This window comes from Chelativorans salis (genome assembly GCF_025336525.1).
Taxonomy (GTDB): domain Bacteria; phylum Pseudomonadota; class Alphaproteobacteria; order Rhizobiales; family Rhizobiaceae; genus Chelativorans; species Chelativorans salis.
Genome location: NZ_JAOCZP010000009.1, coordinates 1 through 56,805 on the forward strand (window position 1 = coordinate 1; position 56,805 = coordinate 56,805).

Annotated in this window: 51 protein-coding genes and 1 pseudogene; 23 read left to right on the forward strand and 29 right to left on the reverse strand. The window is 64.2% G+C overall.

Features of this window, described 5'->3' with window-relative positions; all coding sequences use genetic code 11:
* Positions 1-364 (forward strand): SDR family NAD(P)-dependent oxidoreductase (locus N5A92_RS22025; RefSeq protein ID WP_260906346.1); only part of this gene is annotated, 364 nt, incomplete at its 5' end.
* A gap of 9 nt (positions 365-373) precedes the next feature.
* Positions 374-561: pseudogene (locus tag N5A92_RS22030) on the forward strand (VOC family protein); the annotation flags it as partial.
* Between the two features lie 40 nt (positions 562-601).
* Here the strand turns inward: N5A92_RS22030 and N5A92_RS22035 are convergent.
* On the reverse strand, positions 602-1,630 hold the full coding sequence (locus tag N5A92_RS22035) for a DUF2156 domain-containing protein (RefSeq protein ID WP_260906348.1): 1,029 nt from the start codon (positions 1,628-1,630) through the stop codon (positions 602-604).
* Between the two features lie 144 nt (positions 1,631-1,774).
* Here N5A92_RS22035 and N5A92_RS22040 point away from each other — a divergent pair, with 144 nt between their 5' ends.
* Both N5A92_RS22040 and N5A92_RS22045 read left to right on the forward strand, forming a co-directional pair.
* Positions 1,775-2,425, forward strand: a complete 651-nt coding sequence (locus tag N5A92_RS22040) for a helix-turn-helix transcriptional regulator (protein WP_260906350.1) — start codon at positions 1,775-1,777, stop codon at positions 2,423-2,425.
* Positions 2,422-4,038: an MFS transporter gene (locus N5A92_RS22045; RefSeq protein ID WP_260906351.1), complete on the forward strand. Its 1,617-nt coding sequence runs from the start codon at positions 2,422-2,424 to the stop codon at positions 4,036-4,038. Before N5A92_RS22040 ends, N5A92_RS22045 begins: the two co-directional genes overlap by 4 nt.
* Before the next feature lie 207 nt (positions 4,039-4,245).
* Here the strand turns inward: N5A92_RS22045 and N5A92_RS22050 are convergent, their stop codons facing one another.
* From N5A92_RS22050 to N5A92_RS22065, 4 genes are read right to left on the reverse strand one after another with little or no spacing between them, the layout of a single operon-like run.
* On the reverse strand, positions 4,246-4,788 hold the full coding sequence (locus tag N5A92_RS22050; RefSeq protein WP_260906352.1) for a sarcosine oxidase subunit gamma: 543 nt from the start codon (positions 4,786-4,788) through the stop codon (positions 4,246-4,248).
* Positions 4,781-7,777: a sarcosine oxidase subunit alpha gene (locus N5A92_RS22055; protein WP_260906353.1), complete on the reverse strand. Its 2,997-nt coding sequence runs from the start codon at positions 7,775-7,777 to the stop codon at positions 4,781-4,783. Before N5A92_RS22055 ends, N5A92_RS22050 begins: the two co-directional genes overlap by 8 nt.
* A complete protein-coding gene (locus N5A92_RS22060) occupies positions 7,774-8,106 on the reverse strand; it encodes a sarcosine oxidase subunit delta (protein ID WP_260906354.1) in 333 nt (110 codons plus the stop codon). The genes N5A92_RS22055 and N5A92_RS22060 overlap by 4 nt, the downstream gene beginning before the upstream one ends.
* Positions 8,107-8,115: 9 nt before the next feature.
* Entirely contained in the window at positions 8,116-9,369 is a 1,254-nt protein-coding gene (locus N5A92_RS22065) for a sarcosine oxidase subunit beta (protein ID WP_260906355.1), read from the reverse strand.
* Between the two features lie 207 nt (positions 9,370-9,576).
* Between N5A92_RS22065 and N5A92_RS22070 the strand changes: the two genes are divergently transcribed.
* The 4 genes from N5A92_RS22070 (at position 9,577) to N5A92_RS22085 (ending at position 12,306) form a co-directional block, all read left to right on the forward strand.
* Positions 9,577-10,335 carry an SDR family oxidoreductase gene (locus tag N5A92_RS22070; protein WP_260906356.1) on the forward strand — a complete coding sequence of 253 codons (759 nt, stop codon included), beginning with the start codon at positions 9,577-9,579 and terminating at the stop codon, positions 10,333-10,335.
* A 205-nt stretch (positions 10,336-10,540) separates the two neighbouring features.
* On the forward strand, positions 10,541-10,771 hold the full coding sequence (rpsU, locus tag N5A92_RS22075; RefSeq protein WP_159588479.1) for a 30S ribosomal protein S21: 231 nt from the start codon (positions 10,541-10,543) through the stop codon (positions 10,769-10,771).
* A 121-nt stretch (positions 10,772-10,892) separates the two neighbouring features.
* Complete coding sequence (locus N5A92_RS22080) at positions 10,893-11,747, forward strand: tetratricopeptide repeat protein (protein WP_425248627.1); 855 nt, start codon at positions 10,893-10,895, stop codon at positions 11,745-11,747.
* A gap of 67 nt (positions 11,748-11,814) precedes the next feature.
* Complete coding sequence (locus N5A92_RS22085; protein WP_260906357.1) at positions 11,815-12,306, forward strand: DUF992 domain-containing protein; 492 nt, start codon at positions 11,815-11,817, stop codon at positions 12,304-12,306.
* Between the two features lie 89 nt (positions 12,307-12,395).
* Here the strand turns inward: N5A92_RS22085 and N5A92_RS22090 are convergent, their stop codons facing one another.
* Genes N5A92_RS22090 through N5A92_RS22105 form a run of 4 tightly spaced genes read right to left on the reverse strand, consistent with a single transcriptional unit; the run spans position 12,396 to position 15,787 of the window.
* Positions 12,396-13,793 carry an NAD(P)(+) transhydrogenase (Re/Si-specific) subunit beta gene (locus N5A92_RS22090; protein WP_260906359.1) on the reverse strand — a complete coding sequence of 466 codons (1,398 nt, stop codon included), beginning with the start codon at positions 13,791-13,793 and terminating at the stop codon, positions 12,396-12,398.
* A 1-nt stretch (position 13,794) separates the two neighbouring features.
* Positions 13,795-14,208, reverse strand: a complete 414-nt coding sequence (locus N5A92_RS22095) for a proton-translocating transhydrogenase family protein (RefSeq protein ID WP_260906361.1) — start codon at positions 14,206-14,208, stop codon at positions 13,795-13,797.
* Complete coding sequence (locus tag N5A92_RS22100) at positions 14,208-15,503, reverse strand: Re/Si-specific NAD(P)(+) transhydrogenase subunit alpha (RefSeq protein ID WP_260906362.1); 1,296 nt, start codon at positions 15,501-15,503, stop codon at positions 14,208-14,210. The genes N5A92_RS22095 and N5A92_RS22100 overlap by 1 nt, the downstream gene beginning before the upstream one ends.
* A gap of 56 nt (positions 15,504-15,559) precedes the next feature.
* On the reverse strand, positions 15,560-15,787 hold the full coding sequence (locus tag N5A92_RS22105) for an aa3-type cytochrome c oxidase subunit IV (protein ID WP_260906363.1): 228 nt from the start codon (positions 15,785-15,787) through the stop codon (positions 15,560-15,562).
* Between the two features lie 281 nt (positions 15,788-16,068).
* Here N5A92_RS22105 and N5A92_RS22110 point away from each other — a divergent pair, with 281 nt between their 5' ends.
* Positions 16,069-17,151: a transporter substrate-binding domain-containing protein gene (locus N5A92_RS22110; RefSeq protein WP_260906365.1), complete on the forward strand. Its 1,083-nt coding sequence runs from the start codon at positions 16,069-16,071 to the stop codon at positions 17,149-17,151.
* 1 nt (position 17,152) lies between these two features.
* On the opposite strand, the gene N5A92_RS22115 is transcribed toward N5A92_RS22110, so the two are convergent.
* The 11 genes from N5A92_RS22115 to N5A92_RS22165 form a co-directional block, all read right to left on the reverse strand.
* Positions 17,153-17,992 (reverse strand): ABC transporter ATP-binding protein, encoded by an 840-nt coding sequence (locus tag N5A92_RS22115; protein ID WP_260906366.1) that lies wholly within the window; start codon positions 17,990-17,992, stop codon positions 17,153-17,155.
* An 84-nt stretch (positions 17,993-18,076) separates the two neighbouring features.
* Positions 18,077-19,393, reverse strand: a complete 1,317-nt coding sequence (locus tag N5A92_RS22120) for an ABC transporter substrate-binding protein (RefSeq protein WP_260906367.1) — start codon at positions 19,391-19,393, stop codon at positions 18,077-18,079.
* A 73-nt stretch (positions 19,394-19,466) separates the two neighbouring features.
* Positions 19,467-20,543, reverse strand: coding sequence for a branched-chain amino acid ABC transporter permease (locus N5A92_RS22125; protein WP_260906368.1), 1,077 nt, complete (start codon positions 20,541-20,543; stop codon positions 19,467-19,469).
* 3 nt (positions 20,544-20,546) lie between these two features.
* Positions 20,547-21,506, reverse strand: coding sequence for a branched-chain amino acid ABC transporter permease (locus tag N5A92_RS22130; protein WP_260906369.1), 960 nt, complete (start codon positions 21,504-21,506; stop codon positions 20,547-20,549).
* A 31-nt stretch (positions 21,507-21,537) separates the two neighbouring features.
* Positions 21,538-21,681, reverse strand: a complete 144-nt coding sequence (locus N5A92_RS22135; RefSeq protein ID WP_260906371.1) for a DUF3096 domain-containing protein — start codon at positions 21,679-21,681, stop codon at positions 21,538-21,540.
* A gap of 28 nt (positions 21,682-21,709) precedes the next feature.
* Entirely contained in the window at positions 21,710-22,534 is an 825-nt protein-coding gene (locus tag N5A92_RS22140) for an ABC transporter ATP-binding protein (RefSeq protein ID WP_260906373.1), read from the reverse strand.
* Positions 22,531-24,507, reverse strand: a complete 1,977-nt coding sequence (locus N5A92_RS22145) for an AMP-dependent synthetase/ligase (protein ID WP_260906375.1) — start codon at positions 24,505-24,507, stop codon at positions 22,531-22,533. Before N5A92_RS22145 ends, N5A92_RS22140 begins: the two co-directional genes overlap by 4 nt.
* Before the next feature lie 193 nt (positions 24,508-24,700).
* Positions 24,701-25,375: a Crp/Fnr family transcriptional regulator gene (locus N5A92_RS22150; RefSeq protein WP_260906377.1), complete on the reverse strand. Its 675-nt coding sequence runs from the start codon at positions 25,373-25,375 to the stop codon at positions 24,701-24,703.
* 95 nt (positions 25,376-25,470) lie between these two features.
* The gene (locus tag N5A92_RS22155) at positions 25,471-26,241 is read right to left on the reverse strand and encodes an N-acyl amino acid synthase FeeM domain-containing protein (RefSeq protein ID WP_260906379.1); all 771 of its coding nucleotides are present in this window, start codon (positions 26,239-26,241) and stop codon (positions 25,471-25,473) included.
* A gap of 136 nt (positions 26,242-26,377) precedes the next feature.
* Positions 26,378-28,519, reverse strand: coding sequence for a putative bifunctional diguanylate cyclase/phosphodiesterase (locus tag N5A92_RS22160; RefSeq protein WP_260906381.1), 2,142 nt, complete (start codon positions 28,517-28,519; stop codon positions 26,378-26,380).
* A gap of 260 nt (positions 28,520-28,779) precedes the next feature.
* Positions 28,780-32,253 (reverse strand): indolepyruvate ferredoxin oxidoreductase family protein, encoded by a 3,474-nt coding sequence (locus tag N5A92_RS22165; RefSeq protein ID WP_260906384.1) that lies wholly within the window; start codon positions 32,251-32,253, stop codon positions 28,780-28,782.
* Between the two features lie 492 nt (positions 32,254-32,745).
* Here N5A92_RS22165 and N5A92_RS22170 point away from each other — a divergent pair, with 492 nt between their 5' ends.
* Together N5A92_RS22170 and N5A92_RS22175 are read left to right on the forward strand one after the other, a co-directional pair.
* Positions 32,746-33,357: a TRAP transporter small permease subunit gene (locus N5A92_RS22170; protein WP_260906386.1), complete on the forward strand. Its 612-nt coding sequence runs from the start codon at positions 32,746-32,748 to the stop codon at positions 33,355-33,357.
* Positions 33,350-35,158 (forward strand): TRAP transporter large permease, encoded by a 1,809-nt coding sequence (locus tag N5A92_RS22175; RefSeq protein WP_260906388.1) that lies wholly within the window; start codon positions 33,350-33,352, stop codon positions 35,156-35,158. The genes N5A92_RS22170 and N5A92_RS22175 overlap by 8 nt, the downstream gene beginning before the upstream one ends.
* Before the next feature lie 78 nt (positions 35,159-35,236).
* Here N5A92_RS22175 and N5A92_RS22180 read toward each other — a convergent pair whose 3' ends face one another.
* A complete protein-coding gene (locus N5A92_RS22180; RefSeq protein ID WP_260906390.1) occupies positions 35,237-36,343 on the reverse strand; it encodes a TRAP transporter substrate-binding protein in 1,107 nt (368 codons plus the stop codon).
* A gap of 287 nt (positions 36,344-36,630) precedes the next feature.
* Between N5A92_RS22180 and N5A92_RS22185 the strand changes: the two genes are divergently transcribed.
* Positions 36,631-37,401 carry a gamma-glutamyl-gamma-aminobutyrate hydrolase family protein gene (locus tag N5A92_RS22185; RefSeq protein ID WP_260906392.1) on the forward strand — a complete coding sequence of 257 codons (771 nt, stop codon included), beginning with the start codon at positions 36,631-36,633 and terminating at the stop codon, positions 37,399-37,401.
* Between the two features lie 5 nt (positions 37,402-37,406).
* Here N5A92_RS22185 and N5A92_RS22190 read toward each other — a convergent pair whose 3' ends face one another.
* Positions 37,407-37,805, reverse strand: a complete 399-nt coding sequence (locus tag N5A92_RS22190; RefSeq protein ID WP_260906394.1) for a hypothetical protein — start codon at positions 37,803-37,805, stop codon at positions 37,407-37,409.
* Positions 37,806-37,883: 78 nt separating this feature from the next.
* Positions 37,884-38,867: a 2-hydroxyacid dehydrogenase gene (locus tag N5A92_RS22195; protein ID WP_425248628.1), complete on the reverse strand. Its 984-nt coding sequence runs from the start codon at positions 38,865-38,867 to the stop codon at positions 37,884-37,886.
* A 1,005-nt stretch (positions 38,868-39,872) separates the two neighbouring features.
* On the opposite strand from N5A92_RS22195, the gene xylB reads away from it, so the two are divergent.
* The 3 genes from xylB (at position 39,873) to N5A92_RS22210 (ending at position 43,269) form a co-directional block, all read left to right on the forward strand.
* Complete coding sequence (gene xylB / locus N5A92_RS22200) at positions 39,873-41,327, forward strand: xylulokinase (protein WP_260906398.1); 1,455 nt, start codon at positions 39,873-39,875, stop codon at positions 41,325-41,327.
* Entirely contained in the window at positions 41,324-42,634 is a 1,311-nt protein-coding gene (gene xylA / locus N5A92_RS22205; protein ID WP_260906400.1) for a xylose isomerase, read from the forward strand. Before xylB ends, xylA begins: the two co-directional genes overlap by 4 nt.
* Before the next feature lie 404 nt (positions 42,635-43,038).
* Positions 43,039-43,269, forward strand: a complete 231-nt coding sequence (locus N5A92_RS22210) for a hypothetical protein (RefSeq protein ID WP_260906403.1) — start codon at positions 43,039-43,041, stop codon at positions 43,267-43,269.
* A 14-nt stretch (positions 43,270-43,283) separates the two neighbouring features.
* Here N5A92_RS22210 and N5A92_RS22215 read toward each other — a convergent pair whose 3' ends face one another.
* A complete protein-coding gene (locus N5A92_RS22215; RefSeq protein WP_260906405.1) occupies positions 43,284-44,081 on the reverse strand; it encodes an IclR family transcriptional regulator domain-containing protein in 798 nt (265 codons plus the stop codon).
* Positions 44,082-44,139: 58 nt separating this feature from the next.
* Here N5A92_RS22215 and N5A92_RS22220 point away from each other — a divergent pair, with 58 nt between their 5' ends.
* From N5A92_RS22220 to pcaF, 3 genes are read left to right on the forward strand one after another with little or no spacing between them, the layout of a single operon-like run.
* Positions 44,140-44,994, forward strand: a complete 855-nt coding sequence (locus N5A92_RS22220) for a CoA transferase subunit A (RefSeq protein ID WP_260906407.1) — start codon at positions 44,140-44,142, stop codon at positions 44,992-44,994.
* Complete coding sequence (locus tag N5A92_RS22225) at positions 44,994-45,797, forward strand: CoA-transferase subunit beta (protein WP_260906409.1); 804 nt, start codon at positions 44,994-44,996, stop codon at positions 45,795-45,797. Before N5A92_RS22220 ends, N5A92_RS22225 begins: the two co-directional genes overlap by 1 nt.
* The gene (gene pcaF, locus N5A92_RS22230) at positions 45,790-46,995 is read left to right on the forward strand and encodes a 3-oxoadipyl-CoA thiolase (protein ID WP_260906411.1); all 1,206 of its coding nucleotides are present in this window, start codon (positions 45,790-45,792) and stop codon (positions 46,993-46,995) included. The genes N5A92_RS22225 and pcaF overlap by 8 nt, the downstream gene beginning before the upstream one ends.
* Before the next feature lie 249 nt (positions 46,996-47,244).
* Here pcaF and N5A92_RS22235 read toward each other — a convergent pair whose 3' ends face one another.
* Positions 47,245-47,769, reverse strand: coding sequence for a P-loop nucleotide/nucleoside kinase family protein (locus N5A92_RS22235; protein WP_260906413.1), 525 nt, complete (start codon positions 47,767-47,769; stop codon positions 47,245-47,247).
* A gap of 337 nt (positions 47,770-48,106) precedes the next feature.
* Here N5A92_RS22235 and N5A92_RS22240 point away from each other — a divergent pair, with 337 nt between their 5' ends.
* Together N5A92_RS22240 and N5A92_RS22245 are read left to right on the forward strand one after the other, a co-directional pair.
* Positions 48,107-48,334 (forward strand): type II toxin-antitoxin system RelB/DinJ family antitoxin, encoded by a 228-nt coding sequence (locus N5A92_RS22240; RefSeq protein ID WP_313958445.1) that lies wholly within the window; start codon positions 48,107-48,109, stop codon positions 48,332-48,334.
* A gap of 77 nt (positions 48,335-48,411) precedes the next feature.
* Entirely contained in the window at positions 48,412-48,894 is a 483-nt protein-coding gene (locus N5A92_RS22245) for a DUF2867 domain-containing protein (protein WP_260906415.1), read from the forward strand.
* On the opposite strand, the gene N5A92_RS22250 is transcribed toward N5A92_RS22245, so the two are convergent.
* The 4 genes from N5A92_RS22250 to puuE are packed head-to-tail and all read right to left on the reverse strand — an operon-like array spanning position 48,891 to position 52,296.
* Positions 48,891-49,487, reverse strand: coding sequence for a nucleoside deaminase (locus N5A92_RS22250; RefSeq protein WP_260906417.1), 597 nt, complete (start codon positions 49,485-49,487; stop codon positions 48,891-48,893). The two genes, N5A92_RS22245 and N5A92_RS22250, sit on opposite strands and share 4 nt — an antisense overlap.
* Positions 49,484-49,984: an ureidoglycolate lyase gene (locus N5A92_RS22255; protein WP_260906419.1), complete on the reverse strand. Its 501-nt coding sequence runs from the start codon at positions 49,982-49,984 to the stop codon at positions 49,484-49,486. Before N5A92_RS22255 ends, N5A92_RS22250 begins: the two co-directional genes overlap by 4 nt.
* A gap of 42 nt (positions 49,985-50,026) precedes the next feature.
* Positions 50,027-50,878, reverse strand: coding sequence for a bifunctional allantoicase/(S)-ureidoglycine aminohydrolase (locus tag N5A92_RS22260; protein ID WP_260906609.1), 852 nt, complete (start codon positions 50,876-50,878; stop codon positions 50,027-50,029).
* 2 nt (positions 50,879-50,880) lie between these two features.
* A complete protein-coding gene (gene puuE, locus N5A92_RS22265; RefSeq protein ID WP_425248629.1) occupies positions 50,881-52,296 on the reverse strand; it encodes an allantoinase PuuE in 1,416 nt (471 codons plus the stop codon).
* A gap of 193 nt (positions 52,297-52,489) precedes the next feature.
* On the opposite strand from puuE, the gene uraH reads away from it, so the two are divergent.
* Genes uraH through xdhB form a run of 3 tightly spaced genes read left to right on the forward strand, consistent with a single transcriptional unit; the run spans position 52,490 to position 56,677 of the window.
* Positions 52,490-52,855: a hydroxyisourate hydrolase gene (gene uraH, locus N5A92_RS22270; protein ID WP_260906423.1), complete on the forward strand. Its 366-nt coding sequence runs from the start codon at positions 52,490-52,492 to the stop codon at positions 52,853-52,855.
* The gene (xdhA, locus tag N5A92_RS22275) at positions 52,855-54,330 is read left to right on the forward strand and encodes a xanthine dehydrogenase small subunit (protein ID WP_260906425.1); all 1,476 of its coding nucleotides are present in this window, start codon (positions 52,855-52,857) and stop codon (positions 54,328-54,330) included. The genes uraH and xdhA overlap by 1 nt, the downstream gene beginning before the upstream one ends.
* Before the next feature lies 1 nt (position 54,331).
* Positions 54,332-56,677 carry a xanthine dehydrogenase molybdopterin binding subunit gene (xdhB, locus tag N5A92_RS22280; RefSeq protein ID WP_260906427.1) on the forward strand — a complete coding sequence of 782 codons (2,346 nt, stop codon included), beginning with the start codon at positions 54,332-54,334 and terminating at the stop codon, positions 56,675-56,677.
* The last annotated feature ends 128 nt before the right edge of the window (positions 56,678-56,805 follow it).

Genomic DNA, 56,805 nt, shown 5'->3' on the forward strand with positions numbered 1-56,805 from the left:
CGCCATCGTCAACGTCGCCTCGGTCGCCGGCCTTGCGGGCGCCTCGCGCCTTGCCGCCTATACCGCCGCCAAGCATGGCGTCATCGGCCTGACCCGCGCCGCCGCTGCCGAATACGCCACCAAAGGCATCCGCGTGAACGCCGTCTGCCCCTCCTTCTCGCGCACGGACATGGTAACGGAAGTGCTGAAGATGACGCCCGCCAGGACCGAAAGGGCCGAGGCGGGCCTGACACGCGGCGTGCCGATGCGGCGGCTGGCGGAGGTGGACGAGGTGGTGAAGGTCATCCTTTTCGCCGCCGATCCGGGCAACAGCTTCATGACCGGACAGGCGCTTGCCGTAGATGGGGGAATAACGGCGACCTGACTGGAGGCACTGCGGGAGGGTGGCTCGGTCGAGCAATGTGGCTGGTTTCGGGGCCGCTGGAGCCTGAGATGGCAGATCGTTCCCAAGCGGCTCGGCGAGCTGATGGCGATCCGGACCGGGAGAAGGCGAAGCGGGTCTCGGAGGCCATGCTCAAGATGGTGAAGATCGATACTGCCGGACGTGGAGGCCGCCTATAAAGGCGGGTCAGATTCCGCAGCGTCGGCACCGTGCCCTTTCTCAAACGACGCCGCAGGCGCGCACGAGCTTCAAAAGGCGTGGCAGGGAGGGCGGGGTGTTCATGGCGCAATAGGTCTGCCGGCTTTTCCCGCCATAGCTTTCCTTGTGCTTGGCCAGCGTCTGCGTCGGGTAGACGAGGCGCTGGGCAATGCCATTGGTATAGATGAAGCGGAAGGCGCGACGGGTCAGCCAGTCCTTGGTGAACTCCTTGTCCTCGATCCGGTGGAAGGGCATGATGCCCAAATAAAGGCGTGGCACGCCTTCTCGCTGGAACGCCTCGATGGCGCGGCGCACCAGGAAATGAGCTGAAAGTGGATCGGCCTCCGGCAGCCAGCGGCGCGTCGCCGAAAGGTAGCCGACGATGCGGCCGTCCTCGTAGAGGGGGTCGAAAAAGGCGAACGCCACCGGCCTGTCTTCAGCGTCGAGGAGGAAGAACTTGCGCACACCCGGCTCGTCGCCGAGCACGACGGGGCGCACGAGGAAGGAAAGTTCGCGCCTCTTCGTCGTGCGCGTGCGGCGCCAGCCGCGCGAGATGGCGTCGATCCGTGCCGGATCGAGCGTGGAAATTGGGATCTCCTCCACGCGATGGCCGGTACGCGAGAAGCGGTTTTCCGCCGTGCGGAAGCTGCGCCTCTTAGGGCCGGCGAAATCGTAGCCGTCAAGCTCGATCCAGCTTTCCAGCCCCAGTTCGTTTACCGTGAACCCGCGTGGCGAAAGCAGCTCCGCCATTGCGTGGGAGATCTGCCAGAAGGTGACGTCCCGTTTTTCTGCGACGAAGGCGTTGACCAGCGCCTCCCAGCGGTCGCGCGGGGCCAGCGGATCGGCCAGCACGAAGGCGGTGCGGCCGACCATATGGTAGGACAGAAAGCCGTCACCGTCGCCAAAGCGCAGCAATCCCGGCTGAAACGCCACCGAATAAGCAAGGGCGAAGTCGCCGTGGCGTTCCAGCGCAGCCCGGCGGGCAGGCTCGAATATGTAGCCTTCGCTCGCGAAGTCTCGGGTGGCGACCGCTTTGGAAAAATAATTCACGAACCGTAAGTCCGATGGCAGCGCCCCCGCGCGAAATACGTGCATGTGAAAAGCCGATTTGGCAAGAGGCATCTGTGAAGGTGGGTGTCGGAGTGGATTGACATTAAAGAAACTCAGTGGTTTCTTTAATAGCAGGAGGCCGCCATGACGATCCATCCCGCGACAAAAGCTGACGAGCGCGCTCTTTTCGTCCTCAAAACCAAGGGCGCTATGACGGCACTGCATCTCGCCGAAAAGCTTGGCGTATCGGTGGTCGCTACGCGCAAGCAGCTTGGCCGGTTGGAGGAGGCAGGGCTTGTCTCTTACCGTGAGATGACCGAGGGGCGTGGCCGGCCCGAGCGCCTGTGGCGGCTGACCGCGGAGGGCCACGACCGCTTTCCCGACAGCCATTCCGACCTGACGCTGGAGTTGATCGCCTCGATCCGCCGTGTCTTCGGCGAAGAAGGGCTCGACCGGCTGATTACCGAACGCGAGGAGACTGCCCGTACCACCTATGGCGCAATGGTCGAAGACCGTAACGGGCTGGAGGACCGCGTGGCCGCGCTTGCCCGACAGCGCCAGCGTGAGGGCTATATGGCCGAGGTGGAGAAGCTTGACGACGGAGCACTGCTCCTGATTGAGAACCATTGCCCGATCTGCGCGGCGGCCACCGCCTGCCAGGGCTTCTGCCGCTCCGAGCTTGCCGTCTTCCGCGCCGTGCTTGGCCGGAATGTGCGGGTCTCGCGCACCGATCATATCCTGGCCGGCGCGCGGCGTTGCGCCTATCGCATCGAGCCCGGCGGGAGGGACGCATGAGCGCCGAGCCCAGCGCCACGCCGGGAAACGCCGGGTGGGCGGAGATCGTCCGCACCGGGCATCTGCCGCAATTCACGCTTCTATGCCTCGGCATCTGGCTGCACGCGGCCGATTCTCTGCTGGTGGCCACCGCCATGCCGGCAGCCGTGGCCGAGATCGGCGGCGACCGGCTGGTAAGCTGGACGCTGTCGCTCTACCTGCTGGGCTCCATCCTTTCCGGTGCCGCAGCCGCACTGGCGGCGAGCGCCGTCGGGCTCAGGCGCGCCTTTATCATCGCCGCCCTCGTCTATGCCGCCGGCTGCGCAACGAGCGCCATGGCGCCGGATATGATCGTCATGCTGGCCGGCCGCCTGGCGCAGGGGCTGGGCGGCGGGCTCCTGGTGGCGCTGACATACGTGGCGATCCAGCGGGTTTTTCCGCGCGAGATGTGGCCGCGGCTGATTGCGCTGATGTCCGCGGTGTGGGGCGTGTCTGCCTTCTGCGGGCCGTTGATCGGCGGCTTCTTCGCCGACCTCGGGCTGTGGCGCTGGGGCTTCTGGAGCTTTGCCATTCAGGCCGTGCTCCTTGCGGTGCTGGTGCCGGCGTTCATGCGGCCGGGCGGGGCGATCACGCCGCAGCGCTTTCCATTGAAGCGGCTGGCGCTGCTTTCGATCGCCGTGCTTCTGGTGGCGGGAGCCGGCGTCGATGGTAAGGCACTGACGGCGCTGCCGATGATGGCGGCAGGCGCCATCTTCTTCGCGCTGTTCCTGGCGAGTGACGCGCGGCGGACAGCGGACAGAATGTTCCCCGCCCGCGCCTTCGACATGCGCAGCCGGCTCGGCGCCGGCTTCGTCGCCAATCTGGCGCTTGGCGTTGGAGGCATATCCTTCACCGTCTACGGCCCCTTCCTGCTGAACCGCCTCCATGGCGTCTCCGCCCTTGGTGCTGGCTATATCATCGCCGCCGAATCGGTCGCATGGAGCGTCGCGGCAGTGATGTTCGCCGGCGTCGGCGAGGCGGCGGAGCGGCTCGTCATGCGCACCGGTGCCATTATGGTGATGCTGGCGATCGCCGCTCTGGGGCCGCTAATGGCGGAAGGGCCTCTGTGGGCGATCGTGGTGATGGCCGTCGCGCAGGGGGCTGGCTTCGGCATGCTGTGGGGCTTCCTCATCCGCCGCGTGGTGGCGGCCGCGGGCGACGCCGAGCGCGACCAGGCCTCTGCGGCCATGCCGACCACCCAGCAGATGGCCTTCGCGCTGGGTGGTCGGCTCTTTCCGGCATCGTCGCCAACATTGCGGGCTTCGCCCAAGGTGGCGGCGAGGCGATGGAGGACGTCGCGGTATGGGTGTTCGCCGCCTTCGTGCCGATCGCCGCGCTGGGGGCTGCCGCAGTGTGGAGGGTGGCGCGGGGATAGGGCGTCCAGTTATTGCTTTGCGGCTCGCCGCGTCCGGCTGCCAAGCGGAGATGTCGGCAGCTCTACTTCTTCTTGCCCGGCTTCTTTTTGCCGGGCCCGCCGGCATGGGTGCTCGAGGTCACCGACACCGGATCGCTGGCCGGGAATGTATCCTCCAGTCCTTCGTCCAGCTCCTCGTCATGGGCGTGGGCGGCGTCTTCCTTGCGCTTCGCATTGGTAGCCGCAAGCTCACCGGGGGCGCCCGAGCGCGTGGCGCGCGTAATGGAGACGGGGTCGCTGGCGGGAAACGTTTCCTCCAGCCCCTCCTCCAACTCGTCTTCCACGTCGGCGGGCGAGAGGCCCTTCTTCTTTGATTCGGGCAGCATGGGCTCAGATCCTTTTTATCGGAGAAACGCCGCAGGGCTGTCCCGGTTCCCCTGCAAACCTGTCAGACTTCCCGCGCCGCCTTCTCCAGCAGTGAGAAGACGTAGTAGGAGAAGGAGCGCCAGCACTCGATCCTAAACGCGTCCTCGGCTATGCGCCACAAGACGACCTCGGCCTTGCCGAAAACGGTGCGCGAGGCTGCCCCAATCGGAAAGCGCGCGAGTGAGAGAGCCTGTGGGCAACCGGCGCCAAGCACATCCTCGGTGTGCTCTCCGGCGACAAGGATGGCAGTGTTGCGGTGAGAGATGTCGACGGCGGAATGAAGGGCGGAGGCCTTGGCACAGAGCACGGTGAGATCCGCACCCCCTTCGTCGATGAGGAGCCACTCGTCGGGGCCTAACCAGAGAGCGGCACGCTTGCCGCTCTCAGCCGTCGTCTTCGGCTTGCGCGGCAGGATCAGACCCAGCGCCTTTGAAAGTGCTGCAAGCGAGGCTTCCGGGGCGCGCAGCGACAGGCGGCTGGCCGGGGCGGCGGGGTTGAGCGCGATGCCGGGGCCCTGATAGGCGCGGCCCTCGAGAGCCGAGATGCGGCGGGCGGTCTCAGCCATTTGTGCGTTCCCCCTTTTCGTCGAAGAAGACCATCGGCACGACCTCGACCTCGATGGCGTCTTCCGGCATGGGCACGTAAAGCCGTTCGCCCATGCGTTCGCGCCCACCTTCCACAAGCGCCAGGGCGATGGAGCGGCCGCAATTCTCCGACCAGTATGAGGAGGTGACGAAGCCGATCATTTTCATCGGTACGGGCTGGTTCGGGTCTGCAACGATCTGCGCGCCCTCTTCGAGAACAGTTTTCGGATCGGATGTCTTCAGGCCGACGAGTTGCCGGCGCTCCGGCGCCTTCAGGTCCGGCCGCTCCAGCCCGCGGATGCCGACGAAATCCGTCTTCTTCCTGCCGATGGCCCAGGCAAGGCCGGCGTCGTCCGGTGTCACCGTACCGTCGGTGTCCTGGCCGACGATGATGAAGCCTTTCTCGGCGCGCAGGACGTGCATAGTCTCCGTGCCGTAGGCGCAAGCGCCGTGCTTCTGGCCTTCCGCCCACACCGCCTCCCAGACGGAGAGGCCGTAATCGGCCGGCACATTGATCTCGAAACCGCGCTCGCCGGTGAACGAGATGCGGAAAAGCCGCGCCGGCACGCCGCACACTCTCCCTTCGCGCACCGACATGTGCGGCATCGCCTCGTCGGAGAGGTCGATGCCCTCGACGAGCGGGGCGATGATGTCGCGGCTTTTCGGCCCCTGCACGGCGATTGTCGCCCATTGCTCCGACGTGGAGGTAAGCCAGACCTTCAGGTCTGGGAACTCGGTCTGCAGATAGTCCTCCATGTGATGGAGCACGCGCGGCGCGCCGCCGGTGGTGGTGGTGACGTGGAAGCGATCCTCGGCGAGACGGCCGACGACGCCGTCATCGTAGATGAACCCGTCCTCGCGCAGCATGATGCCGTAGCGGCAGCGCCCGATGCCGAGCTTCTGCCATGGATTCGTGTACATCAGCTCCATGAAGCGGGCGGCGTCGGGGCCGACGATCTCGATCTTGCCCAGTGTGGAGGCGTCGAAGATGCCGGCCGAATGGCGCACCGTAAGGCATTCGCGGGCAACCGCCGCGTGCATGTCCTCGCCGCCTTGCGGGAAATACCAGGCGCGCTTCCACTGGCCGACATCCTCGAAGACGGCGCCCTGGGCCTCGGCCCAGGCGTGAGTAGGCGTGCGCCGCGTCGGCTCGAACAGCGCCCCGCGGCTGTGGCCGACGAGGGCGCCGAAGGTGACCGGAGTGTATGGCGGGCGAAAGGTGGTCAGCCCCACCTTGGGGACAGGCTTTCCGAGCATCTCCGAGGCGATGGTCAGGGCATGCAGGTTGGAGGTCTTGCCCTGGTCGGTGGCCATGCCTGCGGTAGTGAAACGCTTGACGTGCTCGATGGAGCGCATGCCCTCCTGCACGGCCTGGCGGATGTCCTTGGCCGTCACGTCGTTCTGGAAGTCGACGAAAGCCATGGCCTTCTTGCCGGCTTCCGCGCCGGGCGCCGCACCTGCCATGCCGGCAGACCATGCTTCGGGCGAACGGGCATCAAGCTTGACGGTCTTCGACCTGCCCTTGGCTGCCCCGGCTTCCTTCGCGGCCTTCGCGCCGGCCCGCAAAGCCTCTTCGACCGCATCGGTGAGGCTGGCGGTGCCGTTGCACGCGCCGACGGAGAGGGCGTCCTGAACGTACTGGCCGGGCAGGAATCGCCGGGTCTCCTCATCAAAGGCTAGCTTGCCGCGCGACTGCGAGAAGAGATGGACTGCAGGCGTCCAACCCGAGGAGGTGGCAAGCGCATCCGCCTCGATCTGACGTGACGCGCCGCCGTAGACAGGTGCGACCTCGATACGGCGCACACGCAGCCGCCCTGTAGTGCCGACAACGGCATGGCCGGCGAGAACCTCGATGCCCAGCTCACGGGATTCTTCAACGTGAGGACCGCGGGGTGTGGGCCGCAGGTCGATCACGGCAGCGACCTCGACGCCTCTTTTCTTCAGATCGACGGCCGTGGCATAGGCGGAGTCGTCGGCCGTGTAGACGGCGACCTTGCTGCCAACAGCGACGCCGAAATGGTTGAGATAAGCACGTGCCGCCGAGGCCAGCATGATGCCTGGCCGGTCGTTGCCCGGGAACACCATGTGCCGCTCAATGGCGCCGGTGGCGAGCACCACGCGCTTCGCCCGCACCTGCCACAGGCGCTCGCGTGGCTGGTCGACGTCGGGCGCAGACAGGTGATCGGTCAGGCGCTCTACGAGGCCGAGCATGTTCTGCGCGTAATAGCCGAAACCGGTGGTGCGGGTGAGAAGGCGCACATTGTCGCGTGCGGCGAGTTTCGCCGCCGTCTCCTGCGCCCACTCCCACCCGGGCTTGCCATCGATGACGGCACCGGTCTCGAAGCGCAAGCCGCCGCCGGGCACAGCCTGCTCGTCGGCAAGGATGACACGGGCGCCGGTTTCGGAAGCCGCAAGCGCAGCGGCTAGACCGGCGGCGCCCCCACCGACAACGAGCACGTCGCAATGAGCGAAGCGGTTGGAGTAATGGTCCGGGTCCGGCCGGTCGGGCGCAGTGCCAAGACCTGCCGCGCGGCGGATGATAGGCTCGTAGAGCCGCTCCCATGCCGTGCGCGGCCACATGAAGGTCTTGTAGTAGAAACCGGCGGAGAAGAAGGGGGCGCCGAGATTGTTCAGTCCACCGACATCGAAGCCGAGCGAAGGCCACCGGTTCTGCGAGACGGCGGCAAGGCCGTCGTAAAGCTCCTGCACCGTGGCGCGGACGTTGGGGGTCTTGCGGGCGGCATCGCGGTGGATGCCGACAAGGGCGTTGGGCTCCTCCGCCCCTGCCGAAAGGATGCCGCGTGGGCGGTGATATTTGAAGGAGCGGCCGACGAGATGGACGCCGTTGGCCAAGAGCGCGGAGGCAAGCGTGTCACCGGCAAGGCCGGTGTAGGACTTGCCGTCGAAGGTGAAGCGGAGGATTTCGGCGGCGTCGAGGCGGCCGGTGGTAAGGCGGAAGGGCTGGATCATGCAGGGGTACCCTTTCGGGAAGCAGAGCGGACGGCCCCGCCCCCCGCCTTACCCAGATCCGGCTTCGGCTCACCGGCCATGTAGGTCATCAGGAAGCGATCGCTCACCGTATCCCGTGCCGCGTTGAAGAACCGCCCGCATCCGTGCATGTGCCGCCAGCGCTCGAAGGTGACGCCCTTGGGATTGGCGCGGATGAAGAAGTAGCGCTGGAACTCCTCGTCGGAGATCTCGGCGATATTCTCTGGCCGTGCGATATGCGCCTCGCCGGCGTGGCGGAACTCAAGTTCCGGCCGCTCTTCTTCGCAATAGGGGCAGTGTATGAGAAGCATTGAAGGACCTCAGTGCGCGACCGCGGCCGCCGCCGCTTCGTCGATGAGCCGGCCGCCCCGGAAACGCTCCAGCGTGAAGGGCGCGTTGATCTTGTGCGGTTCGTCGCGGGCGATGGTGTGGGCGAAGACGTGGCCCGAGCCGGGCGTAGCCTTGAAGCCGCCCGTGCCCCAGCCGCAATTGACGTAGAGCCCCTTGACTGGCGTCTTGGCGAGGATGGGGGAGCGGTCAGGCGTGACGTCGACGATGCCGCCCCAGGAGCGCAGCATCTTCATGCGCGTGAAGATGGGGAACATCTCGCAGATGGCGTCGAGTGTATGCTGGATGATGTGCAGCCCCCCGGTCTGGGAGTAGGAGGTGTACTGGTCAGTGCCCGCGCCGATGACGAGTTCTCCCTTGTCGGACTGGGAAATGTAGGCGTGGACCGTGTTGGACATGACGACGCAGGGGAAGATGGGCTTCACCGGCTCCGAGACCAGCGCCTGCAGGGGATAGGATTCGAGCGGCACCGAGACGTCCGCCATCTGCATGAGCACGGAGGAATGGCCCGCCGCCACGACACCGATCTTCTTTGCCTGGATAGGCCCGCGCGTCGTTTCGACACCCGTCACCGCGCCGTCCGGCCCGCGGCGGATGGCGGTCACCTCGCAGTTCTGAATGATGTCGACTCCACGAGCCGAGGCGCCGCGCGCATATCCCCAGGCGACGGCATCGTGGCGCGCCGTGCCGCCGCGGCGTTGCAGTGCGGCACCCACGACGGGATAACGCGCCTCACGCGAGATGTTGAGCGGCGGGCAATAGGCCTTGGCATCCTCGGGTGTCAGCCACGCGTTGTCGACACCGTTCAGCCGGTTGGCGTGGATGTGGCGCTTGAAGACCTGCACGTCGTGCACGTTGTGGGCGAGCATCATCACGCCGCGCTGGGAGAACATGACGTTGTAGTTGAGCTCCTGCGAGAGCCCCTCCCACAGCTTCACGGCATGATTATATATACCGGCGCTTTCGTCGTAGAGATAGTTGGAGCGGATGATGGTGGTGTTGCGACCGGTGTTGCCGCCGCCAAGCCAGCCTTTTTCGAGCACCGCGACGTTGGTGATGCCGTGCTCCTTGGCGAGGTAGTAAGCGGTGGCGAGCCCGTGGCCGCCGGCGCCCACAATGATGACGTCATAAGCCTTCTTCGGCTCCGGCGAGCCCCATTGCTCGGGCCAGCCCTTGTGGCCGCGCAGCGCCTCGCGTGCGATAGCAAAGACGGAATATTTGCGCATGCGCTTCCCCCGTTTGCGGCCGATCCGCCGTAGACGAAACCTACCCCTAGCGAAAGTGTCCCTGCGGCCTTGCACTGATTGCGACGGCGCTTGCCGCTTTGTGGCCCGAGCGGCAGTCCGGTTTCGGGTGGCTGGATCATCCGCCTTTTGCGAGCAAGCCGCCATGCCGGCGCCACGGCCGGTGCGCAAGCTGCGAAAGGATGAACCATGTTTTCACTGACGGGCAAGGTTGTGATCGTCTCGGGCGCCAGCTCCGGCATCGGCCGGGCAGCGGCAAGGCTGTTCGCCGAGGAAGGCGCGAAGGTGATTGCCAGCGCGCGGCGCAAGGCGGAACTCGATGCGCTGGTGGCGGAGATCCGCGAAGCGGGCGGCGAGGCCGAGGCGCTGCCAGGTGACGTGGCCGATGAGGCCCATGCCGCGGCGCTGGTAGCGCATGCGATCGAACGCTTCGGCGGGCTGTACGTCGCTTTCAACAATGCCGGCATTGTCGGACGGATGGCGCCCGCGCCGGAGCTTGACCGCGCGGACTGGGAGGAAGTGCTGAACGTCAATCTCACCGCCGCCTTCCTGGCCGCCAAGCACCAGATTCCGGCCATGCTGGAGCGCGGCGGCGGCGCGCTGATCTTCACATCGAGCTTCGTCGGCCATACGGTCGGCATGCCGGGCATGACGGCTTACGCCGCGGCCAAGGCGGGACTGGTCGGATTGACCCAGACCCTTGCGGCAGAGCACGGGCCGCATGGCATCCGCGTCAACGCACTGCTCCCCGGCGGTACCGACACGCCGGCGGCGACCTTCAAGACGCCCGAGGAGTGGGCGTTCGTGGAGGCGCTGCATGCGCTGAAACGCGTGGCGAGGCCGGAGGAGATAGCCCGCGCCGCGCTGTTCCTCGCCTCGGATGCCGCAACCTTCGTTACGGGGGCCGCCATGCTGGCCGACGGCGGTGTATCGATCAACCGGACATGAGCTCATTCGGCGGCCGCTTTCCAGTGGCCGCCCTCTTCCCCATCGCACGCGCGCTTTCGCCAGAAAGTCACTCGACAAGCTGCGGATATTCTGCTATCAGCCCGCATCCTGCGGGAGATGTCTGCCGCGGGGCATTGGGTGTTGAGCCTGGCAAGCGCCGGAGGTTCGATGCCGCTATACATCAACGTTTTGACAGGAAGCCCAAGTGCAGGTACTCGTCCGCGACAACAATGTTGACCAGGCGCTTCGCGCGCTCAAGAAGAAGATGCAGCGCGAAGGAATTTTCCGCGAGATGAAGATGCGCGGGCATTATGAGAAGCCTTCGGAGAAGCGTGCGCGTGAAAAGGCCGAGGCCGTGCGCCGCGCGCGCAAGCTGGCGCGCAAGCGTGCCCAGCGCGAAGGCATTATCGGGGGCGGACGGGTAGCGGCGCGCTGAGTGCCCTTAATTTCGTCTTTTTCCCCGCTTGAATGCGAAGGTGGCGCGATGGAAAGATCGTCGCCGCCTTTTTTATTGCGGCAATGCTGCCGCGCCCGAGCAGGAATGGACAGCGGAACCGATGGCTGATGTGATGATCGTGAGCAGAATGACGCGCCATAGGGGACTGGCGGCTTTGGCCCTGGCGGCACTTCTCCCGCTCGCCGCCTGCCAGTCAGCCGGCGACGCGGTGGACAGCCTCGCGCAGATCGACACCGCTCAGGGCTCGGCCGAGAATATTGGCTCGCTGACGGCGGTCATCGAGCGCACGCCGAACGATCCCGATGCCTATAACGTGCGCGGCGCCGCCTATGGCCGGGCCGGGCGCTACCGCGAGGCGCTGAAGGACTTCGACCAGGCCATCGCCCTCGACCCGAACTCGCACCAGGCCTATGCTAACCGGGCGCTGATCCACCGCTATATGGGTGACCAAGGGAAGGCGCTGGCCGATTACAACAGGGCGATCCAGCTCAACCCGCGCTACGACACCGCCTATATCGGCCGCGGCGAGCTCTACCGCCAGGCTGGCCGCACCGACGAGGCCTTCCGCGACTTCGAACAGGCCATCCAGCTCGACACTACCGACCCGCGCGCCTATCACCGGCGCGGCCTGCTCTATCAGGCGAGCGGTCAGCACCAGTTCGCCCTGGAGGATTTCGCCATGGCCATCTCGCTCGCTCCCGGCGCGCCCTATGGCTACAATGGACGCGGCCTCTCCTATCTCGCGCTTGGCGACGAGGAGAATGCCTTCTCCGACTTCAACACCGCCATCCGCCTTGACGAGAGCGTTGCCGAAAGCTGGGCCAACCAGGCGCTGGTTTTCGAGCGGCGCGGCGAAATCGATCGGGCGGCGCGTTCCTATGCACGTGCCCTGCAGCTCGATCCCGAATATGTCCCGGCCCGCGAGGGCGTTGCGCGGACACGCGGATCCGCTTGACGCGCCTGGGAACCATTCCCGCTTCCGTTCTGTTTTAGGCCAGAGAAACGGAACGGGAATTCGAGCCATGACAAAAAGTGCATTTGCCGCGCTTGCAGCGGTTTTCGCCGTGTCAGCGAGCACCTTGCCCGCCGCCGCTCAGGAACGCACGGAGATCGGCGTCCTCGACTGCATCATCGAAGGCGGCATGGACATCGCGATCGTGACGTCCAAAGAATTTTCCTGCACCTTCCAGCCGGCGGACGGCACCCGCCCGCCGGAGAGCTATGTCGGTGTCGTTAACAGGTTCGGCCTTGAGGCCGGGGCCACCAGCGAGCGTGTGATGCGCTGGCTGGTGATGGCGCCCACCACAACCGACCCCTATGCACCCGGCGCGCTTGAAGACGACTATGTCGGCGCCAGCGCAGAGGTCACCGCCGGCATCGGCGGCGGCGCCAACGTGCTGTGGAGCGGAACCAACAAGAACCTGATCCTGCAGCCCGTGAGCCTGCAGGCGCAGACCGGACTGAACCTGGCGCTCGGCGTCAGCGAATTCCAGTTGCGCTCGACGGCGTTGTAGGAGCGGAAGCCATGTGCTTGGCTTTCGCAACGCAAATTAACAAAAGCCCGGCGCAAAGCCGGGCTTTTCCAGTTCTCTGTCGGGGTCGCTCAGCTCTCCAGCGCCTTGACGATGTCTTCCGTCATCTTTTTGGCGTCGCCCAGTAGCATCATCGTGCCGTCCTTGTAGAACAGCGTGTTGTCGATACCGGCGTAGCCGGAGCCCAGGGAGCGCTTGACGAAGAGGCAGGTGCGCGCCTTGTCGACATCGAGGATCGGCATGCCGTAGATGGGTGAGGACTTGTCGTCGCGGGCCGCCGGGTTCGTCACGTCGTTGGCACCGATGACATAGGCGACGTCGGCCTGGGAGAACTCGGAGTTGATGTCTTCGAGCTCGAACACCTCATCATACGGCACCTGGGCCTCGGCGAGCAGCACGTTCATGTGGCCCGGCATGCGGCCGGCGACCGGATGGATGGCGTATTTCACCTCCACCCCAGCCTCCTTCAGCTTGTCGGCCATCTCGCGCAGCGCGTGCTGGGCCTGGGCGACAGCCATGCCGTAGCCTGGCACGATGATGACCTTCTGCGCATTCTGCATCAGATAGGCCGCGTCGTCGGCCGAGCCCTGCTTGACCGTGCGCTCGATGCCGTCGTCGGCCACCGCGGCTGTCTCGCCGCCGAAGCCACCGAGGATGACGGAGATGAAGGAGCGGTTCATGCCCTTGCACATGATGTAGGACAGGATCGCACCAGAGGAACCGACCAGCGCACCGGTGATGATGAGCGCCAGATTGCCGAGCGTAAAGCCGATGCCGGCCGCCGCCCACCCCGAATAGGAGTTGAGCATCGAGACCACCACCGGCATGTCCGCCCCGCCGATGGGGATGATGATGAGCACGCCGAGCGCCAGCGAAAGGATGACGATGAGCCAGAAGGCCGTCGGGCTCTGCCCCATCACCAGCATGGCGATGAGAATGACCAGCGCAACGCCGATGCCGGCATTGACCAGATGCCGCATGGGCAGGAGGATCGGCTTGCCCGACATGCGGCCGTCAAGCTTCAGAAAGGCAATGATAGAGCCGGTGAAGGTGACGGCGCCGATGGCGACACCGAGCGACATCTCGACCAGCGCCTGCCCATGAATGGCGCCGACCGTGCCGATATTGAAGCTTTCCGGCGAATAGAGCGCGGCGGCCGCCACCATGACCGCGGCAAGCCCAACCAGCGAGTGGAAGGCGGCGACGAGCTGCGGCATCTTCGTCATCTGGATGCGCCGGGCGATCACCGCGCCGACTGAGCCGCCGATCGCCAGCCCCAGGACGATAAGCAGGAATCCGCCCACCGACGGCGTGGCGAAGGCCAGCGTCGTGAGAATGGCGATCCCCATGCCCACCATGCCGTAGAAATTGCCCTGGCGGCTGGTGGTGGGATGCGAAAGACCCCTCAGCGCCATGATGAACAGAACGCCGGAAACGAGGTAGAGGAAGGATGCAAGATTGGCGCTCACGTCACTTGTCCTTCTTCTTGTACATCGCCAGCATGCGCTGGGTGACGAGGAAGCCGCCGAAGATGTTGACCGCCGCAAGCGTCAGCGCAACGAAGCCGAAGCCGGTGGCAAGCCCGGAAGTGGAGATGCCGACCGCCAGAAGTGCGCCGACGACGATGACAGACGAAATGGCATTGGTGACCGACATTAGCGGCGTATGCAGCGCCGGGGTCACCGACCACACGACATAGTAGCCGACGAAGATCGCCAATACGAAGATGGCGAAGCGGAAGACGAAGGGGTCGATCGCCCCGCCCGTCACGCCATGCGCGAGCGCGCCGGCGGCATCGGCCGCTTCCGTGTTCTCCAAGGCGGCGCGCACGCCCGCCGTGGCACGCTCGAGCTGTTCGAGCGCCTGTTCGACAGTATTTTCCATCAGGCTTCTCCCCCGGATTTGCGCGTGGCGGGCTTCCTGGCCGAAGCTGTCGACGTGCGCTTGGCGCCTGCGCCGGCGGCCTTTTCGGAAGCCGGCTTGGCTGCTGCCTTACGCCGCGCCGGCGCCTTCTTGGGTGCGGCTTTGGACGCCGGCTCGGTGCCCTTGGCAGAGCCGGCAAAGTTCGGATGCACCACTGCGCCGTCATGGGTGAGCATGGTGGCTTTCACCAACTCGTCCTCGAAGTCGATGGCGAGCGCCTTCTTCTCCTTGTCGACCATGGTCTCGAGGAAGGCGAAGAGATTTCGGGCGTAGAGAAGCGAGGCGGAGGCGGCGACGCGGCCCGGCACGTTGAGATGACCGAGGATCTTGACGCCGTTTGCCGTGGTGACGACTTCGCCGGCCTTCGCGCCCTCGACATTGCCGCCGCGCTCCACCGCCAGATCGACGATGATGGAGCCGGGCCGCATGGACTTCACCATCTCACCCGACACCAGGCGCGGCGCCGGCCGGCCGGGGATGAGAGCGGTAGTGATGACGATGTCCTGCTTGGCAATGTGGTCTGCAACGAGTTCCGCCTGGGCCTTTTTCTCGTCGTCCGTCAGTTCGCGGGCATAGCCGCCCTCGCCCGAAGCGTCCTTGAGCGCATCCGTCATGATGAACTTGGCGCCGAGAGAAGCGACCTGCTCACCCGCCGCCGCACGCACGTCGGTCGCCGTCACGACGGCACCAAGGCGGCGCGCCGTGGCAATGGCCTGCAGACCGGCAACGCCGGCGCCCATGACGAACACCTTGGCCGCAGGCACGGTGCCAGCGGCGGTCATCATCATCGGCAATGCCCGGTCATATTCGGCTGCTGCGTCTATGACGGCGCGGTAGCCGGCTAGGTTCGCCTGGCTGGACAGCACGTCCATCGACTGGGCGCGCGTGATGCGCGGCATGAACTCCATGGCAAACGCCGTGATGCCGGCTTTTGCCATCGCGGCCACCTCGGCTTCGTTGCCGTAGGGGTCCATCGTCGCGATGACGACAGCGCCTTTTCTGTAGGTCTTGAGCTCTGCGTCCGTCGGGCGGCGCAGCTTCAGCACCACATCGGCCCTGGCCGCGTCCGCTGCCTTGCCGATCGCTGCCCCGGCCTGTTTGAAATCCTCGTCAGGGATGCGCGAGAGGCTGCCGGCTTCCTTTTCGACCGTCACGCCGAAGCCGAGGCCGACAAGCCGCTTCACCGTGTCGGGTGAGGCCGCCACGCGCGGCTCGTTGCCGGCGACCTCCCTGGGCACGAAAATCGTTTGTCCCACCGTCATATCCTTGTCGTTAGACATCCCCCAGCGCGGGTGGCCCCGCGCGCCGCGCGTCAGCGCAGCATCCAGACGCCGAGCGCGCAGATGAGAATGAAGAGGATGAGGCTGGAAATAAAGCCTGCCGCGGTAAAGAAGCCGAAGGCCATCGCAATCAGCGTGGCGGCCACCACCAGGCAGGTGTATTTGGCAATCGTCAGGAAGAGGTTGTAGGTGCGTTCGTGTTCCGCGTAATCCATTTCCGCACCCTTTTCTGCCGGTTCATCCGGCTGTTTCTCTGCCATCGCATACCCCCTCGGGAAGAAGATTGGCAAGGGGAATAGCGAAAACGCCGCCCAAGGGCAATGGGCCGCATGGACGCATGCCAGCCTATGCGAAGATGGTGTAGGTGAATGATTTCATTTGCGCTCCTCACCCCGCGCACGCTCCCTGCTCCCCACAAAAGTATCCACAGCAAGTCTTTATTGATCAGCCAGAACGGGGTTTGATGGGTCTGCATTGAAAGACGAGGGGCCAAGCGGTGCGTCCTGCGGCACTTGTTTCATGGCAAAGGAGCACTCTTGCAGTGCTGGCACTGGCTATCCTGGCCAATGTGTTGGCGACCGGCGGCTTGCGCGCTCAGGAGGAAGGCGCGCCGCCGTCTGGCCAGCCGCTGAAGGTCGGCCTCTATGTCAGCCCGCCATTCGTCATGAGGGAGGACAACCGTTTCACCGGCATGGCGGTCGAGTTGTGGGAGCGGGTCGCTTCGAGGCTCGACCTTCAGTTCGACTACCAAGAGATTCCCACGATCAGGGACCTCGTCCAGGCGACAGTTGACGGAGATCTCGATATCGCCCTGACCAACCTGACGATCACCGAAGGGCGCGCCCAGCGCATCGACTTCACCCATCCCTGGTACGATGCCGGGCTGCGATTGATGGTCGACGAGGACCAGGGCGCCGGTTTCTGGGACGTCGTTGCCGGCCTGCGGGAATCGGGCCACCTCAGGGCCTATGCCTGGCTTGCCTTCGTTATCGTCGTGGCGACCGCTCTACTGACGCTGTTCGACCGTTGGTTCGACAAGGATTTCCCGCGCCGCTGGCGCGACGGGATCGCCGAGAGCTTCTACGCGGTGATGTCGGTCGCCACCTCAGGCAGGCCGCCGGCGCGCAAGAACCTGTTCGGCTGGATCGGACGCATCGGGCAGGCACTGTGGCTGGTGTGCGGGATAGCCGTACTCGCCTATCTCACATCGTCAGTCACGAGCGTCATGACAACGCTGTCTCTCACCAACCAGATCAACAGCATCGCCGATCTACCGGGCAAGACCGCTGGCGTCTTCACCGGCAGTGTGGCCGAGGAATATGCGCGAGAAAACGGGATCGCCGTGCGGTCCTATAGGGAGATCGAAGGGGCCGTGGCGGCACTCGTCAACGGCAGGATCGATGCGGTGATCGCCGATGCGCCGGTCCTGGAATATTACGCACTCCAGCACCCCGACGTGCCGGTCACCGTGGTCGGCCGCATCTTCGCTCCGGACAAATACGGCTTCGGCCTGCAGCACACGAGTGAGCTGACGCGGCCGCTTACGGTGGAGATCATCGGCGAGCACGATAGCGGTGCGCTGGAAACGCTGCGCACGAAATATTTCGGCGAACGAGAGCAATAGCTCACGAAAGCCAGCGCTTCCTGCGCTTATAATGCTTGACGTTGCGGAACGAGCGCCGGCCTTCGCCGCCGATGCCGAGATAGAACTCCTTCACGTCCTCGTTCTCGCGCAGCGCCCGCGCCTCACCGTCGAGCACGATGCGGCCCGACTCCAGGATATAGCCGTATTTGGCATAGCGCAGCGCCACGTTGGTGTTCTGCTCGGCAAGCAGGAAGGACACGCCCTGCTCCTCGTTGAGCTGCTTGACGATCTCGAAGATCTCCTCGACGAGCTGCGGGGCAAGCCCCATGGACGGCTCGTCGAGCAGGATCATCTTCGGCCGGCTCATCAGTGCTCGCCCGATGGCCGTCATCTGCTGTTCGCCGCCCGAGGTATAGCCGGCCTGGCTGGTTCGCCGCTCCTTCAGCCGCGGGAAGTAAGTGTAGACGAGCTCCAGGTCCTCGCGGATTGCCGTCTGTCCGTCGCGGCGGGTGAAGGCGCCGGTCAGGAGATTGTCCTCCACCGACAGATGGCCGAAGCAGTGCCGCCCCTCCATCACCTGAATGCAGCCGCGCCGCACCAGGTCGTTGGGCGACAGGTTCTGCACCTGGGCGCCGTCGAAGACGATGTTGCCCTTGGTCACCTCGCCGCGCTCGGCGTGAAGCAGGTTGGAGATGGCCTTTAAAGTAGTGGTCTTGCCGGCACCGTTGGCGCCGAGAAGGGCCGTGATGCCTCCCCTCGGCACCGACAGGGACACACCCTTGAGCACCAGGATGACACGGTCATAGATAACCTCGATGTTGTTGACCTCGAGGATCTGGTCAGCGGGTTGCTGTGCTGCCGCGCCTGCCGTGGTCGCCATAGGATGCTCCTCACATCTCAACGGCGTCATCCCGGAAGCCGAAGCGATAGCTCAGGCTTTCCGGGATGACGCGCATGTGCAAATTCACATATTGCACTCTTCGTTGATCGGCCACGGCGCGTTGGCCTCGGCATAGGCTTGCGCCTCCTGCTCCTCCAGTGGCTCGATGGCCTCACGGTCGGGCGTGATCAGGTCGGAGACCTTGACGAACTTTTCGCCGTCCCATTCCAGCATCCAGGCACCGCCATGGCCGGTGTGGTCGGCGCAGGAGGTCTTGAAAGGCACCAGCATGCCGGCAGCGCCGAGCTCTTCGAGGCGGGCTTCGTCCATGTTGAGGTTTTCGAGGCCCCAGCGCACCTGCGTGGCATCCGGCGCCTGCGCATCGAACTCCTCCTGCGCGGCGCGGATGGCCTCGACGAGGATGGCGGAGATCATCAGGCCGCGTTGGTAGAACACCGAGTCGAGCTCGCTCTCGTTCTCGATCAGCGATTTGCCAGGCTCCACCACATATTCCCTGACGTCCTGAAGGAGTTGGGAATCAGGCATCGGCACGCTCCACGAGATGGAGCGGTAGCCCTTCCCCTCTTCGCCGATCAGCTTCAGGTCGCCGTCATGACCGGACCACCAGATGCCGATGAACTGGTCCATCGGGTAGCGGGTCTTGGCAGCTTCCGTGACCGCGCCGGCATTCATCGCGCCCCAGCCCCACATGAGCACGAAATCCGGCCGCTCGCGGCGGATCTGCAGCCACTGCGCCGACTGGTTCTGCATCTCGGTGAGACCGACCGGGATGGGCAGGAGCGTGAAGCCATGCTTTTCCGCGAGCACCTCCAGAAGCGGGATCGGCTCCTTGCCGTATGGATGGTCGAGATGCAGAAGCGCGATCTTCTTGCCGTTGAGATTGTCCAGGTTGCCCTCGGAGATGTGCTTGAGGATCATCGACGCACCGTCCCAATAGGAGGACGGCGGGTTGAAGGCCCACTGGAACACCTTGCCGTTGGCCATGGGCGAGAAACCGTAGCCGGGGGCAAGGATGGGGATTTCGTCGACATTGGATTTCGGCAGCACCTGCAGCGTGATGCCCGTCGACCAGGGCTGCGTGACGACGGCGTTCTCCTTGGTCCTCTCGTAGCACTCCACGCCCTTCTCGGTATTGTAGCCGGTCTCGCATTCGTCATAGACGAGCTTGGTGCCGTTGAGCCCGCCGTCGCGCTCGTTGAGCAGGGTGATATAGTCGCGCTGGCCGTTCATCAGCGGCGTGCCCGTGGCCGCGAAGGGCCCGGTGCGATACGACAGGTTGGGGATATAGATAGAATCCTCCTGCGCGCTCGCCGGCGCGGCAAGGGCGATGCCCGCCGCGAATGCCGCCGACAGGGCCGCAGTCTTCATTATTTTCTTCATGTTCGTCTCCTCCACTTGTTCGTTCATCCGATGCGGAAAGGGCGAACTGGCCCTTTGGTTGTTATGGCCGCTCTCAATGCGGGAACGGCCATAGTATCAGCTTTTCCCTGATGACCGCCCAGAACCGCGCCAGCCCGTGCGGCTCGACGATCAGGAAGGTGATGATGAGCGCGCCGATGATCATCACGTTGAGATGCTCCACCGTCGCCGAGGCGACGCGAATGCCGAGCATGGCCGGAACGCCGCTGATGATCACCGGCAGCGCGACGATGAGGATGGCGCCCAGATAGTTGCCGAGGATCGAGCCCAGCCCGCCGATAATGGCGATGAAGAGCACGCGGAACGACAGCGGGATGTCGAACAGGTTGGCCTCGGCCGCCCCCCGCCACAGGAAGACGAAAAGTGCGCCGGAAATGCCGACGATATAGGACGACACGAAGAAGGCCGTGAGCTTGGCGCGCATCAGGTTGATGCCGACGAGCTCGGCGGCGATGTCCATGTCGCGCACCGCCTTCCACATACGCCCGACACGCCCGCGCGTGATGTTGATGGCGAAGAAAGTGACGACGCAGACGATGCCGAGCACGAAATAGTACTGCGTGATGGCGGCCGCGCGCGGACCGGCGACGGTGATGCCGAACATGCTGATATTGGGCACGTGGATGGCGCCGGAAGCACTGTAATTGTAGAGCCACGCCCACTTCTGGAACAGCCAGACGAGGAAGAATTGGGCGGCCAGCGTGGCGATGGCGAGATAAAAGCCCTTGATCCTGAGCGACGGCAGACCGAAGAGAGCGCCGACGCTGGCGGAGAAGAAACCAGACAGCGCGATGGCGACGACGATGTTCATCTCCGGGAAGAGGGTGATGAGCTTGTAGCACGCATACGCCCCCACGCCCATGAAGGCGCCGGTGCCGAGCGAGAGCTGGCCCGCGTAGCCGGTGAGAATGTTAAGGCCGAGAGCCGCCAGCGCGTAGATCAGCACCGGGATGAGCAGCGCCCGGAAGGCAAACTCGCTCGCCGTCAGCGGGAAGACGACGAAGGCGAAAACAAGGACGACGCCCAAAAGGATGGCATCCTGGCGCACAGGGAACAGCGCATGGTCGGCCGCATAGCTGGTCTTGAACTGGCCGGCGGTGCGATAGAGCATGGTCTACACCCTCTCGATGATCCGCTCGCCGAACAGACCCTGCGGCCGGAACAGGAGCACGATCAGCGCCAGCACATAGGCGAACCAGGCTTCCGTGTTGCCGCCCATGAGCGGCTGGCCCCAGTAGACCTCGAACAGCTTTTCCAGGATGCCGATGGCAAGCCCGCCGATGATGGCGCCCATAACGCTTTCGAGACCGCCCAGCATGAGAACGGGCAGCGCCTTGTAGGCGATGACCTCGAGCGCGAAGGAAACGCCCGCCCGCGCGCCCCAGGCGATTCCGGTGGCGAGCGCTATGACGCCGGCGATGAACCAGACGACCACCCAGATGGTGGACAACGAGATGCCGACCGAAAGCGCGGCCTGGTGGTCGTCGCCGAGCGCCCGGATGGCGCGGCCGGTCTTCGTCCTGTTGAGGAAGAGGAGAAGGGCGGCGACCAGGAGCACCGAGCCGATGACGGAGGTAAGATCCTTCTCTTCGATGGAAACGAAGCCGCCGAAGAGGTCCATCGTGATGCTGTCGGTGGGGATCATGAGTTCGCGCGTGATCATCACCTTGTTCTCGCCACCGAAGATGATCTCGCCGAAGCCGATGAGGAACAGCGTGATGCCGATGGTGGCCATGAACAGGATGATGTCGGGCTGGTTGACCAGCGGGCGCAGGACAGCGCGCTCGATGGCCACCGCTAGCACGAGCATGACGAGGAGCGTCAGCGGCAGGGCGAGGAGTGCCGGCACGCCCTTCTCGTGCAGGCCGACGAGCGTGAGCGCCGCGAAGACGACCATGATGCCTTGCGCGAAGTTGAAGATGCGCGAGGACTTGTAGATAAGCACAAAGCCGAGTGCGATGAGCGCGTAGAGCACCCCGCCGACGAGACCTTCCCACACGACCTGGAGCAGGAAATCGGGCGCCGCCGCCATGTCGGCGAAGGGCTGGACGAAGATGGCGTTCAGAAAATCCATGACCCGGCTTCCTGTCCTGGTGTTTGGTTGCTCAGCCCATCAACCCCGGGAACAGCCCGATGATGCCGATGATGATGAGATAGAAAGCAACGATGTAGTTCAAAAGCCGCGGCACGATCAGGATGAGGATGCCGGCGATCAGCGAGACCAGGGGCGCAATGGCGAGATCGTACATTTTTCTTCCTCTCTCAATAAGGTCCGTCTTAGCGAGGCACGCCCAAATAGGCGTCGATAACCCCCTGGTCATTCTTCACCGCATCGGGCGTACCGTCAGCAATTTTCTTTCCGTAATCCAGAACCGCCACCCGGTCCGACAGGTCCATGACCACACCCATGTCGTGCTCGATGAGGGCGATCGTGGTGCCGCGCTGCTGGTTCACGTCGATGATGAACCGGCTCATGTCTTCCTTTTCCTCCAGGTTCATGCCGGCCATCGGCTCGTCGAGGAGAAGCAGGCTTGGCTCCATGGCGAGCGCCCGTCCAAGCTCCACGCGCTTTTGCAAGCCGTACGGCAATTTGCCCACCGGCGTGTGGCGGATGTGCTGGATTTCCAGGAAGTCGATGATCTCCTCCACCTTCTCGCGGTGGGCGATCTCCTCCTTCAGCGCCGGCCCGTGCCACAGCATCTGCCAGCCGATATGCCGCTTCATCATCACCGAGCGGCCGGCCATGATGTTGTCGAGGGTCGACATGCCCTTGAAGAGCGCCACGTTCTGGAAGGTGCGGGCGATCCCCTGCCCCACTGCGTGGTGCGGCTTCATGGCCCGCCGCTCGCGCCCGCGGAAGACGATCGAGCCCTGCTGCGGCGTGTAGAAGCCGTTGATGACGTTGAGCATCGACGTCTTTCCGGCGCCGTTGGGCCCGATGATGGCGCGGATCTCGCCCTTCAGGATGTTCAGCGAGATCTCGGTGAGCGCCTTGACGCCGCCAAAGGCGAGCGAGATGTTCCTGGCTTCCAAAAGCACATCGCCCTTGGCAATGCCATCATCCCGCGCGGTGAGCATCATGTGGTCGGGCCGCTGGTTCATTCCGCCGCCTCCTGCATGGTCTCCGCCGCTGCCGGAAACACTTCCGCATCGGCGATCCGCACGGTGGCGCGCAACACGCCCTTGCGGCCGTCTTCGTAGGTGACCTCCGTCTCCACATATTTCTCCGTCGAGCCGTCATAGAGCGCCTCGATCAGTTCGCCGTAGCGCTCGGCGATGTAGCTGCGGCGCACTTTCTGTGTGCGGGTGAGTTCGCCGTCGTCGGCATCGAGTTCCTTGTGGAGGACCAGGAAGCGGCGGATCTGGGAGGCGGCCATCAGTGGTTCGGCGGCAAGGCGCCGGTTGGCCTCCGCCACGTGAGCGGCGATGGTCTCGTAGACGCGGTCGTGGCCGGCCAACTCTTGGTAGGAGGCATAGGCGATGTTGTTGCGCTCGGCCCAGCTTCCGACGGCGGCAAGGTCGATATTGACGAAGGCCGCGCAGAAATCGCGCCCGTGGCCGAAGGCGACCGCTTCCTTGATGTCGGGGAAGAACTTCAGCGCGTTCTCGATGTATTTCGGCGCGAAAAGGGCGCCGGAGGCGAACTTGCCGACATCCTTGGCGCGGTCGATGATCTTCAGCTGGCCGTCGCGGTCGAAGAAGCCGGCATCGCCCGTACGCACCCAGCCCTCCGCCGTCTTGGTGTCGCGCGTCGCCTCCTCGTTCTTATAGTAGCCCATGAAGACGCCGGGAGAGCGGTAGAGTACTTCGCCACTCTCGTCGATCCTGATCTCAACCTCCGGCGAGGGAAGCCCCACCGTATCGGGCCGGATCTTCCCGTCTGGCTGGGCGGTGATGTAGACGGTGGCTTCCGTCTGGCCGTAGAGCTGTTTCAGGTTGAGGCCGATCGAGCGGTAGAAGCTGAAGAGTTCCGGCCCGATCGCCTCGCCCGCCGTGTAGCCGACGCGCATGCGCGAAAGCCCCAAGCGGTTCTTGAGCGGGCCGTAGACGAGGAACTCGCCCAGCGCATATTTGATGCGGCCCCATAGGCCGACAGCCTCGCCATTAAGAAGCGGTTCGCCCACCTTGCGTGCGTGCGCCAGGAAGTGGTCGAACATCCATTTCTTCAGCCGTCCGGCGTCCTCCATGCGCACCATGATCGCCGTCAGCAGGGTTTCGAAGACACGCGGCGGCGCGAAGAAATAGGTCGGCGCGATCTCGCGGCGATCCTCGTTCACCGTCTCCGCACTTTCCGGGCAGGCGACGCAGAAGCCGGCCGTGTAGGACTGCGCGTAGGAGAAAAGATGGTCGCCCACCCAGGCGAGCGGCAGGTAGGCGATGATGCTCTCGTTCTCGGTGAGCTTGTCGAAGGCATTGCCGTTGAGTGCGGAACGCACGAGATTGTCGTTCGACAGCATCACGCCCTTGGGCCGCCCGGTAGTGCCGGAGGTGTAGAGCATGACAGCAAGGTCCGCCCCCCTCCCCTTCTCCACCTCCGAAAGCCAGGCTTCCGCCGCGCTGGGCTCCTCTGAAAGGCGCTTCAGCCCGGCCTCGCGAAGGGTGGAGTAGGCATGCAGATGCGCGTGGTCATAGTCGCCCAAGCCGCGCGGCTCGTCATAGACGATTTCCTTCAGGTGCGGCGCCTTCTCCGAGATGGACAAAAGTTTATCCACTTGCTCCTGGTCCTCGACGACGGCGTATTTCACCTCCGCATGGTCGAGCACATAGGCCATCTCCTCGGCCACTGAATCCGCGTAGACCGGCACTGGCACCGCACCCAGCGACTGGACGGCGGCGAAGGTCCAGTAGAGCCGGGGGCGGTTGGCGCCGACGACGGCGACCTTGTCGCCGCGCTTGAGCCCCACCGTCTGCAGCCCGAGAGCAAAGGCTCGCACCTCTTCGAGCTGTTCTTCCCACGTCCAGCTCTGCCAGATGCCGTAGTCCTTGTGCCGCATGGCCGGGCGGCCGCGAAAGCGCTCGGCGTTCAGCAGCAGGAATTTGGCAAACGTGTCGGGCGAAGGATGCGCCTGCGCCAAACCATTCTCCTCCCATCGCGGCATCTTGCACCGCTTCTTCCGCCACCTCCCTGCGGCGGATTGTTATGGTGGGGAAGGTTCCACGAAAAGCAAGGCGGATCAACAAGACGCTTGACAGACAAGGCGGCCATTTGCCTTTATTCTGAGGCTGTTGTGCGCGTTTCGCGCGCCTCCGCCCGGATATCCCCTCCGATCAGGTGTCGTATTGGCCGAGCGCGTCCGGCTTCAGGACCGTGATGCGGCCGTGGGTGGCGCGCAACAGGCCCTCCTCCTCGAGCTCGCGCAGCGCTTTGTTCACCACCTGGCGCGAGACGCCGGCCAAAAGCCCCAGCTCCTCCTGGCTGATCTCGATCTCGTTCTCGACCGCCGGGTAGAGAACCGGATTGAAGAACCAGGCGAGATTGCGCGCCACGCGGGCCTTGGGATTGAGGATGCGGTCGTATTCGATGGTGGCGATGAACTGGCCCAGACGCTCGTTGAGCTGGCGCACGAGGAAACGGTTGAAGCCCTTGCTGTTCTCGTAGAGCCACATGAAGGTCGTGCGCTGCATCATGGCAAGCCTGGTGTCGCGGATGGCGACGACATCGTATTTGCGCGGCTCATCCTTAAGAACGGAACCTTCGCCGAACCAGCTTCCCGCCGCCGCCCCGGCGAATGTCATCGCCTTGCCGGCAGCCGAGATGACGGAGATCTTAACGAGCCCGTCGATAACGCCGGTCCAGTAGTCTAGCCGATCTCCCTGGTGGCATACATAGCCGCCCTTCAGATAGTGCCGTTCGACGAGCCCGTGCTTCGCCCGCTCCAGCTCCTCGCCGGTCAATTCGCGGGCCCACAGGGCGGAACGGACGATCGCGTCTTTGGCACTCATGACTCAGAGAGGTTTCGGGCGCACGCACACCCGACCGCTTATGGACGCCACCTGCAATCATGGCAAGGTGGAAGGTCGGCAGAGCCCGGCGAGCCTCAGGCCGCGTTCTTGAGGTACTTGGCCGTCGGCAAGATCGTTAACGGCGCAAGCTCCCCGCGCTTCGGTCGGTCGAACAGCATGCGACGTTCAAATGCGGTGGAATCGAAAAACGGGAATCTGTCTATCGTGGGTTGCAAATTTCGGTCGCACCGCGACTCGTACAGATATATCGGCATGGTGAAGGGTGGATAGGTTCTCGGCTCGCCAACTTGTGTCGAGTTGAAAACCCGCTTGTAAAAAGCCGTATGCTCTTGCCGAATCATCGAAACGCAACTCGTGGTGTTAAAATGCGCGTTGGCGATCACGGCAAGGCGCAGAGTGACATAGGGCAGTGCCCGATAGGTGGCCGAAACGTCAGGATCGATTGCCAATCGGCTCGGATCAATGAAAGTTTCACCGGCCACAAGCCGAGGCGTCAACACGTTGCCGAAAACGGTCATGATTGGCGCATGGGGCGTTGTGGCGGTCATGTGGTGCAAGCGCACGGTGCTGACGAGCACATTATTCAAGAAGACGCCGAACCGATAACAGTTGGGCGCATCATCAAGTTCGTCAACCATTCGCTGATCGGCGGACTCGCTCAGCAGGAGACCGTGAGCGCGAAAAGACTTGTACCGCAGCCGATAGATGTCTTCGAGATCCTCACCGCTATAGCAGTGCCTGTACTCGATCTCATCCAACATCGCCATGACGTTGCGCACAAAGGCGGATGAGCCCTTACTGCTCAGTTTCTGGCTGCCGGAACGCTCGCGGTAAAGATACGACATAATGCCCCCGAACCCTCCCTGCGAAGGAAGATAGGGGAAAGCCGTATCTCGAGGAAAGGAAAAATCCGAAGAATGGATTTAACCTTTTCTTAACGTTAATGCAGAGGTCCGTTATCTTGCGCGAAGAGGCTTCGATCTACAGGCGCCTCGGAGCTTCCAGGGCCTTCGGGTTGTTCGCAAACGGCCAAACGCGGGAGGACATGGTCTCGATACCAGTGGCCGTGAGGGCGGAGCCAAAAAGAAAGCCTTGCACGAGGTCGGGCTGAACGGCGGTGGAAAGTATCTTCAGCTGCGCGAAAGTCTCCACTCCCTCGACTGTCACCGCCAGCCCCAAATTTCGCGAAAGTTCCACTACGCTTGTAAGTAGACGCAACGAGCGATCATTCTTCGTCACGTCGACGAGAAAGCTGCCGTCGATCTTCACCTTGTCGAGCGGCAGAGTGTGAAGGTAGCTCAAGCTCGAATAGCCGGTCCCGAAATCGTCCAGTGCGATGCTTACGCCCAGGCGCCTGAGATCCTCCAGGTAGGTTCGAGTGGACATCTTGTCATCGAGCAGCGCCGTCTCCGTGACTTCGATTTCCAACCGGTGCGGCGAGAGGTCTGCCTTCGTAAGCGCATCCTGCACAAGGTTGACCACGGACCCGCTGTGAAAATCCTTGGCCGAAAGATTGACAGAAACGCGCAGATGCTCTGGCCAACTTGCACACTCCTCGCACGCAGCTTGCAGAACCAGCGCGCTGATCTCCGATACAATGCCCATCTCCTCAGCAAGCGGAATGAAGGTCCCCGGCGAGATGGGTCCAAGTTCCGGATGGTCCCATCGGCACAACGCCTCACAGCCCGAAATCTGCATCGACTTGATGTCGACGATGGGCTGGAAGACCACACGGAGACTTTTCGCCTCCACTGCACTTCTAAGGTCAGTCTTCATGACCTGCCGGTTACGAAAGGCAGCATCCATCTCTGCCTCGAACAAGCGCCAGCCGTTCTTCCCTTGTTCCTTTGCCTTGTAGAGCGCGAGATCAGCCTTCACGATCATGGTATCGACGTCGCTGACGCCAGCAGGCGCCAAGGCTGCGCCGCCGCTTGCCTGGATGCGCAACGAATGTCCCGCAACATCGACCTCACCCTGTAGCTTCTCGAAAATCATGGCAAGCCGCAACGACAGCTCCTTCTCATCCTCGACACGGTTGAAGAAGATCATGAACTCGTCGCCGCCGAAGCGGCTGATCTGCTCGTCGTCGGAAGTCGCCGCAGCTAGCTTTTCAGCCACGGCGTATATGAGGCCGTCGCCGATTGGATGACCCAAGGTGTCATTTGTGCTTTTGAAGTCGTCAAGGTCGAAAACCGCGAGGCCACAGAGCCGCGCTGGGTCCCCCCCGGCTAGAAGCTCGCTGACTATCTCATGGAAATAGGCCCGATTGGGCAAACCCGTAAGGCTGTCGTAGCGCGCCATGAAACGAATTTTCGCCTCCGCCTCCACGCGCTGGGTTACCTCCTCAAAGGTCAATACGCCGAGTTCGTCGCGCCCTTCGCGCGCCGAAAACTCCAGATGCCGACCATCCGTCAGCCGCAGCATCACCTTCTGGTCACCACCCTCTCGCAAGCCCCTAGTCAGGCGCGTCTCCGCGTAGTGACAATCCTTCGCACTGAGAAGCCCGCCAGCGACACCCCGCATGAGAAGGGCTTTCAGGGTGCGGCCCAGCAACTGCTCGGATGATTTAAACCCGAGAATTTCGGCAGCTTGCGCATTGGCAACAACCACGTTGCCTTCCGGGCTGAACATCACCAGCCCGTGCGACATCGTGTTGAGCGCCCTGTTGAAACGTTGCGCCAGGCTGCTGGATCGCCTCTCTTCCTTCAATGCATTGAACAGAACGGTGCGCACGTTGTCGGCCATCTTCTTAATGACGAACATGAACGGAACGAGATAGAGGCCCAACACGAAGTTATTGAAGCCGCCCTTGAGCATAAGGCCGACGGCGATCGGCGCTACGCATGCCAGCGATTGCACCGTCACCATGGCGCGCGAACCATAGTTGCGGCCGACAATCGTCACGGTCGAGCCCATGATAACGGCAATAGATCCGACCTCGCCGAATGTATCCGGCTTCCAAAAGATCGCTGTGAAGCAAAAAAGGCCCAGGAAAAACGCCTGTATGGTTCCGCCAATAAGGTAGTGGATTTCCCATCGCTTGGCCGAGGCATAATCATTGATGCCTTCGGCCAGCTCACCTTTCCGGATTCCATAATAGCGATAAAGGCCAGCGAATAGCATTGCCGCTGCCAAGAATAGATAAACCGGCTCCCAGGAAGAAAAATAGACAAGAAAGCCGATAAGGCTGTGGCAGATTCCACCTATCAGCAGGATCTCCGGCTGGTGGAACAACGACCGGACAAACCCGACATAAATGTCTTCAGGAACGTGCGACTTGCTTGTCTTCACAGCATGAACCCATTGGCCAAGCTCACCAATGGCACAGCCGAATTAAGAAAGCTTTATAGCTGATAACACTAGTGATTCTGCCATGCGCGCCGTCACTCAGCCGCCTCGAGAAGCGGGTCCGGGTCGGTTTTCTTCAGCCGGGCGATGAGGCGGGTGCGTTCTTCCGCTGCTTTCTGCGCATTCGCCTCCTTCACGTGGCCAAAACCGCGGATGAGGGCCGGCACGGAGGCGAGTGCGGCGGCCGCTTCCGTGCGGCCGGGGGCTAGCGAAGCTTCGATCAGGTCGAGATCGGCTTCATATTGGGCAAGAAGCTGGCGTTCCATGCGCCGTTCGGCGGAATGGCCGAAGGGGTCGAAGACAGTGCCGCGCAGGCGCTTCATCCGGGCGAGCAGGGAGAAAGCCTTGAGCATCCACTGGCCGTAGCGCGCCTTTTTCAGATGCCCAGCGGCGTCGCGTCGGGCGAAGATCGGCGGGGCGAGGTGGAATTCGAGGCGGTCGTAGTTTTCGAACTCGGCGGCGAGCTGACGCTTGAAGGAACCGTCGGTGTAGAGGCGGGCGACCTCGTACTCGTCCTTGATGGCCATCAGTTTGAAGAGGTTGCGGGCGGCCGCCTCCGTCACCGCCGTGGCGCCGGGGGATACTTTCTCTTCCGCCGTGCGCAGGCGCGCGATGCGCGTGCGGTAGCGCTCGGCATAGGCCGCGTCCAGATAGCCGGCGAGGAAATCGGCGCGGCGGTCGATGATCTCGTCGAGCGTGCGGGCAGGCTCCTCGCTGACCGCGGGCGCGGCGCGGGCCACCAGGTCGCTGACGTGGCGCGGCTCGTGTGCTGCACGGCGGCCCCAGCGGAAGGCGGAAAGGTTCATGGGGACGGCCTGACCATTGAGCTCGATCGCCTTTTCGATCGCCTCGGCCGAGACCGGCAGGCCGCCAAGCTGGTAGGCCATGCCGAGCATAAACATGTTCGCGCCGATGGAATTGCCGAAGAGCACAGTGGCGGCCTTCGTGGCGTCGAAGAAATGTGCCCTCTCCTCGCCCGCCGCCTTGCGCACGGCCCTCTTCAGCTGCTCGATCGGCAGCGAAAAATCGGCCGAACGGGCGAAATCGCCCGGCATCACCTCCGCCGTGTTAGCGAGGAACAGCGTGTGCCCCTCGCGAACGGTGGAAAGCACCTTGCGCGCACCGGAGACGACGAGGTCGCAGCCGAGCACCAGGTCGGCCTTGCCGGCCGGAACATGAATGGAGTTGATGTCGGCCGGTGTGCGGGCAATGCGCAAATGCGAGAAGACAGCGCCGCCCTTCTGCGCCAGTCCCGCCATGTCGATGATGCCCGAACCCTTGCCTTCCAGATGTGCCGCCATGCCGAGGATGGCGCCGATGGTGACAACACCCGTGCCGCCGATACCGTCGACGATGCCGGCCCAGCCGCTATCGAGCGGGAAAAGCTCCGGCTCCGGCACGCCTTCGAGAGGATCACCGCCATCTGCGACACCCTTCAGCTTCCTCAGCTTCGCCCCGTGCACGGTGACAAAAGACGGGCAGAAGCCGTTGACGCAGGAAAAGTCCTTGTTGCAGCTCGACTGGTCGATGCGCCGCTTGCGCCCGAACTCGGTCTCCACGGGCTGCACGGAGACACAGTTGGATTTCACACCGCAGTCGCCGCAACCCTCGCAGACGAGCTCGTTGATAATCACCCGCTTGTCCGGATCGGGATAGGTGCCGCGCTTGCGCCGGCGGCGCTTTTCGGCCGCGCAGGTCTGGTCGTAGATGAGGACGGAGACGCCATTGGCGTCGCGCAACGTCCGCTGCACCTCGTCGAGATCGTCGCGGTGATGTACGGTAGTGCCGGCAGGAAAGCGGACGACGCCGTCATACTTCTCCGGCTCGTCGCTGACGACGGCGATGCGCTTCACGCCCTCCGCGCGTACCTGGTCGGCGATCATCTCCATCGTCAGCCCGCCTTCGTGCGGCTGGCCGCCGGTCATCGCCACGGCGTCGTTATAGAGGATCTTGTAGGTCATGTTGACGCCGGCGGCGATGGCCGCCCGCAGCGCCAGGGAACCCGAATGGTTGTAGGTTCCGTCTCCGAGGTTCTGGAAGAAGTGCTCGCGCTTGGAGAACGGCGCCTGACCGATCCACTGTGCCCCCTCTCCGCCCATGGCGGTGAAGCCCACCGTGCCGCGGTCCATCCACAATGCCATGAAATGGCAGCCGATGCCGCCGCCGGCGATCGAGCCTTCCGGTAGTTGCGTGGAGGTGTTGTGCGGGCAGCCGGAGCAGAAGTAGGGCACCCGCGTGGCGACGTCCTTGGTGTCGGCCAGCATCGCCTGGAATTGGCGCAGCCTGGCGACGCGCGCGGAGATCTCCTCGGACGGGCCGATGACCTTGAGGATGCGTTCGCCGATGGTGATGGCGATGTGGTTGGGGTCGAGCGCGCCCATGGCGCGGAACAGCCGCTCGCCGCGCTCGTCCTTCTTGCCGATCACCGTCGGCTGCATGGAGGTGCCGTAAAGGTCCTCACGCACCTGCACCTCGATCAGCGAGCGCTTCTCCTCGACCACGATCACCATTTCGAGGCCGCGCGCGAAATCCTTGATATGCTCGAGATCGAGCGGCCACGGGCAGGCGACCTTGAAGAGCCTCACCCCCAGCGCGTTGGCACGCGCCTCGTCTATACCCAGGTCACCCAGTGCCTGGCGCACGTCGAGATAGCTGGTGCCGACGGTGATGATGCCGAGCTTGGGGCTGCGCCCACCGGAGAAAGCGATGCGGTTGAGCCCGTTTTCGCGCACGAAGGCGGCTGCCGCGGCACGCTTGTAATCGTGCAGCCGCTCCTCTTGGCCAAGCTGGTTCACCTCGTGGCGGATGTTCAAACCGCCCGGCGGCATGTCGATCTCGGGCAGAACGATGTTCAGCCGCTCCAGCGCCACGTCGACGGAGGCCGTCGATTCGATGTTGTCCTTGACGCATTTGATCGCCGCCCACGTGCCGGCAAAGCGTGACAAGGCATATCCGTAGAGCCCGTAGTCGATCAGTTCCTGCACGCCCGCCGGGTTGAGGATCGGCACCATGGCGTCAACGAAGGCGAACTCGCTGGCATGCGCCACGGTGGAGGATTCGGCGGCGTGGTCGTCGCCCATCAGCGCCAAAACGCCGCCGTGCTTCGACGAACCGGCGAGATTGGCATGGCGGAAGACGTCGCCAGTGCGGTCAACGCCCGGCCCCTTGCCGTACCAGAGCGCGAAGACGCCGTCGTGCTTGCCCTCGCCCAAAAGCTCCGTCTGCTGCGAGCCCCAGCAGGCGGTTGCTGCCAATTCCTCGTTGAGGCCGGGCTGGAAGACGACGGAGGATTTTCGCAGCTCGGCCTGCGCTTTCCAGAGCTGCAGATCGAGGCCGCCGAGCGGCGAGCCGCGGTAGCCGGAGACGAAGCCGGCCGTATCGAGCCCGGCCCGGCGGTCACGCTCGCGCTGCATCATCAGCATGCGCACGATGGCCTGAGCACCAGAAACGAATATGCGCTCCTTGGCGAGGTCGTATTTATCGCTGAGCGAAACCTCGTGAAGCGTCATGAACTTTTTCCTCCTAGAGGCAGCACGGTCTGCCGAGACGGCCCGCACCATCGGGCGCGCATTTGCCTATATATAGGTAGCACGGAAGATGGTTATCCATGTCCGACCGCATCCGAACAAGGGGCACGCTCTTCGGAGTCATGCGTTAGTTTTCTCTCGGCTGGCCATGGCGTCAAATGATTTCGAACCTGCGACAATAAAGAGCAAGGCTGCAACCGAATGCCCATCGGCTTTGACAGAAAATAGCGCGTACGGCGCACCCTACGCAGCATTGTTTCTAGCCGCACCTGGGACAAATGCGGCGGTTTGCGTGATCCGCGGCAATGGAATGGCCGCCACCGCGCTTCCCTTTGCCGAGCGAAGCTGTTAGTTGCGCGCCGATTTCACGTTAGCGGCCGGCCTTAACGGTCGACATTTGCGCCTACGCAATGCAGTGTCGCCCAAAAAAGAACCGGCCCGGACCGGACGTCAGGGGAAATTCTGGAGGAGCAAATGGCGGGGCTACTCGGCCTGTCGCGTTTTATCGATCGAATCAATCAGTTCATCGGCAGGCAAGTGTCCTGGCTCGTTCTGGCGGCGGTGCTGGTCTCGGCCTACAATGCCATCGTGCGTTTTCTGGGCAGCGGCCTGCCGGCCTACCTGCCGATCCCGCGTGCCTCAAATGCACTTCTGGAACTGCAGTGGTATCTCTATGGCACGGTGTTCATGCTTGCCTCGGCCTACACCTTGCTGCGCAACGAGCACATCCGCATCGACATCGTGTCGGGCAAGCTCTCGAAGCGGGTGCGCGACTGGATCGACCTGTTCTGCCACATTTTCTTCCTGCTCCCCTTCGTTTTGCTTCTGGTCTATCTCTCCTGGCCCTGGTTCCTACGCTCCTTCCGCAGCGGGGAGATGTCGACCAACGCCGGCGGGCTCATCATCTGGCCGGCCAAGTTCATGGTGGTCGCCGGCTTTGTGCTCCTGACGGCCCAGGCGCTTTCGGAAATCGTCAAACGTCTTGCCGTCATCCGCGGCATCATCGATGAGCCCAATCCACAGCATGAGCTGCCCCCGACGGTGGAAGCCGCCATCGAAATCGAGGAGGGGCAGACCCGTGATTGATCTGATCGCCCACAACCTCGCGCCGATCATGTTCACCTGCGTGATGGCGATGCTCCTGATCGGGTATCCGGTGGCCTTCACGCTTGCCGCCGGCGGGCTCTTCTTCTTCGTCATTGGCGTGGAGCTTTCCTCGGTCTCCAGCGAAATCCGCCTGTTCTGGCCGCTTCTGCAGTCCCATCCCGAGCGCATCTACGGGATCATGTACAACGATACCCTCCTGGCCGTGCCCTTCTTTACCTTCATGGGCCTGATCCTCGAGCGCTCGCGCATGGCCGAAGACCTTTTGGATACAATCGGCCAGCTCTTCGGCCCGGTGCGCGGAGGCCTCGCCTATGCCGTTGTGCTGGTCGGCGCGCTTCTGGCGGCGACCACCGGTGTGGTGGCAGCCTCGGTCATCGCCATGGGGCTGATCTCACTGCCGATCATGATGCGCTACAACTACAACAGCGGCTTCGCCACCGGGGCCATCGCCGCCTCGGGTACGCTGGCGCAGATCGTGCCGCCGTCGCTCGTGCTGATTGTCATGGCGGACCAGCTTGGCCGATCGGTCGGCGACATGTATGTCGGCGCCCTGCTGCCGGCGCTCATCATCGTCGGCATTTATTGCCTGCTGGTTTTCGTCACAACTTTGGTACGCCCGCAATGGGCGCCCGCCCTACCTCCGGAAACCCGCACACTCGGCGGCGGTGTGTGGTCGCTAATCGCTGTCCTGGCGGCGGCCGTGGCGATCTACTTCGCCACTTACCACACCATCTTCGCCGATATGCGGGAAGAGGTGCGTGTAGTCTGGGCCGCGACGACCGCCACGCTGGCCGCCCTCACCTTCAGCCTGCTCAACAGGCACTTCAAACTCGGCATCCTGTCTCGGCTCACCGAGCAGGTGGTCATCGTGCTGATCCCACCGCTGGCGCTAATCTTCCTGGTGCTCGGCACCATCTTCCTCGGCATCGCCACGCCGACCGAGGGCGGTGCCATGGGCGCGACCGGCGCACTGGTGATGGCGCTCGCCAAGCGGCGGCTCACCCTCACCGTGCTCAAGCAAGCGCTCGATGCAACGACGAAGCTTTCGGCCTTCGTGATGTTCATCCTGATCGGCGCACGCGTCTTCGGCCTTACTTTCTACGGCATCAACGGCAATGTGTGGATCGAAGAGCTTTTGCTCAGCCTGCCAGGTGGCGAGACCGGCTTCCTTATAACGGTAACGATCATCGTCTTCATCCTCGGCTGCTTTCTCGATTTCTTCGAGATCGCCTTCATCATGGTGCCGCTCCTGGCGCCGGCGGCGGAGACGCTGGGCATCGATCTGATCTGGTTCGGCGTGATCCTGGGCATCAACCTGCAGACGTCCTTCCTCACCCCGCCATTCGGCTTCTCGCTGTTCTACCTGCGCTCGATCGCGCCGATGAAGGCGTGGAAGGACGAGGTCTCCGGCCGCCTGCTGCCGGCCGTCAAGACTGGCGAGATCTATCGCGGCGCCGTGCCTTTCATCATCGTCCAGTTCTTGATGATCCTTCTGGTCATCGCCTTTCCCGGGCTCGTCACCCACTACAAGAGCGAGAACGTCGTCGATCCCAGCGAAGTCGAGATCACCATCCCAACCTTCGGAGACCAGGACGATCTCGGCGGTTCGCCATTCGGTACGCCGGCGGACAATGGCGGTGACGAGGGCGAGGAGAACGGAATGCAACTGCCGGGGCTCGAGGGGCTGCCGCCGATCGGCACACCTGAGGACGGCGAGGAGGCGCCCGCACCTTCGGCACCGCCGGCCCACGATCTCAGCCAACCGCCGAGCTTCGACTGAGAAACGCGAACCATAAGCATAAATGAAAGGCCCCGGAGCGATCCTCCGGGGCCTTCTTGCATGCTTGCCGTGCTGCGATCAGAGCTTGCCGGCGCGCTGCTGCCGCATCATGAAAGTGTCGAACGTGTACTCTGTGAGCTGTGCCCACAGATAGGCGTCCTTCTTGAAGGCCTGCTGGCTGTCGTAGACCTTCTTGAACATCTCGTTCTGCGCGTTGATCTCGTCATAGGTCTCCATCGACGCCTCGTAGCAGGCTTCGAGGATCTCCTGGCTGAAGGGGCGCAACTCCGCACCTTCAGCGACGAGCTGCCGCAGTGCAGTCGGGTTCTTGTAGTCGTAGCTGGCCATCATGTCGGCATTGGCGGAGCGGCAGGCGGCGTCGAGAATGGCCTGATAAGCCGGAGGCAACTCCTCCCACTTCTCCTTGTTGACGAGCGTGTGCAGCACCGGGCCGCCTTCCCACCAGCCGGGATAGTAGTAGTACTTGGCCACCTTGTTGAAGCCGAGCTTGAGATCGTCATAGGGGCCGACCCACTCGGTGGCGTCGATCGTGCCCTTTTCCAGCGCCGGATAGATGTCGCCGCCGGCGATTTGCTGCGGCACCACGCCGAGCTTCTCGATGATCTTTCCGCCCATGCCGCCGATGCGCATCTTCAGGCCGTCTAGATCAGCGACGGTGTTGATCTCCTTGCGGAACCAGCCGCCCATCTGGGCGCCCGTGTTGCCGCAGATCAGCCCGTACAGGCCCTGGGTGGCGTAGAACTCGTTCATGAGGTCATTGCCGCCGCCATAGTAGAACCATGCGTTCTGCTGGCGGTAGTTGAGGCCGAAGGGGATGGCGGTTCCCAGCGCGTAGGTGGGATCCTTGCCCCAGTAGTAGTAGGAGGCCGTATGGCAAAGCTCGACCGTGCCGCTGGAGGCTGCATCGGCAGCCTGCAGGCCGGGGACGATCTCGCCGGCGGCGAAGACCTGGATCTCGAAATTGCCCTCCGTCGCCTCGCTGACGAACTTAGCCATCGTCTCGGCGGCCCCGAAGATGGTGTCCAAGGCCTTGGGGAAGGACGATGTGCAGCGCCAGGTGATTTTCGGCAGTGACTGGGCGATGGCCGGCGTGGCAAGCGCGGCCGCCCCCGCGGCACCCGCGCCGGCAAAGCCAGCCTTCTTGATGAATGAGCGACGGTCCATAGGTTTTTTCCTCCCATTATATGGATCGTGAGGTCGAGTTGAGTCCGGGCGATCATACGCACCGCGCACGCCCCCGAATCCACCGGTATCAATGGCATGCTCATCATGCCAAGTCTAGCGCCGTCGGACGCTCCGAAGCCGCACCCGTTCCATCTATCCTCATGGTAAGATGCACGAATCCAGCGTGGCCGATCGGTACGGGCACGGAGTTGGAAACGTGAGCGCGAACCGCTACATGTCGGGCAGCCGGCGCTCCAACGGAGCGCCAGGAAAGGCGGAAGGAAACCATGCGTCAGCCCCTCGTCGCCGTCTCGACGGATGTGAAGGATTTTGAGAATTACACCTGGCATGCCGTGCCGGAGCAGTATCTGGAGGCAGCGTTGTCGGCCGCCGGCGTGCTGCCGGTGCTGGTGCCCTCCTTCGGCGACAGGCTCGATCTCGACGCACTTCTCGCCTCCGTGGACGGGGTGATGCTGACGGGAGCGAAGTCGAACGTGCATCCCTCCCACTACGGCGGCGAGGCGGACGATAGGAACGGCCCCTACGACGAACGCCGCGACGCCACGACGCTTCCGCTCATCCGCAAGGCGATCGCGGCCGGTGTGCCGCTGCTTGCCATCTGCCGCGGCATCCAGGAGATGAACGTGGCGCTCGGCGGGTCGCTCGCCGGCGAAATCCAGGAGCGGGAGGGAACGCTGGACCATCGGGCGCCGGAGAGCCCATCCCAGGCCGAGCGCTTCGCCATCCGCCATCCGGTGTCCATCAAGCCGGGGGGATGCCTTGCGGGCGTGTTCGGTGCCGGCGAGATCAACGTGAACTCGGTGCATCGGCAGGGGGTCGACCGGCTCGGGCCAAACCTGCAGGTGGAGGCGACGGCGCCGGACGGCACGGTCGAGGCGGTGTCGGTGGTTGGGGCGCCGGCCTTCGCCGTCGGCGTGCAGTGGCACCCCGAATACTGGGCGGCGAGCGACAGTGCGTCCAAGCGCATCTTCGCGGCCTTTGGAGATGCCGTGCGCGCCCATCGGGCAGCGCGAGATGGGGCGGTTGCTGCGGAGTAAGGCCCTTACCTTACGGTGAGCGCCATCAGCGGTGCGGCGGGGGTGAGTGATTCATAGGCCACACCGTCGGCTGCGTAGAACTCGGCGATGACGCGGCCGTCCGCCGCTTCGAAGGCGACATCGCGGTCCGCGCCCTCCCGCCAGTAGCGCGCTTCGCTCAAGCGCGGCATCAGCAGGACACAGTCGGCCGCCAGCTCGATCTCCGCGCGGCCGATGCCAGCGGACTTGCCCTTGGCGATGGTGCAGCTTCCGTCGCGCCCTGCCACCCTCAGCCGATAATGGGAATGCGGTCCTTGCCGTTCCTGCACCGAGGGGTCGGCCGCCGCTGTCCCTTCCTGGTCGGAGGCGACGAAAGCAAGCGCGCCAACTCCCATGACTACCAGTCCAACAAGTACCGATTTCACGTGTTCGCCCCTCTGCCAATGAATGGCAAAAACGATCATTGCCGGCAAAAGTTAATAGAACCTTGCCGGCGCCGATCCTTATCCCCCACTCCGCACATGCGCCGTCTCGGCCACAGGGGTCAGCGCCTCGCCCTTCGTGAACCAGGCGATGAGATTGTCGACCATCAGGTCAGCCATGGCCTGGCGTGTGTGCACCGATGCCGAGCCGACATGAGGCAACAGGCAGGCATTCTCGCGGGCAAGAAGCGCCTCGGGCACGTTCGGCTCGTCAGCAAACACGTCGAGGCCGGCGGCGAGGATGGTTTCCTTTTCGAGCGCCTCGGCAAGGGCCGCCTCGTCCACCGCACTGCCGCGCCCGACATTGACGAAGACGCCGTTGGCGCCGAGCGCCGTGAATATCTCGGCATTGACTATCTTTTCGGTCGCGGCCCCTCCCGGTGCCACCGAGATCAGCGTATCGACGGCCTCCGCGAGGGAAAGCAGCGTGGGATGGTACTCGTAGTCGACGCCTTGGACCTGGCGCCGGTTGTGATAGCTGACGGGCAGGCCGAAGGCTTCGATGCGGCGCGCGATGGCGCGGCCGATGCGCCCCAGCCCGAAGATGCCGACGCTGCGCCCGCGCAGCGTGCCCCGTGTCAGCGGGTATGGCCCCTCGCCGCGCCAGCGCCCCGCGCGCAGCCAGCTTTCTGCTTTCGGCAGCTCGCGCACCGTGTTGATGAGGAGGCCGATGGCGGTGTCCGCCACCTCCTCCGTCAGGACATCCGGCGTGTTGGTGACCATGACATTCCTGGTGCCCGCATGCGCCGCGTCCACGCCATCGTAGCCGACGCCGAAATTGGCGATGATCCGCAGATTGGGAAGCGCGTCGATGAAGGCCGCGTTGACGATCGTCGCGGAAGCGATGCCGACCACCGACCGCTTCATCTCTTCCGTCAGGAGCGCCGGGTCGGCCTTGTCGATCCCGACCAGCCGGAAGCGCTCACCGATGCGGTCGGCCGCATAGGCAGGTATCTTCCCCGGCACGAGGATCGTCGTTTCTGCGCGCATCTCACTCATCAACATCTCCTTATTCGCTTCGCCCGCACGGTATGCGCTGGGGCGAGGATTGTGAAGTGGAACCGGCGATCCTTCGGCAAGCCCCCAGGCTCAGGGTGAGGACAGGCGCGCGCCATCGTTGCCACGCCCGCTGCTCGCGTCTGGCCATTTCAAAGAACCCACCTTCGGGAAGGCTCCCTTGAGGTGGTGGGAAGACGGGCGGCCAAAATGTCGCCAGTCTAAATTTTTTTCAGCGACCTCTCGGCCGCCCGTCCGGCGATTTCCGTCTCCGCCCGTTCCGCTTCCAGGGAGTGGATTGTGGAAGGTTTTTGCCTTCCGCGACGGGGGTGGCCCTTCGACCCGCTCGGGGCTGCCACGTTGCCCGTCATTCCTCCGCTCCCCTTTAAAGTGCACCGTCCGGCACGCGCCGCCCGTAGTGGCGGCAGGGGAACCCTTGGGCAGAGCCTCCCCGGGCCGGCCGCCACGTTAGCGGCCCGCCGGAGGCGCCGACCCCTCCCCACGAGACCGCCGTCGCGATCTGCGTTCCCGTAGGAGGGACGGGACCATGATAGGGGCGGCCTGGGCAGGGGGGCGTATTTTCGCGCAAAAAAGTTTGCAGGTTGTGGGGGATCAATGGGTTGGCGGGTAATCGGGTCGAAATTTATCCCCCGCTTGTCCAATAGCCGCGCCTTTGGCCGGAAGGGCTGTAGAGTTCCTCCAAACATGCGTCATCCCGGCCAAGGGAGCGTAAGCTCCTGCAGAGCCGGGACGCATTCCGTGACTCGTCCAACGTTCCGGGATGACGCGCACGTTTAGGGACCTCGGCCGGTTAAAGCCGAAGGAAGGTTCTTCACGGAATCTGTCGCTTTCGCACTGCCATCGAACTGCGGTCCGCTCTAAATTTGCAGCCTGGGGCTGGCCTCGGCGATTGCCTTGCGGCGGTGGATATGCATATTTGTTTCGGAGCTCGAAAAAAATGATCGGTGCGCTGTCCGGTCGCTTCGGAGGGGAGGACGGCGCGGGAGGAAATGCATGTATCTCGGTCTCGACCTCGGCACATCCGGGGTGAAGGCGCTCATCATCGATGGTGCGCAGAAGGTGATTGCCACGGCGACGGGGGCATTGGAGGTCTCGCGACCGCATTCGGGATGGTCTGAGCAGGACCCCGCGCACTGGATCCGCGCTACGGAAGAGGCGCTGGCGGCGCTTAAAGCATCCCATGGCGAAGCGCTGGCGGCTGTGAAGGGCATCGGCCTGTCGGGGCAGATGCACGGGGCGACACTGCTCGACGCGGCCGACGAGCCCTTGCGGCCCTGCATTCTATGGAACGACACACGCAGCCACGAGGAGGCGGCCGCCCTCGATGCCGACCCGCGCTTCCGCAAGATCACCGGCAACATCGTCTTTCCCGGCTTTACCGCGCCGAAGCTTGCCTGGATGAAGCGCAACGAGCCGGAGATCTTTGCGGCGACGAAGAAGGTGCTACTGCCAAAGGACTTCCTGCGCCTGTGGCTGACCGGCGAGCATATTTCGGAAATGTCGGATTCGGCCGGCACGGCCTGGCTCGACGTGGAGAAGCGCCGCTGGTCGCCGGAATTGCTGGCGGCGACGGAGCTTGACGAGAGCCACATGCCGCGCCTCGTCGAGGGTACGGAGAAGGCCGGAACACTGCGCGCCGCGCTTGCCGAGCGCTGGGGCATGGGCACCGATGTCACTGTCGCCGGCGGGGCGGGCGACAACGCGGCATCCGCCTGCGGCGCCGGCACGGTGAAGCCGGGGGCGGCCTTTGTTTCGCTCGGCACGTCAGGCGTGCTGTTTGCTGCCAACGGTGCCTATCTGCCCAATCCGGAAAGCGCCGTGCATACGTTTTGCCACGCCCTGCCGGATACATGGCATCAGATGGGGGTCATTCTTTCGGCCACCGATTCGCTCAACTGGCTGGCCGGCATCACCGGCGCCAAGCCTGGCGATCTGACGGGCGAGCTGGGTGATGCGCTCAAGGCGCCCTCGAGCGTCACCTTCCTGCCCTACCTTTCCGGCGAGCGCACGCCGCACAACGACGCCGTCATCCGCGGCAGCCTCGTGGGGCTTGCGCACCAGAGCGACCGCGCCGCCCTCACCCAGGCGGTGGTGGAGGGCGTCGCCTTCGCCTTCCGCGACAGCCTGGAGGCGCTTAAGGCTGCCGGCACAGAGCTCGCCCGCGTCACGGCAATCGGCGGCGGTTCGCGCTCGTCCTACTGGCTGAAAGCCATCGCGACAGCGCTTGAACTGCCCGTCGACGTGCCGGCGGAAGGCGATTTCGGCGCCGCATTCGGCGCGGCGCGCCTCGGCCTCATCGCGGCGGAGGGCGCCGATCCGCTCTCCGTCTGTACGCCGCCGGCGGTCTCCATCACCGTGGAGCCCGACGCTGCGCTGACATCCGCCTACGCAGGGGCTTACCGCCGCTACCGCGATCTCTACCCAGCCATACGAGGAGTCTCATCGTGAGCACAGGATTTTTCGGCGATATCAAGCCGGTCGCCTATGAAGGGCCGGACAGCGATAACCCGCTGGCCTTCCGCCATTACAACCCGGACGAAAAGGTGCTGGGCAAGCGCATGGAGGACCATCTGCGCTTCGCCGTGTGCTACTGGCACAACTTCGTGTGGCCGGGCAACGACCCCTTCGGCGGCCAGACCTTCGAGCGGCCGTGGTTCGGCGAGACCATGGAGAAGGCGAAGCTGAAGGCGGATGTGGCCTTCGAGATGTTCCAGATCCTGGGCGTGCCCTTCTTCACCTTCCACGACCACGACGTGCGGCCGGAGGGCGGGAGCTATTCCGAGAGCGTGGCGCGGCTGAACGAGATGGCCGATTACTTCCAGCAGAAGATGGAGAGCGGTGGGCCCAAGCTCCTGTGGGGCACGGCGAACCTCTTCTCCAACCGGCGTTATATGGCGGGTGCGGCGACCAACCCGGACCCGGACGTCTTCGCCTACGCTGCGGCGACAGTGAAGGCCTGCATGGACGTGACCAAGCGGCTCAATGGCCAGAACTACGTGCTGTGGGGCGGGCGTGAGGGCTACGAGACGCTGCTCAACACCGATATGGGCCGCGAGATGAACCAGCTCGGCCGGTTCCTCTCCATGGTGGTTGACTACAAACACAAAATTGGCTTCACGGGCACGATCCTCGTTGAGCCGAAGCCGCAGGAGCCGACCAAGCACCAGTACGACTACGACGTCGCCACGGTCTACGGTTTCCTGAAGCGCTACGGGCTCGAAGGCGAGGTGAAGGTGAATATCGAGCAGGGTCACGCGATCCTCGCCGGCCACTCCTTCGAGCATGAGCTGGCGCTGGCAGCTTCCCTCGGCATCCTCGGCTCCATCGACATGAACCGCAACGACTACCAGTCGGGCTGGGATACCGACCAGTTTCCCAACAATGCACCCGAGGCGGCGCTCGCCTATTACCATGTGCTCGAGGCCGGCGGCTTCACCTCCGGCGGCACCAATTTCGATGCCAAGCTGCGCCGCCAGTCGCTCGACCCGGAGGACCTGATCGCGGCCCATGTCGGCGGCATGGATGTTTGCGCACGAGGGCTGAAGGCGGCGGCACGCATGATCGAGGACAAGGCGCTGAGCGGGCCGCTGGAAGAGCGCTATGCGGGCTGGCAGGGCGCGGAAGCGCAAGCGATGCTGAAGGGCGAGCGCACGCTGGAAGAGGTTGCCGAGCACGTGGCGCGCGAGAGGCTCGACCCGCAGCCTGTTTCGGGGCGGCAGGAGAGGTTGGAGAACGTCGTCAACCGGTACGTTTGAGGGCTTTTTGCAGAGAGGGCATGGACACCCTGCGCCGGCCCCCTCTCTTGCAAATTCCAAGGGCTTGGCTTCGCCAAACTCAAGTATTTGCTTTCTCCCCCACCAAGGGGGAGATAGGCGCTGCACCTTCGTCTCCGCCAATCTCCAGCGTTGGCGATTGGCGGAGACGACAATGCCGGTGTTATCTCCCCTTGGCGGGGGAGAAAGCGATTTCAACATCTTAGCCGAAGGCTAAGTGTTAGAAATCGCAAGTGAGGGGGCCGGCACAACGCCAGACTCTAACTGCCACGCCCCATCTCCCCCATCGCCTATTTGCCTATAACCCGTCGTCAAATCTTCATCCAGGCGCCTTCATCCAGTCAGGATTGGAAGGCATAAATCATGTCGTGACTCGGAGGCCCAGGATGACTGCTGATAAGAGAGTGGAAGCGGAGATCGACGCGCTTTTGGGGCGTGACGAGACGGCGTCCGTTATCGACACGCTATTGGCCATGCCTCGCGTAGAAGCGGCCAACGATCCAGACGGCTCGTGGGAGAGAATCCTGCATGCCCGCCTCCAGGAGCGACTTGCCCGCAAGATGCGGCAGGTGCTCGAGGAGGCGCCGGACCGAAAGGGCTCCAGGAGTGCCGCGTGACGGCGCCGGGCGCCCTATTGCAGTGCCAGAAAATCCTCGATCTTTGCAGCAGCCTCAATAAGCGGCGGCAGGATCGTCAGGCGCATCTCATCACAGGAGAAGCGCGCCGACTGCGTGGAAACGTTGAGGGCGGCGACGACGGAGCCAGTTCTGCCCCGCACCGGCACGGCAATAGACCGCAGTCCCAGTTCGAGTTCCTCGTCGACGATGGCGTAACCTTCCCGCCGGACCTCGGCCACGCGGGCCGCCAGCGCCTCCCGGTCCGTCACCGTTTTGGGCGTGTTGGCGCGGATCGCCGCCTTTTCCAGAAAACGGGCGAGTTCGGCCGTATCCAGGTCTGACAGGAGCACCCGGCCCATGGACGTGCAGTAGGCCGGCAGCCGGGCGCCAACGGCGAGCGAGACGGAGACGATGCGCCGACCCGCCACCCGCGCCACGTAGACGACGTCCTCGTCCTCGAGCACGGCTGCCGAGCAGGATTCGCCGAGCGCCTGCGAGACCTCGCCCATGATCGGCTCGGCATAGGCCCAGAGCGAGGAGCCGCCGAGCCACGTGCGGGTGAGCGACAGGAGCTTTGCCGAGAGGAGGAAGTTCCGCCCCTCCTGCCGGGCGTAGCCTTCCGCCACCAGCGTCAGAAGCAGCCGGCGGGCGCCGGCGCGCGTCAGCCCCGCCTCCTCCGCCACCTCGGTGAGGCGCAGGCCGGACGGCGCGCCGGCGAGGATTTCGATCACTGTGAGCCCCTTGGCCAGCGATCCGACGAGATCGCGGCTGAACGGCTCGGCGTTTTGCATTGACTCGATAGCGTCGTCCATCTATTTCTGTATCGCATATAAAACTTAAGTTCACAATACGAACTTTTGGAGGAGGCGAATGGCGTGTTTCTTGCCGCTCAGTGAGGCGGTGAAAGAGAACCTGCGGGATGGCGATACCGCCGCCTTTGAAGGTTTTACCCATCTAATCCCCACCGCCGCCGCCCACGAGGCGATCCGCCAGGGGGTCAAGGACCTGACGCTCGTGCGCATGACGCCGGACGTGGTCTACGACCAGATGATCGGCATGGGGATGGCAAGCAGGCTCGTCTTCTCCTATGCCGGCAATCCCGGCGTCGGGCTTCTGCGCCGGCTGCGCGATGCGGTGGAGAACGGCTGGCCGCGCCCGGTCGAGATCGAGGAGCATTCCCACGCCGCCATGGCCAACGCCTACGAGGCGGGCGCGGCGGGCCTTCCCTGCGCCGTCTTCCGTGGCTATCGGGGCGCCGAGCTAGCGAGGGTGAATCCGAATATCAAGAGCGTCACCTGTCCCTTCACGGGCGAAGAGCTGGCCGCGGTGCCGGCGGTACGGCCGGACGTGACCTTTATCCATGCGCAGAAGGCCGACAAAAAGGGCAATGTGCTGGTCGAGGGCATCGTCGGCATTCAGAAGGAGGCGGTGCTGGCGGCGAAGCGCGCCGTGGTGACGGTGGAAGAGGTGGTGGAGGATTTCTCCGGCCTGCACCCCAATCTCTGCGTGCTGCCGCATTGGACGGTGACGGCGATCTCTGTCGTGCCCGGCGGGGCGCATCCCTCCTATACCCACGGCTATTATGCGCGCGACAACGCCGCCTATCTGGAGTGGGACGAGGTGGCGGCCGACCGCGAGCGCTTCCGCGCATGGATGGAGGAGAACGTCATGAAGGCCGGGCCGGACGACTTTGCCGGACGCGTGGCCGGGCTGAGGGCGGCGTGATGAGTGATTTTACCCCGAACGAGATGATGACCATCGCCGCCTCGCGGGCGCTGACCAGCGAGGACGTGTGCTTTGTCGGCATTGGCGCGCCGTCTGCCGCCTGCAACGTCGCCCGCCTGACGCATGCGCCGGATATCACGCTGATCTATGAATCGGGCACCATCGGCACGGCGCCCGACGTGCTGCCGCTGTCGATCGGCGACGGCGAATTGTGCGACACCGCGCTCACCACCGTGCCGGTGCCGGAGATGTTCCGCTACTGGCTGCAGGGCGGGCGCATCACCATCGGCTTCCTGGGGGCGGCCCAGCTCGACAAATACGGCAACATCAACACCACCGTCGTCGGCGACTACGAGAAGCCGAAGGTGCGGCTGCCCGGCGGCGGCGGCGCGCCGGAGATCGCCACCTCGTCGGGGCAGGTCTATATCACCATGGCACAGTCGAAGCGCGGCATGGTCGAGAAGATCGACTTCTTCACCTCCTTCGGCCATGGCGAGGGCGGCGACCACAGGAAGCGGCTCGGCATCGATACCAAGGGGCCGACGCTGCTCATCACCGACCTTGCCATCTGGAAGCCGGACCCGGAGACGAAGGAATTTACCGTGGTCTCCCTGCATCCGGGCGTGACGCGCGAGATGGTGCAGGAAACCTGCGGGTGGCCGGTGAAGTTCGCGGTAGAGCTGGAGGAAACGCCGCCGCCGACCGAACTCGAGCTTTCCACGCTTCGCGACCTGAAGGCGCGCACCGATGCCGCGCATAAGGGCGGCGGCCCGGCCGCGAAGAGAGGAGCGAAGGATGGCTGAAGCCTATATCTGCGACTATGTGCGCACGCCCATCGGCCGCTTCGGCGGCGTCTTGTCCTCCGTGCGCGCCGACGACCTCGCCGCCGTCCCGCTGAAGGCGCTGATGGAGCGCAACGCCGGCGTGGACTGGGGCGCGGTGGACGACGTCATCTACGGCTGCGCCAACCAGGCGGGCGAGGACAACCGCAACGTCGCCCGCATGGCGCTGCTGCTTGCCGGCCTGCCGGTCGAGGTGCCGGGGTCCACGATCAACCGCCTGTGCGGCTCGGGCATGGATGCGGTGGCGACCGCCGCCCGCGCCATCAAGGCCGGCGAGGCGGAGCTTATGATTGCCGGTGGCGTGGAATCCATGAGCCGCGCGCCCTTCGTCATGCCCAAGGCGGAAACAGCGTTTTCGCGCAATGCGGAAATCTACGACACCACCATCGGCTGGCGCTTCGTCAACCCGCTCATGAAGAAGCAGTACGGCATCGATTCCATGCCCGAGACGGGCGAGAACGTGGCGGAGGACTTCGGCATCAGCCGCACAGACCAGGACGCTTTCGCCGTACGCAGCCAGGAGAAGGCGGTGGCGGCGCAGGAGAACGGGCGGCTGGCGAAGGAGATCGTTCCCGTCACCATTCCCCAGCGCAAGGGCGAGCCGGTGGTCGTCGACAAGGACGAGCACCCGCGCCCCGGCACGACGGTGGAGAAGCTTTCCAAGCTGCCGACGCCGTTCCGCGAGGGCGGCTCCGCGACGGCAGGCAATGCCTCCGGCGTCAATGACGGCGCGGCGGCCTTGATCATCGCCTCGGAGGCCGCGGCCAAGAGGCACGGCCTGACGCCCATCGCCCGCATATTGGGCGGTGCCGCCGCCGGCGTTCCCCCGCGCATCATGGGCATAGGCCCCGCCCCGGCCACAATGAAGCTGTGCGCGCGGCTCGGCCTGAAACCCTCCGATTTCGATGTGGTGGAACTCAACGAAGCCTTCGCCTCCCAAGGCATCGCCGTGCTGCGCCAGCTCGGCATCGCCGAGGACGCTCCGCACGTGAACCCCAATGGCGGCGCCATTGCGCTGGGCCATCCCCTCGGCATGTCCGGCGCCCGAATCTCGGGCACGGCGGCGCTGGAGCTGAAGGAGCGCGGCGCAAGGCTGGCGCTCGCCACCATGTGCATCGGCGTCGGCCAGGGCATCGCGTTGGCGGTGGAGCGGGTTTAGGGCTCTTTCCTCCGTGAGTTGGCCGACGGCAATTCCTGACAGCTTTTCAGCCCGAATTCCTGCTCTCGACCCGTTGCTGTCGACCGTGACAAGCGCGACGAACGGCTCGAGTGAGCCCAAAGCGGACTTCCGCGTGGCACGCGGAAATCACGAACTGCGCGTGGCCCCCGATACAGCGTGCTGCGTCAAGGCACGACAGCGCCCATGAAGAAGTGGCGCTTTAAGATAGAGCAGTGACAGTCATAGCCTTTAGGCAATGAACTCGTCAGGCGATGGTGGTTCAAACGAGCGCATCCACTCTTTGAGTTTGATCTCGGGGATATGAAAAGTACCCGGGGGGAGCTGAGCATTCCGAGCCTTGATGCGCTCCAACAGTAACTCTTCAGAGGCATCGGCGAAATGTATCTTAAAACCCGCACCGAGGTCTTGAGCTTTTGCTCTAAGCTCGTCGCGCTCACTTCTGGTCCAGAAGCCAAAATCCAGAATCACATCTACTCCAAGTACCAAAACTCTCGCCGCTGCCTCCCACAGGAGCGACTCGATCGCCGCGTGCCGAGCGTTATGCTTCGAGAAGTCGGCCTCATCGCTATCGTCGTGAACGTCACTTCCGAACAACCGAACGTGCCACTCATCAACGGTAAGGCGGAGCGCGGAGCACTCGGCCTCGAGTTTGCGAGCCAAAGTGGTCTTACCGCTACCTGGAAGTCCCACCATCAAGTGAAGTGTAGCCACAGAAATAGACCAAAGCCGCTTAATCCCGGGTGACCTATTCATCTAGTCGCATGTGCACTTGACGGCAACCGGCTTAGGTCGAACCGAGAGGTGAGGAACCGCAAGATCGTGCATTGGCGGAACCACCATGGATTCTTTCACTGGTCGGACGGCCCCTGACAGGCAGCTGAATTAAGGGCCGGTCGCTCCGCCAGCAGGTCGTGCAAAAATCTCGATCTTATGCGCCACGCCGCGGCCTTGATTTCGGACGGGGCTTTTCGTGCGAAATGGCGTGCAAGAATCCGGTCCTGGCGCGACCTGCTCGTTCCCATCAGCGAGGCAGACGGCAGAGAACCACCCACGCCCGAAATTCGAACGGAGGACAAGACCCAATCCTTAGATGGGCTTGTCCGTTTCCGACTATATCCGCATGGCCCTCGTCCGTGTTGCCCGTGACAAGGCGGTGCCGTTCCCGGTGAAGGTGCCGAATGCCGTAACCGTCAAGGCAATGAAGGAACTGGACAGCGGCAAGGACATAGCGAAGCTGCGCTCGCCACGTTCGCCAAGCCGATCCACCTCTGATCCCGCGCGCATCTGTCACGTTGAACCGCCCCGGCATTGCTGCTGAATTCAGCGCGCCGCGGCGGGCTCGTCGCTCCGGCCACGAGCGCGCCGCATCGCGCGCGCGGAGCGGGGAGAGACGGCATGACGGCGGCGCTGGTGCGAGACGTGGAAGCAAATCTGCCCGATCCAGCGCTGGCCGACGCCGACTGGGCCGACGCCTACGAGATCGAGACGGCAAAGCCCTTTGCGAGTGCGCGCGAGGCCGCCGAATGCACCGTCAGCGCTTTTCCGCTCTGGACCATGCCGCTGCTTCTCCTACGCAACATCATCGTTCTGCCGCTCGGGCTTAAGGGGGCGGATCGCGGGTTCGACCGTGACATGGTCGGCATCTTTCCGGTCGTCGTCGACACGCCCGGCCGGTTCGTCGGCGGATTCGATGACAAGCATCTCGATTTCCGGGTTGCGGTCGACCTTGCGGAGGTTGGCGAGCGCCAGCGCATTCGCCTGACCACCGTGATCAGGCGCCACAACCTGGCCGGTCGCGCCTATCTCCGGGCCGTCATGCCCTTCCACCGCGCCATCATCCGCGGCGCGCTGGCGAAGCTGGCGGCAGCGCGGCCCTAGTTCAGCGGAATGTCGTTCCCCGTCTTGCCTTCCTGATAGGCGCGCGACAGCGCTTCATATGTCGCTGAAAGTTTCGCGACCCGCGCCTCCACCGCCTGCCGGTCTGCCTCGGGCAAGGCACTCGCAAGCCCACGTATGCTGCTGCTCTTCCAGAATTCGTTGCTGGCATTGTAGCCGCCGGGGTCGAGCGTGAAGACCTCTTTCAGGATTTTCAGGTCGTGCGGGATGGCGAAGGAATCGCGCGAGTCCTCGTGGCTGAAGAGGTAATAGAAATTGTCGAAGCCGGTCCAGGTGATGGCGGAGAGGCACAGGGAGCAGGGCTCGTGGGTGGCCAGGAAGATGCAGTCCTTCGTGTCCGGGCGCTGTTCCTTCGGCAACTCGTAAAACCGCTTCAGCGCGTGCACCTCGCCGTGCCAGAGCGGGTTTTCCAGTTCGTTGTTGGTTTCCGCCAGCACCAGCGAGAGGTCGCGTTTCCTCAGGATCGCTGCGCCGAAGAGCTTGTTGCCGGCCGCGACGCCGGCTGCCGTCTTCGGCACGATGTCGTGCTCGATCACGTCGAGAAGGCGGTCGAGGAGTGTCGCATTGTCTTTCATGGCATGTCCGGAACGCAGATCTCGTAGGGCTCGGGGAAGATGAACTCCTCCAGGTTGTTGCCGTCGCCGCCCCGGTCGACGACGAGGAAATCCTGCTCTTCGCCGATGGGGGTGAGCACCGCGTGCCAGATGTTGCGGCGATAGTTCACGCCCTGCCCCGGCTGAGTGACGAAGGCCTGCGGCACGCCTGGCTTCCCCCCTTCGTCAGGGCAGACGACCACCAGGAAGGGCCGGGGCGAGAGCGGCATGAAGGCCTGGCTGCCGAGCGGATGGCGCTCGGCCATCTTCAGCGTCAGCGGGAGAGGATAGGGCTGGCCGCGGAAGATGTTGACGAGCGCACGCGGGTTCTCTCCCGTCGCCTCGACGCGGGCCAGATCGTGGAAGCGGCGGCACATGCCGTCGTTGATCAGGAAGCTGTCAACGCCCTCCGTCTCGATGACATCGCCGAAGGGAGCGAAGGCTTCGCGGGTGAGAGGCTCGGCGGTTATGCGGGTCATGGCATCCTCGCCCTGAAAAGGGGGCACAGACATCAACAAGCCTTATCTTCCGCTGCCTGATACCCAAAGCTTCGCATGCCGGTTCACGTCCTTGTAGAGCAGGTAACGGAACCGGCCCGGCCCGCCGGCATAGCAGGCCTGCGGGCAGAAGGCCCTGAGCCACATGAAGTCACCGGCTTCCACCTCCACCCAATCCCGGTTGAGCCGGTAGACGGCCTTGCCTTCGAGTACATAGAGCCCGTGCTCCATGACGTGGGTTTCGGCGAAGGGGATGACGGCGCCGGGCTCGAAGGTGACGATGGTCACGTGCATGTCGTGGCGCATGTCGTCGGGTTCGACGAAACGCGTGGTCGCCCACTTGCCGTCGGTGTTCGGCATCGGCGTCGGCGGCACGTCTTCCTCTTTGGTGAAGAAGGCCTCCGGCGCGGGCACGCCGTCGACCGCTTCGTATGCCTTGCGGATCCAGTGGAAACGGACGGGTGCCGAGCCTTCGTTGCGCGCGGTCCAGCGGCTTTTGGGCGGCAGGAAGGCGTAGCCGCCGGGCCGCATGCGGTGGAGGGTTCCGTCGAGATGTACGGTCAGTTCTCCTTCCACGACGAAGAGGACGGCTTCGGCCTGCGCGTCAGGCTCCGGCCGCTCGCTGCCGCCGCCGGGCTCGACCTCCATGATGTATTGCGCAAAGGTTTCGGCGAAGCCGGTAAGCGGCCGGGCGATGACCCAGCAACGGGTCCTTTCCCAGAAGGGCAACCGGCTCGTCACGATGTCGCGCATCACTCCCTTCGGGATGACGGCATAGGCCTCCGTGAAGACGGCGCGGCCGGTGAGCAACTCGTTCTGCCCGGGCAGGCCGCCCGTCGGAGCGTAGTAGGTGCGGGCGCTGGGGTTGGGTTCCATGGTCATGAGGGCAGCAGATCCTTGAGCCGCAGATAGGCGATACGCTCGACTTGGCCGCAGGCGGTAACGAACTCCTCTTCGCGGCTGTTCTCGATGCGGGCTTCGAACGCCTTCAGGATGCCATCCTTCGAATGGTCCTTGACGGCGATGATGAAGGGGAAACCGAACTTTTCGGTATAGCGCGTGTTGAGATCAGTGAAGTGGGCGCGCTCCTCATCGGTGAGCGCATCGAGGCCGGCGGAGGCCTGCTCCCTGGACGATTCCGGCGTCAGACGCTTCGCCGCCGCGAGCTTGCCGGCGAGATCCGGGTGGGCCGTCAGCACGCCCAGGCGCTCCTCCCCGCTTGCCGAGCGGAAGGCGCGGGCCAGCGCATTGTGAAGGCCGGCGGCGCTGTCGTGCGCGGGGCCCAGCTCCAGCCGGAAAGCGCGCTCGGCGACCCAGGGCGAGTGCTCGAAGATGCCGCCGAAATGGGCTATGAACGCCGCCTCGTCCAAGAGGCTGGGCTTGAGCGCCGGCGCCTCGTAGGGATGGTGCTCCATCCAGTGGCGGGCGATGTCCATGCGCGTGGGCAGCCACACCTTCTCGTGGCTCTTCACATGGTCGATGAAACGCTTCAGCGCGGCCGCGCGGCCCGGACGGCCGACGAGGCGGCAATGGAGGCCGACGCTCATCATGGCCGGCCGGCCGCGTCTCCCCTCTTCGTAGAGCGTGTCGAAGGCGTCCTTCAGATAGGCGAAGAACTGGTCGCCGGAATTGAAGCCTTGCGGCGTGGCGAAGCGCATGTCGTTGGCGTCCAGCGTGTAGGGGACGACAAGCTGCGGAGAAATCGCGTTGCCGTGGCCGTCATGGTCGAGCCAGTAGGGCAGGTCGTCGTCATAGGTGTCTGAAATCCAGGCGAAGCCGCCCTCCCCGGCCGCCAGCTTGACGGAGTTGACCGAGGTGCGCCCGAGGTAGAGCCCGGCTGGCCGCTCGCCCACGACCTCGGCATGCAGGCGGACCGCCTCTTGAAGGTCGCGGCGCTCGTCGTCTTCCGAATGCGCACGGTAGTCGATCCATTTGAGCCCGTGGCTGGCGATCTCCCACCCCGCCTCTTGCATTGCCGTCACCTGCTCCGGCGAGCGTGCGAGGGCGCTGGCCACCCCGAACACGGTGACGGGGACCTCCGCATCGGTAAACATGCGGTGGAGCCGCCAGAAGCCGGCGCGTGCGCCGTATTCGTAGATCGATTCCATGTTCCAGTGGCGCATGCCCGGCCAAGGTGCGGCACCGACGATCTCCGACAGAAAGGCTTCCGAAGCCTCGTCGCCGTGAAGGATGCAGTTCTCGCCGCCCTCCTCGTAATTGACGACGAACTGCACGGCGACGTGGGCGCGGCCCGGCCATTTCGGGTCCGGCGGGTTGGCGCCGTAGCCGCGCATGTTCCTGAGATAGCGCCTCACCTAGTGTTTCCCCTGGATTGTCAGTGTCTAAAGAATAGTCGAAGGGATGGCGCGCGCATTCCCCCGAAAATTTGAAACTCTTTTTGCCGCGTTTCTCGCGCCACCCCCCTTATGCAAGCGATTGATTTGCCGCACAATCCATCGGAATAAGACAAGAACCAGAGGGAGACCCATGAGCGAGGAAGGCAAGGGCCGGCTGACGACCCATGTGCTCGACACCGCGGCGGGACGCCCGGCGGCAGACCTGGAAATCGCGCTCTACCGGCTGGAAGGCGAAGGCCGCACGCATATCAAGACCGTCAGAACCAATGCGGACGGGCGATGCGATGCGCCGCTGCTCGAGGGCGACGCCTTTGCGCCTGGCGAATACGAGCTGGTTTTCCAGGTCGGCAATTACCTGCGCGGCCAGGGCGGCACGCTGCTGGCGCCGGCCTTTCTGGACCGCGTGCCGATCCGCTTCGGCATGGCCGAGCGGGCGCATTATCATGTGCCGCTGCTCGTCTCGCCCTACGGCTATTCGACGTATCGGGGGAGTTGATGACGGCGATCCGCAGCGAAATCCGCTTTCTCCTGAACGGCCGAAAGGTCGCGCTTGCCGAGGTGGGCCCCGACCAGACCCTGCTCGACTTCCTGCGCCTCGACCGTCGGCTGACGGGCACCAAGGAAGGCTGCGCGGAAGGTGATTGCGGCGCCTGCACGGTGCTGGTCGGGCGGCTGTCCGGTGGTGGGCTCGTCTATGAAGGCGTCAATGCCTGCATCCGCTTCCTGGCCTCACTCGACGGCTGTCACGTCGTCACGGTGGAGCACCTGAAGCGGGCCGATGGCAGCCTGCACCCGGTGCAGCAGGCGCTGGTGGACTATCACGGCTCGCAATGCGGCTTCTGCACGCCGGGCTTCGTGATGTCGCTCTACGCGCTGTGGATGCGCGAACCGCAGCCCACCGACCGGGCGATCGAGAAGGCGCTGCAGGGCAATCTCTGCCGCTGCACGGGCTATGAGTCGATCGTGCGCGCGGCGCGGGCCGTCTCCTCCTACGGCGAGGCGGGCGCGGACCCTCTTGCGGGCGAGCGCGAGACTATCATCGCCGGGTTGAAGGCGATGAGGGACGGCGCGCGGGTGGAGATCGGCCGGGGGCGCGAGCGGCTCGTCATTCCCGCCGGTGTCGACGACCTGGCGGCGGTGCTGGAAGCCGAGCCTGATGCCACCATCGTCGCCGGCGCCACGGATGTCGGGTTGTGGGTGACGAAATTCATGCGCGACATCGCACTGGTGGTCTTCATCGGCGGGTTGGAGGAATTGCGTACGGTCTCGGAAAAGGACCGCGGGCTAACGATCGGTGCGGGCGTCAGCTATTCCGAGGCGCTGCCGCACCTTGCCGCCCGCATTCCGGCATTGGGCCCGCTGATCGACCGCGTAGGCGGCGAGCAGGTGCGCAATATGGGCACCATCGGCGGCAACATCGCCAACGGCTCGCCCATCGGCGACATGCCGCCGCCGCTGATCACGCTCGGTGCAACGCTTACCCTGCGCCAGGGCAGGAAGCGGCGCACGATCCCGCTCGAGGATTTCTTCATTGCCTACGGCAAGCAGGACCGCCGGCCGGGGGAGTTCGTCGAGGCGGTGCATGTCCCGCTGCCGGATGCCGGCACGCATTTCGCCGCCTGGAAGGTCTCAAAGCGCCGCGACGAGGACATCACCGCCGTGCTGGGCGCTTTCAATTTGAAGCTGGACGCGGACGGCAAGGTGGCCGAGGCGCGCATTGCCTATGGCGGCATGGCGGCGACGCCGAAGCGGGCAGCGGGGGTGGAGGCGGGACTGATCGGCAAGCCATGGACTGCCGCGACGGTGGAGCGGGCGATGGCTGCCTACGAGCACGACTTCACGCCCATCAGCGATATGCGTGCATCCGCCGCTTACCGCATGCTGGCGGCAAAGAACCTTCTGAAGCGCTTCTTCCTGGAGACGTCGGGCGCCGGCGGACCCTTGCAGGTTTCGCGTGACGAGGCGGCTTGAGATGACGAGACACGAAACACTCGACCTGAGAAAGGCGAAGATCGCCGGCGGCGTTGCTACCGACCGGCGCCACGATTCCGCCCATAAGCACGTCACCGGCGAGGCCGTCTATATAGACGATATGGCCGAGCCGGCGGGCACGCTGCACGCCTATCTCGGCCTGTCGGAGGTGGCGCACGGCACGATCCGCGCGCTCGATCTGAAGGAGGTGGGAAGCGCGCCGGGCGTGGTGGCGGTGCTGACGGCGAAGGATGTGCCGGGGGTTAACGACATCAGCCCCGCCGGCCTTCATGACGAACCGATCCTGGCCGAGGGGGAAGTGCAGTTCCTCGGCCAGCCGGTGTTTACCGTGATCGCGGAGACGCGCGAAGCGGCACGCCGCGCCTGCCGTCTGGCGAAGGTGGAATATGAGGAGAAGCCGGCGCTGATCGACATTGCCGAGGTCGAGCCGCAGGGCGCCCGCCTCGTGACCAAGCCGCTGACGCTCTCGCGTGGGGAGGCGGCAGAGGCCATCACCGCCGCGCCCCGGCGCCTCAAGGGCAGGATGCGCGTCGGCGGACAGGACCATTTCTACCTGGAAGGCCAGATCGCCTTCGCCCTGCCGGGCGAGGACATGGATGTTACCGTTCATTCCTCGACACAGCACCCGAGCGAGGTGCAGCACATGGTGGCGCACGCGCTGGGCGTGCCCTCGCATGCGGTGACCGTCGAGGTGCGGCGCATGGGCGGCGGGTTCGGCGGCAAGGAGACGCAGGCGAACCTCTTCGCGGCGATAGCAGCGATTGCCGCCAAGCGCACCGGAAGGCCGGTGAAAATCCGCCCCGACCGCGACGACGACATGACGGCGACCGGCAAGCGGCACGATTTCCTCATCGACTACGACATAGGCTTCGACGAGGAGGGCACCATCCTCGGCGTCGACCTCACCTACGCCGCCCGCTGCGGCTTTTCCGCCGATCTTTCGGGGCCGGTAACCGACCGGGCGCTCTTCCACTGCGACAACGCCTATTTCTATCCCGCGGTGCGTGCGGTCTCCGCGCCGCTCTACACCAACACCGTCTCCAACACTGCCTTCCGCGGCTTCGGCGGACCGCAGGGCATGCTGGGGGCGGAGCGGATCATCGACGAGGTGGCCTTCGCGCTGGGCAAGGACCCGCTGGAGATCCGCAAGCGGAATTTTTACGGTAACGGCACCCGTAACGTTACGCCCTACCACCAGAAAGTGGATGATAATGTCGTTCACCGCATCGTCTCGGAGGTGGAAAAGAGCGCTGACTACGCCGCCCGCCGCCGCGCCATCGCCGCGTTCAACGCGAAGAGCGAAATCGTCAAGCGCGGCATCGCGCTGACCCCGGTGAAATTCGGTATCTCGTTCACCGCCACCCACTTCAATCAGGCCGGCGCCCTGGTGCATGTCTATACCGACGGCTCGGTGCACCTGAACCACGGCGGCACGGAGATGGGCCAGGGGCTCTATGTGAAGGTCGCCCAGGTGGTGGCGGAAGAATTCCAGATCGACATCGACCAGGTAAAGATCACGGCGACGACCACGGGCAAGGTGCCCAACACATCCGCCACCGCAGCCTCCTCCGGCTCCGACCTCAACGGCATGGCGGCACAGAACGGCGCCCGCCAGATCAAGAACCGCCTCATCGACTTTGCCGCCGAGCAATACGGCGTGCCGAAAGAGCAGATCGAGTTCCTGCCGAACCGCGTTCGCGTTGGCAATCAGGAAATCCTCTTCGTGGAGCTGGTGAAGCAGGCTTATATGGCGCGCGTCCAGCTCTCGGCGGCGGGTTTCTATAAGACGCCGAAGATCCATTGGGACCGCGACAGCGGGCGCGGACGGCCCTTCTACTATTTCGCCTATGGCGCGGCGTGCGCGGAGGTCTCCATCGATACGCTGACCGGCGAGTACATGGTCGAGCGGGTGGATATCCTGCATGAGACCGGCAAATCGCTGAACCCGGCCATCGACCTCGGCCAGATCGAGGGCGGCTTCATCCAGGGCGTGGGTTGGCTGACGACCGAGGAACTCGTCTGGGACGGGAAGGGCCGGCTGACCACCCACGCCCCTTCAACCTACAAGATCCCGCTGGCCTCCGACCGGCCCAAGGTTTTCAACGTGACGCTCGCCGACTGGGCGGAGAATGCCGAGCCCACCGTCCACCGCTCCAAGGCGGTGGGCGAGCCGCCCTTCATGCTCGCGATGTCGGTGTTGCATGCGCTGTCGGACGCCGTAGCGAGCGTGGTGGACCACAAGCTCTGCCCCCGGCTCGATGCGCCTGCAACGCCCGAGCGCGTGCTGATGGCGGTGGAGCGGCTGAGGGCGGAAATGGGAGCGTAGATTGCGTGGCCTTGCGCTACTATCTTTCTAAGATGTCTATGCCCTTTCGCGCGCGCCTCTGGCCTGACGGCCATCTCCCCCACCAGGGGGGAGACTTGCTGTCATCTCCTCTCGTGCCTCGCCGGCGA

Bases quoted from the DNA above. Each gene is read 5' to 3' on its own strand.
- N5A92_RS22040 (WP_260906350.1), top strand. From the start codon at position 1,775: ATGACGATCCATCCCGCGACAAAAGCTGACGAGCGCGCTCTTTTCGTC.
- N5A92_RS22045 (WP_260906351.1), top strand. From the start codon at position 2,422: ATGAGCGCCGAGCCCAGCGCCACGCCGGGAAACGCCGGGTGGGCGGAG.
- N5A92_RS22050 (WP_260906352.1), bottom strand. From the start codon at position 4,788: ATGGCTGAGACCGCCCGCCGCATCTCGGCTCTCGAGGGCCGCGCCTAT.
- N5A92_RS22055 (WP_260906353.1), bottom strand. From the start codon at position 7,777: ATGATCCAGCCCTTCCGCCTTACCACCGGCCGCCTCGACGCCGCCGAA.
- N5A92_RS22060 (WP_260906354.1), bottom strand. From the start codon at position 8,106: ATGCTTCTCATACACTGCCCCTATTGCGAAGAAGAGCGGCCGGAACTT.
- N5A92_RS22065 (WP_260906355.1), bottom strand. From the start codon at position 9,369: ATGCGCAAATATTCCGTCTTTGCTATCGCACGCGAGGCGCTGCGCGGC.
- N5A92_RS22070 (WP_260906356.1), top strand. From the start codon at position 9,577: ATGTTTTCACTGACGGGCAAGGTTGTGATCGTCTCGGGCGCCAGCTCC.
- N5A92_RS22080 (WP_425248627.1), top strand. From the start codon at position 10,893: ATGGCTGATGTGATGATCGTGAGCAGAATGACGCGCCATAGGGGACTG.
- N5A92_RS22085 (WP_260906357.1), top strand. From the start codon at position 11,815: ATGACAAAAAGTGCATTTGCCGCGCTTGCAGCGGTTTTCGCCGTGTCA.
- N5A92_RS22095 (WP_260906361.1), bottom strand. From the start codon at position 14,208: ATGGAAAATACTGTCGAACAGGCGCTCGAACAGCTCGAGCGTGCCACG.
- N5A92_RS22105 (WP_260906363.1), bottom strand. From the start codon at position 15,787: ATGGCAGAGAAACAGCCGGATGAACCGGCAGAAAAGGGTGCGGAAATG.
- N5A92_RS22115 (WP_260906366.1), bottom strand. From the start codon at position 17,992: ATGGCGACCACGGCAGGCGCGGCAGCACAGCAACCCGCTGACCAGATC.
- N5A92_RS22120 (WP_260906367.1), bottom strand. From the start codon at position 19,393: ATGAAGAAAATAATGAAGACTGCGGCCCTGTCGGCGGCATTCGCGGCG.
- N5A92_RS22125 (WP_260906368.1), bottom strand. From the start codon at position 20,543: ATGCTCTATCGCACCGCCGGCCAGTTCAAGACCAGCTATGCGGCCGAC.
- N5A92_RS22130 (WP_260906369.1), bottom strand. From the start codon at position 21,506: ATGGATTTTCTGAACGCCATCTTCGTCCAGCCCTTCGCCGACATGGCG.
- N5A92_RS22135 (WP_260906371.1), bottom strand. From the start codon at position 21,681: ATGTACGATCTCGCCATTGCGCCCCTGGTCTCGCTGATCGCCGGCATC.
- N5A92_RS22140 (WP_260906373.1), bottom strand. From the start codon at position 22,534: ATGAACCAGCGGCCCGACCACATGATGCTCACCGCGCGGGATGATGGC.
- N5A92_RS22150 (WP_260906377.1), bottom strand. From the start codon at position 25,375: ATGAGTGCCAAAGACGCGATCGTCCGTTCCGCCCTGTGGGCCCGCGAA.
- N5A92_RS22155 (WP_260906379.1), bottom strand. From the start codon at position 26,241: ATGTCGTATCTTTACCGCGAGCGTTCCGGCAGCCAGAAACTGAGCAGT.
- N5A92_RS22160 (WP_260906381.1), bottom strand. From the start codon at position 28,519: ATGCTATTCGCTGGCCTTTATCGCTATTATGGAATCCGGAAAGGTGAG.
- N5A92_RS22165 (WP_260906384.1), bottom strand. From the start codon at position 32,253: ATGACGCTTCACGAGGTTTCGCTCAGCGATAAATACGACCTCGCCAAG.
- N5A92_RS22170 (WP_260906386.1), top strand. From the start codon at position 32,746: ATGGCGGGGCTACTCGGCCTGTCGCGTTTTATCGATCGAATCAATCAG.
- N5A92_RS22180 (WP_260906390.1), bottom strand. From the start codon at position 36,343: ATGGACCGTCGCTCATTCATCAAGAAGGCTGGCTTTGCCGGCGCGGGT.
- N5A92_RS22185 (WP_260906392.1), top strand. From the start codon at position 36,631: ATGCGTCAGCCCCTCGTCGCCGTCTCGACGGATGTGAAGGATTTTGAG.
- N5A92_RS22195 (WP_425248628.1), bottom strand. From the start codon at position 38,867: ATGTTGATGAGTGAGATGCGCGCAGAAACGACGATCCTCGTGCCGGGG.
- xylB (WP_260906398.1), top strand. From the start codon at position 39,873: ATGTATCTCGGTCTCGACCTCGGCACATCCGGGGTGAAGGCGCTCATC.
- N5A92_RS22210 (WP_260906403.1), top strand. From the start codon at position 43,039: ATGACTGCTGATAAGAGAGTGGAAGCGGAGATCGACGCGCTTTTGGGG.
- N5A92_RS22215 (WP_260906405.1), bottom strand. From the start codon at position 44,081: ATGGACGACGCTATCGAGTCAATGCAAAACGCCGAGCCGTTCAGCCGC.
- N5A92_RS22220 (WP_260906407.1), top strand. From the start codon at position 44,140: ATGGCGTGTTTCTTGCCGCTCAGTGAGGCGGTGAAAGAGAACCTGCGG.
- N5A92_RS22225 (WP_260906409.1), top strand. From the start codon at position 44,994: ATGAGTGATTTTACCCCGAACGAGATGATGACCATCGCCGCCTCGCGG.
- pcaF (WP_260906411.1), top strand. From the start codon at position 45,790: ATGGCTGAAGCCTATATCTGCGACTATGTGCGCACGCCCATCGGCCGC.
- N5A92_RS22235 (WP_260906413.1), bottom strand. From the start codon at position 47,769: ATGAATAGGTCACCCGGGATTAAGCGGCTTTGGTCTATTTCTGTGGCT.
- N5A92_RS22240 (WP_313958445.1), top strand. From the start codon at position 48,107: ATGGGCTTGTCCGTTTCCGACTATATCCGCATGGCCCTCGTCCGTGTT.
- N5A92_RS22245 (WP_260906415.1), top strand. From the start codon at position 48,412: ATGACGGCGGCGCTGGTGCGAGACGTGGAAGCAAATCTGCCCGATCCA.
- N5A92_RS22250 (WP_260906417.1), bottom strand. From the start codon at position 49,487: ATGAAAGACAATGCGACACTCCTCGACCGCCTTCTCGACGTGATCGAG.
- N5A92_RS22255 (WP_260906419.1), bottom strand. From the start codon at position 49,984: ATGACCCGCATAACCGCCGAGCCTCTCACCCGCGAAGCCTTCGCTCCC.
- N5A92_RS22260 (WP_260906609.1), bottom strand. From the start codon at position 50,878: ATGGAACCCAACCCCAGCGCCCGCACCTACTACGCTCCGACGGGCGGC.
- puuE (WP_425248629.1), bottom strand. From the start codon at position 52,296: ATGCGCGGCTACGGCGCCAACCCGCCGGACCCGAAATGGCCGGGCCGC.
- uraH (WP_260906423.1), top strand. From the start codon at position 52,490: ATGAGCGAGGAAGGCAAGGGCCGGCTGACGACCCATGTGCTCGACACC.
- xdhA (WP_260906425.1), top strand. From the start codon at position 52,855: ATGACGGCGATCCGCAGCGAAATCCGCTTTCTCCTGAACGGCCGAAAG.
- xdhB (WP_260906427.1), top strand. From the start codon at position 54,332: ATGACGAGACACGAAACACTCGACCTGAGAAAGGCGAAGATCGCCGGC.